Annotated in this window: 44 protein-coding genes (2 of these 44 cut by a window edge); 23 read left to right on the forward strand and 21 right to left on the reverse strand. The window is 56.3% G+C overall.

The genetic code is table 11. From position 1 onward, the window contains the following. The 4 genes from SD425_RS06620 to SD425_RS06635 all read left to right on the forward strand — a co-directional run. Positions 1-286 carry the 3' portion of a hypothetical protein gene (locus SD425_RS06620; RefSeq protein WP_324676689.1) on the forward strand. 26 nt of this gene lie to the left of the window's left edge, so only the last 286 of its 312 coding nucleotides appear in the window; its start codon lies off the left edge, out of view; it ends in the stop codon at positions 284-286. 71 nt (positions 287-357) lie between these two features. Continuing rightward, complete coding sequence (locus tag SD425_RS06625) at positions 358-624, forward strand: hypothetical protein (protein WP_324676691.1); 267 nt, start codon at positions 358-360, stop codon at positions 622-624. 114 nt (positions 625-738) lie between these two features. After that, positions 739-2,055 carry a serine hydrolase gene (locus tag SD425_RS06630; protein WP_324676693.1) on the forward strand — a complete coding sequence of 439 codons (1,317 nt, stop codon included), beginning with the start codon at positions 739-741 and terminating at the stop codon, positions 2,053-2,055. Between the two features lie 181 nt (positions 2,056-2,236). Further along, entirely contained in the window at positions 2,237-4,006 is a 1,770-nt protein-coding gene (locus SD425_RS06635; RefSeq protein ID WP_324676695.1) for a glycoside hydrolase family 10 protein, read from the forward strand. Between the two features lie 236 nt (positions 4,007-4,242). Here SD425_RS06635 and SD425_RS06640 read toward each other — a convergent pair whose 3' ends face one another. The 3 genes from SD425_RS06640 to SD425_RS06650 form a co-directional block, all read right to left on the reverse strand. Continuing rightward, the gene (locus SD425_RS06640; RefSeq protein WP_324676697.1) at positions 4,243-5,523 is read right to left on the reverse strand and encodes a hypothetical protein; all 1,281 of its coding nucleotides are present in this window, start codon (positions 5,521-5,523) and stop codon (positions 4,243-4,245) included. 35 nt (positions 5,524-5,558) lie between these two features. Beyond that, positions 5,559-7,109 (reverse strand): SusD/RagB family nutrient-binding outer membrane lipoprotein, encoded by a 1,551-nt coding sequence (locus SD425_RS06645; RefSeq protein WP_324676699.1) that lies wholly within the window; start codon positions 7,107-7,109, stop codon positions 5,559-5,561. A gap of 75 nt (positions 7,110-7,184) precedes the next feature. Further along, on the reverse strand, positions 7,185-10,328 hold the full coding sequence (locus SD425_RS06650; protein WP_324676700.1) for a SusC/RagA family TonB-linked outer membrane protein: 3,144 nt from the start codon (positions 10,326-10,328) through the stop codon (positions 7,185-7,187). 462 nt (positions 10,329-10,790) lie between these two features. Between SD425_RS06650 and SD425_RS06655 the strand changes: the two genes are divergently transcribed. Both SD425_RS06655 and SD425_RS06660 read left to right on the forward strand, forming a co-directional pair. Further along, on the forward strand, positions 10,791-11,969 hold the full coding sequence (locus SD425_RS06655; protein WP_324676701.1) for an acyltransferase family protein: 1,179 nt from the start codon (positions 10,791-10,793) through the stop codon (positions 11,967-11,969). Between the two features lie 166 nt (positions 11,970-12,135). Then, entirely contained in the window at positions 12,136-13,320 is a 1,185-nt protein-coding gene (locus tag SD425_RS06660; RefSeq protein WP_324676702.1) for an acyltransferase family protein, read from the forward strand. Between the two features lie 170 nt (positions 13,321-13,490). Here the strand turns inward: SD425_RS06660 and SD425_RS06665 are convergent, their stop codons facing one another. Further along, complete coding sequence (locus SD425_RS06665) at positions 13,491-15,122, reverse strand: 3-(methylthio)propionyl-CoA ligase (protein WP_324676704.1); 1,632 nt, start codon at positions 15,120-15,122, stop codon at positions 13,491-13,493. A gap of 329 nt (positions 15,123-15,451) precedes the next feature. Here SD425_RS06665 and SD425_RS06670 point away from each other — a divergent pair, with 329 nt between their 5' ends. Then, positions 15,452-15,883, forward strand: a complete 432-nt coding sequence (locus SD425_RS06670) for an OsmC family peroxiredoxin (RefSeq protein ID WP_416381025.1) — start codon at positions 15,452-15,454, stop codon at positions 15,881-15,883. A gap of 77 nt (positions 15,884-15,960) precedes the next feature. Here SD425_RS06670 and SD425_RS06675 read toward each other — a convergent pair whose 3' ends face one another. The 4 genes from SD425_RS06675 to SD425_RS06690 all read right to left on the reverse strand — a co-directional run bounded on the left by SD425_RS06675 (position 15,961) and on the right by SD425_RS06690 (position 22,666). Further along, positions 15,961-19,110 (reverse strand): glycoside hydrolase family 3 N-terminal domain-containing protein, encoded by a 3,150-nt coding sequence (locus SD425_RS06675; protein ID WP_324676708.1) that lies wholly within the window; start codon positions 19,108-19,110, stop codon positions 15,961-15,963. A gap of 226 nt (positions 19,111-19,336) precedes the next feature. Beyond that, positions 19,337-20,083 carry an SDR family oxidoreductase gene (locus tag SD425_RS06680; protein WP_324676710.1) on the reverse strand — a complete coding sequence of 249 codons (747 nt, stop codon included), beginning with the start codon at positions 20,081-20,083 and terminating at the stop codon, positions 19,337-19,339. Between the two features lie 128 nt (positions 20,084-20,211). After that, positions 20,212-21,033, reverse strand: a complete 822-nt coding sequence (locus SD425_RS06685; RefSeq protein WP_324676712.1) for a metallophosphoesterase — start codon at positions 21,031-21,033, stop codon at positions 20,212-20,214. Between the two features lie 19 nt (positions 21,034-21,052). Then, on the reverse strand, positions 21,053-22,666 hold the full coding sequence (locus tag SD425_RS06690; protein ID WP_324676714.1) for a Na+/H+ antiporter: 1,614 nt from the start codon (positions 22,664-22,666) through the stop codon (positions 21,053-21,055). 349 nt (positions 22,667-23,015) lie between these two features. On the opposite strand from SD425_RS06690, the gene SD425_RS06695 reads away from it, so the two are divergent. Together SD425_RS06695 and SD425_RS06700 are read left to right on the forward strand one after the other, a co-directional pair. Continuing rightward, positions 23,016-24,278 carry a carboxypeptidase-like regulatory domain-containing protein gene (locus SD425_RS06695; protein WP_324676716.1) on the forward strand — a complete coding sequence of 421 codons (1,263 nt, stop codon included), beginning with the start codon at positions 23,016-23,018 and terminating at the stop codon, positions 24,276-24,278. A gap of 189 nt (positions 24,279-24,467) precedes the next feature. Then, positions 24,468-25,508: a hypothetical protein gene (locus SD425_RS06700; protein ID WP_324676718.1), complete on the forward strand. Its 1,041-nt coding sequence runs from the start codon at positions 24,468-24,470 to the stop codon at positions 25,506-25,508. A gap of 83 nt (positions 25,509-25,591) precedes the next feature. Here the strand turns inward: SD425_RS06700 and SD425_RS06705 are convergent, their stop codons facing one another. Next, entirely contained in the window at positions 25,592-26,308 is a 717-nt protein-coding gene (locus tag SD425_RS06705) for a 3-ketoacyl-ACP reductase (RefSeq protein ID WP_324676720.1), read from the reverse strand. A 117-nt stretch (positions 26,309-26,425) separates the two neighbouring features. After that, complete coding sequence (locus tag SD425_RS06710; RefSeq protein ID WP_324676722.1) at positions 26,426-28,195, reverse strand: thiamine pyrophosphate-requiring protein; 1,770 nt, start codon at positions 28,193-28,195, stop codon at positions 26,426-26,428. Positions 28,196-28,426: 231 nt separating this feature from the next. On the opposite strand from SD425_RS06710, the gene SD425_RS06715 reads away from it, so the two are divergent. Both SD425_RS06715 and SD425_RS06720 read left to right on the forward strand, forming a co-directional pair. After that, positions 28,427-29,113 carry an HAD family hydrolase gene (locus SD425_RS06715; RefSeq protein ID WP_324676725.1) on the forward strand — a complete coding sequence of 229 codons (687 nt, stop codon included), beginning with the start codon at positions 28,427-28,429 and terminating at the stop codon, positions 29,111-29,113. A gap of 9 nt (positions 29,114-29,122) precedes the next feature. After that, positions 29,123-30,001 carry an urease accessory protein UreD gene (locus SD425_RS06720; RefSeq protein ID WP_324676727.1) on the forward strand — a complete coding sequence of 293 codons (879 nt, stop codon included), beginning with the start codon at positions 29,123-29,125 and terminating at the stop codon, positions 29,999-30,001. Between the two features lie 30 nt (positions 30,002-30,031). Here the strand turns inward: SD425_RS06720 and SD425_RS06725 are convergent, their stop codons facing one another. From SD425_RS06725 to SD425_RS06760, 8 genes are all read right to left on the reverse strand, one after another. Then, a complete protein-coding gene (locus tag SD425_RS06725) occupies positions 30,032-30,784 on the reverse strand; it encodes a GAF domain-containing protein (protein WP_324676729.1) in 753 nt (250 codons plus the stop codon). Positions 30,785-31,022: 238 nt separating this feature from the next. Beyond that, positions 31,023-31,775 (reverse strand): urease accessory protein UreG, encoded by a 753-nt coding sequence (gene ureG, locus SD425_RS06730; RefSeq protein ID WP_324676731.1) that lies wholly within the window; start codon positions 31,773-31,775, stop codon positions 31,023-31,025. A 91-nt stretch (positions 31,776-31,866) separates the two neighbouring features. Beyond that, positions 31,867-32,547, reverse strand: coding sequence for an urease accessory protein UreF (locus tag SD425_RS06735; protein ID WP_324676732.1), 681 nt, complete (start codon positions 32,545-32,547; stop codon positions 31,867-31,869). 208 nt (positions 32,548-32,755) lie between these two features. After that, the gene (ureC, locus tag SD425_RS06740; protein ID WP_324676733.1) at positions 32,756-34,471 is read right to left on the reverse strand and encodes an urease subunit alpha; all 1,716 of its coding nucleotides are present in this window, start codon (positions 34,469-34,471) and stop codon (positions 32,756-32,758) included. A gap of 47 nt (positions 34,472-34,518) precedes the next feature. Beyond that, entirely contained in the window at positions 34,519-35,034 is a 516-nt protein-coding gene (locus SD425_RS06745) for a hypothetical protein (protein ID WP_324676735.1), read from the reverse strand. A gap of 72 nt (positions 35,035-35,106) precedes the next feature. Further along, a complete protein-coding gene (locus SD425_RS06750; protein WP_324676737.1) occupies positions 35,107-35,613 on the reverse strand; it encodes a hypothetical protein in 507 nt (168 codons plus the stop codon). After that, positions 35,610-36,356, reverse strand: a complete 747-nt coding sequence (locus tag SD425_RS06755; protein ID WP_324676739.1) for an urease subunit beta — start codon at positions 36,354-36,356, stop codon at positions 35,610-35,612. Before SD425_RS06755 ends, SD425_RS06750 begins: the two co-directional genes overlap by 4 nt. A gap of 120 nt (positions 36,357-36,476) precedes the next feature. Further along, positions 36,477-37,082: an urease accessory protein gene (locus SD425_RS06760; protein ID WP_324676741.1), complete on the reverse strand. Its 606-nt coding sequence runs from the start codon at positions 37,080-37,082 to the stop codon at positions 36,477-36,479. A gap of 867 nt (positions 37,083-37,949) precedes the next feature. Between SD425_RS06760 and ilvD the strand changes: the two genes are divergently transcribed. The 12 genes from ilvD (at position 37,950) to SD425_RS06820 (ending at position 55,366) form a co-directional block, all read left to right on the forward strand. Beyond that, positions 37,950-39,671 carry a dihydroxy-acid dehydratase gene (ilvD, locus tag SD425_RS06765; protein ID WP_324676743.1) on the forward strand — a complete coding sequence of 574 codons (1,722 nt, stop codon included), beginning with the start codon at positions 37,950-37,952 and terminating at the stop codon, positions 39,669-39,671. Continuing rightward, positions 39,634-41,370 (forward strand): biosynthetic-type acetolactate synthase large subunit, encoded by a 1,737-nt coding sequence (gene ilvB / locus SD425_RS06770; protein ID WP_416381026.1) that lies wholly within the window; start codon positions 39,634-39,636, stop codon positions 41,368-41,370. Before ilvD ends, ilvB begins: the two co-directional genes overlap by 38 nt. A 140-nt stretch (positions 41,371-41,510) precedes the next feature. Further along, the gene (ilvN, locus tag SD425_RS06775) at positions 41,511-42,116 is read left to right on the forward strand and encodes an acetolactate synthase small subunit (protein ID WP_324676747.1); all 606 of its coding nucleotides are present in this window, start codon (positions 41,511-41,513) and stop codon (positions 42,114-42,116) included. 144 nt (positions 42,117-42,260) lie between these two features. Beyond that, positions 42,261-43,319, forward strand: coding sequence for a ketol-acid reductoisomerase (gene ilvC / locus SD425_RS06780; RefSeq protein WP_324676749.1), 1,059 nt, complete (start codon positions 42,261-42,263; stop codon positions 43,317-43,319). Positions 43,320-43,508: 189 nt separating this feature from the next. Continuing rightward, the gene (gene ilvA, locus SD425_RS06785) at positions 43,509-44,780 is read left to right on the forward strand and encodes a threonine ammonia-lyase IlvA (protein ID WP_324676751.1); all 1,272 of its coding nucleotides are present in this window, start codon (positions 43,509-43,511) and stop codon (positions 44,778-44,780) included. 269 nt (positions 44,781-45,049) lie between these two features. Next, positions 45,050-46,891, forward strand: a complete 1,842-nt coding sequence (locus tag SD425_RS06790) for a DUF885 domain-containing protein (protein WP_324676753.1) — start codon at positions 45,050-45,052, stop codon at positions 46,889-46,891. A gap of 148 nt (positions 46,892-47,039) precedes the next feature. After that, on the forward strand, positions 47,040-48,851 hold the full coding sequence (locus SD425_RS06795) for a DUF885 domain-containing protein (protein WP_324679499.1): 1,812 nt from the start codon (positions 47,040-47,042) through the stop codon (positions 48,849-48,851). 129 nt (positions 48,852-48,980) lie between these two features. Continuing rightward, the gene (locus tag SD425_RS06800; protein WP_324676755.1) at positions 48,981-50,813 is read left to right on the forward strand and encodes a DUF885 domain-containing protein; all 1,833 of its coding nucleotides are present in this window, start codon (positions 48,981-48,983) and stop codon (positions 50,811-50,813) included. 101 nt (positions 50,814-50,914) lie between these two features. Next, positions 50,915-52,501 carry a serine hydrolase gene (locus SD425_RS06805; protein WP_324676757.1) on the forward strand — a complete coding sequence of 529 codons (1,587 nt, stop codon included), beginning with the start codon at positions 50,915-50,917 and terminating at the stop codon, positions 52,499-52,501. Between the two features lie 178 nt (positions 52,502-52,679). Continuing rightward, complete coding sequence (locus SD425_RS06810; protein WP_324676759.1) at positions 52,680-54,197, forward strand: serine hydrolase; 1,518 nt, start codon at positions 52,680-52,682, stop codon at positions 54,195-54,197. 181 nt (positions 54,198-54,378) lie between these two features. Continuing rightward, positions 54,379-54,933: a DUF4126 family protein gene (locus SD425_RS06815; protein ID WP_324676761.1), complete on the forward strand. Its 555-nt coding sequence runs from the start codon at positions 54,379-54,381 to the stop codon at positions 54,931-54,933. A gap of 28 nt (positions 54,934-54,961) precedes the next feature. Then, a complete protein-coding gene (locus SD425_RS06820; RefSeq protein ID WP_324676763.1) occupies positions 54,962-55,366 on the forward strand; it encodes a DoxX family membrane protein in 405 nt (134 codons plus the stop codon). 83 nt (positions 55,367-55,449) lie between these two features. Here the strand turns inward: SD425_RS06820 and SD425_RS06825 are convergent, their stop codons facing one another. The 3 genes from SD425_RS06825 to SD425_RS06835 all read right to left on the reverse strand — a co-directional run. Beyond that, positions 55,450-55,839: a hypothetical protein gene (locus tag SD425_RS06825; protein ID WP_324676765.1), complete on the reverse strand. Its 390-nt coding sequence runs from the start codon at positions 55,837-55,839 to the stop codon at positions 55,450-55,452. 275 nt (positions 55,840-56,114) lie between these two features. Further along, a complete protein-coding gene (locus tag SD425_RS06830) occupies positions 56,115-56,957 on the reverse strand; it encodes a phosphatase PAP2 family protein (RefSeq protein ID WP_324676767.1) in 843 nt (280 codons plus the stop codon). A 73-nt stretch (positions 56,958-57,030) separates the two neighbouring features. Next, positions 57,031-57,671 carry the 3' portion of a HAMP domain-containing sensor histidine kinase gene (locus SD425_RS06835; RefSeq protein WP_324676769.1) on the reverse strand. Its footprint extends 616 nt past the window's final position, so 641 of the gene's 1,257 nt are visible here — the last part of the coding sequence; its start codon lies beyond the right edge, outside the window; its stop codon occupies positions 57,031-57,033.

Genomic DNA, 57,671 nt, shown 5'->3' on the forward strand with positions numbered 1-57,671 from the left:
CGATGCTCAAGCTATTGAGCAAGAGGGGACAGCACAGCCCGATCAGCGGCAGCCGGAAGGACGCCAGTTCCCCGACAACCACTCCGACGCGCTCCGAGGCCTCAACGCCGACGACAGCTCCGGCAGCGGTGGCACCGAAGGCGGGCATGAAATCAAAGGGAAAAATGTAAGCACCAGCACCCACTACGATAAGCCCGGCAATGCCGACGAAGGTGACGTAGGCGGGAGCACTGCCTCCAGCGGAACGGGAGTTTCGGGAGGCGAAACCGGCAAAGTGTCGTTGTAAGTAGTACCTTTCTGCCGCCGGCAGCAACGTGCGGCGGTTTCTTTCTTATCCACTTTTCTTCTGTTTCACTTATGGCTATTAAAACCCTGAACAGCCCAGCAAGCGGTAGCCAAACGGCTTTCGCGGACGACGATGTTTACACCCTAACGGCTCGCGCTGCCCAAGGCGGTCCAGATGACGACGATGACCTCGACGATGACGAGGACTTCGACGACGATGACGATCTGGATGTTGACGACGACCTAGAGGATGACGATCTGGACGCCGACGACGACCTCGATGATGATTTCGATGATGATCTGGAGGAGGACGACGACGATGACGACGACCTAGCCTAGGCTATACACTAAGTCAGCATGTTGCATTTGGCGACCTAAAAGGACCGCCACCACCCGTTGAAAAACGGTAGTGCTGTAGCTCAGAAGTTTGGGATAGACTATCTTCCCAGCCCTATGAATACTTCGCTTTCCGGATACCGCTGGTGGTGGCGGTCTTTTTTTGTTGCGGCGTACCTGCTTAGCAGCCAGCTAGGTATGGCGCAGCTTGGCAACCCGCTCCGCCGCGTGCTGCGCGCCGATACGGCTACGTTTGGACGCATCTTGCGCCAGCCCGACCGCTATCGGGTACAGATTCTCTACACCCGTATCAACCGCGACGGGCAGAATCGGCCGCACTTTCGTACTTATGGCTACCGCGTGCGGCCGCATGAGTATTTCTATCCGGCCAGCACGGTGAAGTTGCCTGCGGCGGTACTGGCGCTTCAGAAACTGCATCGGCTGCAAGCTCAGGTGCCTGGGCTCACGCCCGAGTCGCCGGTGCGGATCGATTCGTCCTTTGCGGGACAAACCATGGTGCGGCGCGACACTAGCGCAGCTGATGGACGACCTAGCCTGGCACAGTACATTCGCAAGGTGCTGCTCGTGAGTGACAACGATGCCTTTAATCGGCTGTACGAGTTTCTAGGGCAAGGTCCGCTGAATGAGGAACTGCACCGCAGGGGCTACGAGTCGGCGCGCATCATTCACCGGCTCTCCGTGGGCGACCAGGAGCCCGGCTCCCGCCACACCAACCCCATGACGTTTTACGCCGATACGGCTTTGCAGCGTCCTTTGTACCTGCAACCCGCGGCATTCAACGAGCAGCCTTTCCCAGCCGTGCGGCGCGACAACTTGCTTGTTGGAAAAGCCTACATGCAGGGTGACAAGCGTGTGGATGGTTCTGAGAATACCGTCCAGGTGAACAAACCGATGGACTTTACCACAAAGAATTTTATTTCCTTAGCCGACCTGCAAGGTGTCCTGCGCGCCGTGCTCTTTCCCGAAGCAGTACCAGTAAAGCAGCGCTTTGAGTTGGCCGAGGAAGATTATGCTTTTTTGCGTCGCTACCTGAGCATGCTGCCCCGCGAAAGTGCGCACCCACGCTACAACACGAAAGAATTTCCCGACAACTACGTGAAGTTTTTGCTGGCAGGTGGTGCGGCGGGTCCGCTGCCGGCGGGAGTGCGCATTTTTAATAAGATCGGGCAGGCCTACGGCTTTCTGATCGACAACGCCTACATCGTGGATCTAGACCGCAACGTGGAGTTCATGCTCTCCGCGGTGATTTATGCTAACTCCGACGAGGTGCTGAACGACGACCACTACGATTATGACACGGTCGCTTTTCCTTTCCTGCGCGACCTAGGTAAGGCCGTGTACCAGTATGAGCTACAACGGCCCCGCCGCCACAAGCCTGACCTTAGCCGGTTTCGGCTGCGCTATGCAGAGTAAGGTGCCGAGTGGCGGTACTTGAACCACTACTGTCTGGTGGAGTGCGATTCGCTGGACCTAGCGATTGAGCAGTTGAACGAGGAGGCATCTTTGCCGGTACAAACGGGATTTGCCGGCAAACTTTTGCTCCGCAAGCGAGGCGCTTGTGCGTAATTTGCATCACGTTTCTCTTTACGCGCTGATGCTCCGATCTTTTCCCGCCGTTTGCTCTGCTTTATTTTGTGTTGCTTTTAGCCTGTTGCTAGGGCTACCATTTTCTATAAAGGCCCAGCAGGTGCCGCCCAAGCGCGAACTACGCGGCGTTTGGATTGCAACGGTTGAAAATATTGATTGGCCGAGCGCCCGCGGATTACCAGCCGAGCAGCAGCGCCGCGAGTACCGCCGCCTGCTCGACGCCCAGCAGCACAATGGCATCAACGCGGTGTTTGTGCAGGTCCGTCCGTCGTCGGACGCATTTTACCAAAGCGAACTGGAGCCGTGGAGCAAGTGGCTGACGGGCCAGCAGGGCAAGGCACCTAGCCCATACTACGATCCACTGCTCTTTCTAATCGAAGAAGCGCACCTCCGCGGCATGGAGTTTCATGCCTGGTTCAATCCGTACCGAGCTTCTACCGATACGGCTACGCGCAAGCTAGCCCCCAACCATCCGTTTCGGAAGCACCCCGAGTGGTTTTTGCGCTACTCGGGCAAGCTGCTCTACAACCCTGGCTTGCCCGCGGTGCGTGAGTACATCACCCAGGTAATTCTGGACGTGGTGCGGCGCTATGACATCGACGGGGTGCACTTCGACGACTACTTCTATCCCTATCCGGAAGCCGGCCAAGTGATTCACGACGAGCTAGCTTTTGCAGAGTACAACCCTGATGGACTGAAGCTGTCCGACTGGCGACGCCAAAACGTGAATATCCTCGTCCGGGACCTGCACGCGGCCATTCAGCAGAACAAGCGCTGGGTGAAGTTTGGTATCTCACCGTTTGGCGTGTGGATGAACCAGAACGAGCACCCCGAAGGCTCCGCGACCAAGGCCTTTCAGGGCTACACGGGCCTGTACGCCGACGCCCGCGAGTGGATGCGCCAAGGCTGGGTCGATTACATTCTGCCCCAGCTATACTGGAGTACCAACTTCCGGGCGGCCGCTTACCCCGTGCTGGTCGACTGGTGGGCGCGCAACCACTTTGGGCGGCACCTCTACATCGGGCACGGGGCTTACCGCATGCAGGAGAGCACGAGGTCGGATACGACGTGGCGCAACCCGCGCGAGCTACCTAGGCAGGTGCGCCTAAACCGAAAGTATCCGGAAGATGTGAACGGAAGCGTGTTTTTCAGTGCCCGCTCGCTTATGGCGAATGCCAAGAGCACCACCGACTCCTTGCGCTGGCATGAATTCCGTTACCCGGCCCTTGTGCCCACGATGCCGTGGCTGGATGCCGTGCCACCGCGCCCAGCGCAGAACTTGGTGCTTACGCGCACCGGCCCCACAGCCATGCTCACGTGGCAGCCGGGACCTGCTGCGTCCGATGGTGATATCGCCCGGTATTATGTGGTGTACCGTTTTGCTCAAGGGGAAACTGCAACACCGGACGATCCGCGCTATATCATCGGCCTGGTGCCGCAGCTGCCAACCCACGCGCCGGTGCTAGTCGATACCTCGGCGCGGGCAAATACTGCGTACGCGTACTACGTGACGGCCGTCGATCGGCTGCACAACGAAAGCGCCCCAGTACGCGTGCTAACGACGGGTCGTTCGGCCGAAATTATTGTAGCTCAAGCTCCTAGTGCTGGTGCAGCACCTGCATCAGAAGTACCAGCTCCCGTGACGCGCCAAACACCTACACCGCGTGCTGGTACGTTGGTGCGCCCATCCACGACACCTAGTACCATCAAGACCAAAGTCAAAACGAAGCACCGCAAGCGAGGCAACTTCTTCCAACGTCTGTTTGGAGGTCGTTAGAACAGTAAGTTTATTCCCCAATTAGCCATCGTTTAAAAGAACGTCATGCTGAGCTTGTCGAAGCATCTCTACCGCCAAAGTAACTCTGATTACCATTGCAATAGAGATGCTTCGACAAGCTCAGCATGACAGCCGAATTTTAAAGTAAGAACATAGCTAGTAGCCTAGCTATCATGCATAAAAAAGCCCCTGGTTGAATAACCAGGGGCTTTTTTACTTAATGGAGTAGCCTGTCGCTACAACGAGCGATACTCAAACTTCACGCGTGCAATCGAGCTATTCGTACCCAGCCGGACGCCCGTAATGCGGAGCAGCATCACTTCAGCCGTACCCCGCACCTTCACGGCGTACACGTTGCCAACCACGGCGCTACCTAGGTCCGCCACGAGCGTGTTCTGAAACACAAAGTTGCCGACCGTATTAGCCGATGACTGCGCGTAGTAAGTAGCCGGTACCAGTGAAGCGGGGACTTGGAAAACCCGCGTAGTGTTGCCGGCCGCCAGGGTAACGCTGGTAGCCGTGGAGCCGGTCGCTATCAGGTCTTTGGCTGTGGCCGCATTGGCGGCAGCCTCGTTCTGACCTAGCTTTAGGTTGAAGGCTAGCGAATCGGGGGAGGAGCCGGGGCCGAAGCTAACGGACCCGCGCCGCACGGTAGGCAAAGGCGTCTGTGCAGCCACGGTGATGGCCGGCGTTACTACGCTGGCCGCGTAGGGCTGGGAGCTAGGGGCTGGCTTCGAGTAAGTGACGAACACAAACTGAACAGACTGACCCGTAGTAGCCGCCGCCGGAACGCGCAGGTCGATGGTGCGGGTATTGGCGGCGCCCGTTGTAGGGTTACGTACTGAGCCGATGCGCACCGGCGTCTGCGTCCCGATCTGGTAGAAGTACGATAAGCTATCCACGGCCTTAAACAGCGTCGACGTGCTAGGCGTGGTCGGGACGGTGGCAATACCGCCCTCGTTAATCACCAGCGAATACCCGATCAGGTCGTTGGCGCTTTGGGCAGTGGCGGCCAGACCGTTGCGGTACGTGACCGGCGCCGTGGCTGCTAGCTTAAGAGTGGGGGCAGCAGCCACGTTATAAGTGAAGCGCCGCATCCGCGAACCGCCGTTGGTGAAGTTCGTCGTTACGTCGACCCGCACGGCGGTTTTGTTCGCTAGGTTCGCCGGCACCACGTACTCTATTGGCTGTATTAGCAACTTGGAGGTGGGATCTACAAACGGATTATTCACCGGATACGTGCCTACCACCATCGAATCTTGGTTGGCCACCACCTGGAAGATGGTGAAGTCGCGCACCTGGTCGGTTTGGTTGTAGCCCATAAAAATCGTGATGGTTTCGCTCGGCGCGTATTTGGTGATGGTCGTCACGTTGGCGCCGAGCAAAGCTAGGCCCGGCTCCGATTGCAGCTGGTAGTAGGTATCGACGGGCTCTTTTTCGCAGCTAGCTAGCCCGCAGGCGACGAGGCCAAGCAGCACGAATGAGCGCAGGGTCGTGAAAAGTTGAGAGTATGTCATGGAGGTAAAGCAGAGAAGCGTCAGCGAAAGGACAGTTATGGCTGGTCGAACCACATAGGCCGCGTAATGTAGTCGGGGTCGTTGCCGCCGATGCGCGCAATCTCGTTGGGGTTATACAGCACCTCGGTTGCGCCCGGCAACAAGCGCCGTGGGAAACGGTCCTTGTAATCTGGCTTGCTCGCCAAGGTGGAGTTCACATTGAGCGTAGGGTACACGAAGTTCACGTAGATCGTCGGGTCGAAATCCAAGCGGCGCAGATCCGACCACGAATCGGGGTTCAGAAACATGGCAATGTACTTCTGCTCCATAATGCGGCGTAGCGTCAGGTCGGCTTCCGTTTGGGCTACGGCAGCGCTAGCCAGGTAAGCCGTAATCTGGGCTTCGCTGATGGTGGGGAACGTAACAGCCGGCGCCGAGAACGTGCCGCCGACACCGATTTTGCGCATGTGCGTCTGAATGCCAGCGCGGTATGCTGCTAATGCCCGCGTCTTATTACCAGCCCGAAAAGCAGCTTCGGCCTCGATAAACTTCAGCTCGTGGTAGGTGATGACTTCGAAGTAACCTAGGTCACGGGCGTACCAGCTAGCGTAGAAGTCGGTGATGGTAGAGCCCGGCGTCAGGTTCGTTGTGGTGCCGGCGCCGGGGTCGGCGCCGGTGCTGGTAGTGGGCGCCATAATGCCAAACCGCGGGTCGATGACGCCAGGGTACGTGGTGCCGTTCAGGTATTTGATGATGTTCGTGGAAAACGTCGCCGTACCGAAGTTCGCCCGCGTCGTGCCGAAGATATTGGTGGTGTTGGTCAGCGGCGAAACAGCTGTTTGATACTGAATCTGCGCGTCGTCGGCTGTGGAGGTAAAGGCTTTGTCGCACAGCGCGAGTACCGCGTTTGGATTATAAGCACCGCTGGCAGCCTTCTTCGTTAAGTGCTGAAGCTGGCGGGCCTTCAAGGCGTAGCAAAGCTTCACCCATTTCGCCGGGTCACCCTTATACAGAATGTCGCCGCTCTCGCTAGGTGTGGTGCTATACAGCGCTCGGAAGTTTTCGGACGACGGCCGGCTCATCTCCACAATGCCCTCGTCGAGCAGCTGGTTGATGTTGCCGTAAATCTGCTCTTGCGGATCGTACTTGGGCGTGTAGTTGGCGCCGCCCTGGTAGGCTTCGCTGTAGGGCACGTCGCCGAGCATATCCGTTACGTGGGCCAAAATCACGGCCTGCATGATCTTGCCGGCTCCCACGTAGTACGGCGAGCCTTCTTCCTGCGCCGCCTTTATCATGGGCGGAATATTACCCCCTGACTGGAAGTAGGAGTAGTTGAAGGTGTTGGTGCTGTTTGCGTTCGTGAGGTAGTACTGGTCGTTGCCGCCGCTGTTGCGGGTGCGGCTCACAAGGTACTGCGTGATGTAAGGCGTACGCAAGGCCGAGAACATCTGCGTCTGGATGCCATTGCTGATGATGCCCGGCAACAGGAAGTTCGGGGTCGAGGAGATGGGGTTATTGGGATTGTCGTTGACGTCGAGATACTTCTCGCACGACGTGAGCGTGCCGCCCCCCAGCAGCAGCCCCAGAAATAGAAGATATTTTTGCATGTTATTGAGTGGTAAATGCTTGTGCTTAAATGGTTGAAATAAGCCATTCAGCCTTTCGCCATTTACCTGTATGGTTTAGAAATTGACCCGCAGGCCCATGTCCACCCCGCGGGTAGCGGGGATGTTGCCGTAGTCGAGGCCACCCGAGCCACCGCCACGCACACCAGCGCCAGCCGTGGCCGTTTCGGGGTCGGTGCCAGTGTATTTGGTCAGCAGCACGAGGTTACGACCCGTTACGCTCAGCTCTACTCCTTTAATAAAGGTGCGATTAGCTAGTAGAGAAGCGGGCAGCGCGTAGCTCAGCGTCACGTAGCGCAGGCGAGCCCACGAGCCGTCTTCGATGAAGGCGGTACCAACCCGACCTAGGGTCGAGACGAAATAAGACTGAGTCAACTCTACAGGCCGTGTGTTTTGCACGTAGCTGGTAGTGCCGTCAGCATTCTTCTGCGCCACTACTCCGTCGAACACGGTTTGCTTGTAGCGGTCTAATGTCCGCTTAGACGTACCCGTGGTCGTCTGGTACAAGTCGTTGCCGTTCACCACTACACCACCTTTGCGGAAGTCCATGAGCGACGTCAGCGACAAACCTTTATAGGTGAAGGTGTTGGTGAGCTGTAATGTATACTTCGGCGCCCGATTGCCGGCGTATATGAAGTTGGTATTCACCGATGGATAGCCGCTGGCACCAATCAGGATTTTACCAAACTCAGGGCTGCTCGTATCCGTCACGCGCACAAAATCGGTAGCGGCAATACCCGAAATAGAGCGACCGGGGAAGGCACCCCCTTCGTGCACGTCCGTAACGAACGCATCCGACTGGTACACTACCGTCAAGGGGAAAGGCAGCGACTCAACTCGGTTAGTGTTATGATAGAAGTTGGCCAGCACGTCCCAGGTGAAGCCGCTGTGCGTCTTCATGGGCGTACCCGATAGCGCAATTTCCTGACCTTCGTTCGTTACGACACCTCCGTTGATGTACTGCAAGATGAAGCCGGTGGCCTGGCTCACGCGCGGCGCAATTAGCTGGTCGCGGGTGCGGGTGTAGTAGTAGTTGAAGTCGAGACTGAGGCGGTTTTTGAAGAACTGTAAGTTCACGCCACCCTCGTAAGAGCGGGTGCGCTCCGGCTTGAGAATGGGGTTAGAGCCGAAAAAGTCGTTGCGGAAGCCACCGCCGATGTACGTGTTCGTGGTGAGCGGCGACTGCACGCGGTACGGGCCCGTATCGCGGCCCACTTCAGCTACCGACGCCCGGATTTTGCCGTAGTTCAGATACTGGTTTTGCTCCAGGCCTAGGATCTTGGTGAACTCATACCCGAGGCCCACCGAGCCATAGGCGAAGCCCTTGCCGAAGATCTTGCCTTCGTTGGGGCGCGGCAGGGTGGAGGATTTGTCGTAGCGAATCTGCGCTTCCAGCAGCAGCTGATCGAATACGGCCATGTTCAGGCGCGCAAAGGAGCCAATCAGCCGGCGGATAGAATTGCGCTCCAGCGCCCCGCGGTTAACGGTATTGTTGATGCCGATAAAGTTGGGGTTCTGAAAAATCAGACCTAGGTAGTCCACGGCGTCCACGCGGTTCTGCTCGATGGTGTTGCCGAGCAGCAACGTGCCCCGCAGGTTTTGGCTGAACTGGTGGTTGAAATTCGCGAGGGTGGTGGCCGTCAGCTGGCGGGTCTGGTCAACCGTTTGGGCGATGCCGCCGTTCTGGTTGCCCACCTGCGAGGTGCCCACAGCCCGTACCGACTGTGTGCGTGCTGTGTAAAAGTCAGTGCCAATGTTGTGGCTTAGCGTTACCCATTTGAAAGGCGTGAAGCTCAGCTGGGCATTGCCGATAAAGCGGTTGGTGCGGTCGGTTTGCGGGTTTTTCTGCACCGACCAGTAGGGGTTGTCTGCGTCGTTGTCGGTGCCGTTGCCGAGCGCCAGCAGGCGGCGACGCGAGCCATCGGGGTTTAGGTAGTTGCGGGCGTCATCGTTGCGGGGCCAGTTGAGCAAGCTCAGCAGAAAGCCACCCGACGAGCCAAATAGGCCGGGGCCTTGCAGCGGCCGCTCAGCGCCCGAATTGAGGTATTGCGCGGAGCCCGTTACGCTGAACTTAGGCGAAATCTGGGCCGTGCCCGATACCCGCACGGTGGTCTTGTCATACTTGCTCTGCGGCGTTACGCCGGTTTGCTTCAGGTTGGAAGCCGACAGCGCGAACGTGGCCTTCTCCGAGCCGCCCGACATGTTCAGGAAATTCTGGTACGAGTAGCCTTTCTGAAAAAAGTCCTCTAGGTTGTTGTACACGGTTTGGCCGGGTGCAAAGCGCGGACCCCACGAATTGCGCGTGGTGCCGTCGAAAACGCCTCCGGAGCCCTGCTGATACTGATCCTGCAACTTGGGAAACCGGTTTACTTCATCCACCGAAAACTGCGTACGGTAGTTTAGGGTAGTCGTGCCCGCCTTGCCTTTCTTAGTGGTAATCACCACGGCGCCGTTGGCGGCATTCAGGCCGTAAATAGCCGCAGCAGCGGGGCCTTTCAATACTGTGATGCTGGCAATGTCTTCGGGGTTTATATCACCGGCGCGGTTGGCCGAGCCCACCGACCGGCCTAGGAGGCCATTGAAGGCCGAGCCGCCGCCGGGCGCGGTGCTTTCCTGAAACGAGGAGTTGTCCATGATCATCCCGTCAATCACGAACAGCGGCTGGTTGTTGCCGTCGAGCGAAGTGCCGCCCCGGATAACGATAGAGGCTCCTTCGCCGGCGCCACCGCCTGAGCTAGTGATGTTTACGCCTGCCACTTTGCCCTGGAGCGCGTTCACCACGTTGGGCTGCCGCGAGTCAATGATGTCCTTGGATTGCACGGTCTGGACGCTTGACACTAGGTCTCGTTTGTCCTGGGCCACGCCATAACCGGTTACCACTACCTCGTCCAGGCTCTTGGTGTCGGTGTTCAGGCTCACGTCGATGGTGTTGCTATCAGCCTTACGCTCTACAGCCGTGTACCCGATGAAGCTGATAACCAGAGTGCTGCCGGCCGGAACATTGGGAAGGGTGTAGCGTCCTTCGCCGTTGGTCTGGGTGCCGTTGGTGGTGCCTTTTACCACCACGTTCACGCCCGGAAGTAGCGTGCGGTCGGTAGCGCCAGTGACCACACCTGTAATGGTGCGCGTGGTCTGAGCAAAACTGTGGTTGGACCACAGTAACACGCTCAGCGCCATGAAAAACCATAAAAGTTTTTTCATTGGAAATTGGTAAGAATGAAGGAAAAGAATTGAAAAGAAACGGCCGGAATCACGATATAGATCGAAGAATTCCGGCCGAAAACGGTGCTGCTATTGATAGAAAAATGAACAACGGCAGCGAGTAGACATAGAGCGCAGTGAGACAGAGAAGCTGAACAAGGCTGTTTTGAGCCTCAAAGTCAACAGTTAAAGACCCAATCTAAAAAGCTGCCCTAGGTTAGTCAACTATATAAGCGATTCGCTATGATACTTTTGCTGCTTACCATCCTTGGGATAATCGCAAGCGAACGTAAATTTTATCATAATAAATTGATAATGTGTACTAAGCATAGTTGGGGTTTGGCCGAGTACATTTTTGCTGCAAGTAGCATTTTTTGCTGAACGGCTTCCGCGCTAAAAAGCTAGCTTAGCGAAGTGGTGGCTAAGGGTGGCCGCCAAGGCAGACTTTTCTTCGCGCTCCTTATGCAAGCTACTACTCAAGCCGCCGTGCAGACTACCGCTAGCGTACCCCTGGTGGAGGCCTCGCAGCCCGGCCGTCTCGTGTCGCTCGACGTGTTTCGCGGCATCACCGTGATGGCCATGATCCTGGTGAATAACCCCGGCGACTGGGGCCACATCTATGCGCCGCTGGAGCACGCCAAGTGGAACGGCTGCACGCCTACCGACCTTATCTTTCCTTTCTTTTTGTTCATCGTGGGGGTGTCGTTGGTGTACGCGCTCAGCTCGGCCAAGCAGGCCGCGCAGGGGCAAAGCCAAGTGGTGATGCGCATCGTGCGGCGGGCAGCGGTGCTCTACGGGCTAGGGTTGTTCGGGGCGCTGTTCCCCAGCTTCGACTTCAGCACTGTGCGCCTGCCTGGCGTGCTAGCGCGCATTGCCGTTGTGTTTTTGATCTGCGGCATTCTCTTCCTGAAAACGAACTGGCGCACACAGGCGTGGCTGCTGCTCAGCATTCTCGTTGTTTATAACGTGCTGATGCAGCTCGTGCCAGTACCGGGCTTTGGACCCGCTAACCTCAATCCGGAAACAAACCTAGGTGCCTGGTTCGACCGCCTCATCTTGGGCGAGGCGCACCTCTGGAAAAGCAGCCGCACCTGGGACCCAGAAGGTTTGCTAAGTACATTACCTGCTGTGGGTACCGGCCTGGCCGGTATGCTCACGGCCCAGTGGCTACGTCGCTCCGACCTCGATGCGGCTACCCGAGTGGCGTGGCTGTGCGTGGTAGGTGGCGGCGCGGTCGTGCTCGGTATGATCTGGAATGGCTGGTTTCCTGTTAACAAAGCACTGTGGACTAGCTCTTTCGTGCTCTACACGGGTGGGTTAGCTGCCGCGGCACTGGCCATCCTCTACTGGCTCTGCGACGTGCAAGGCTTCCGGGGTTGGATCAAGCCGTTCTTGGTGTTCGGAGTGAACGCCATTACCGTGTTCTTCCTATCGGGTTTGGTGCCGCGGCTGCTCAACATGATCAAGGTGCCGGGCGCAGATGGTGCACCAACGGGGCTACGCACCTGGCTCTACGACACGCTTTTTGTCCCGTACTTCAGCCCGATCAATGCCTCGCTCGCCGGCGCTATTGTGTGCGTCTTAGTTTGGCTTGGCATCTTGTGGGTGATGTATCAGAAGCGCATCATTATCAAGGTTTGACGAAGTAACGCCTAGCGGGAAAGGGATTTCTGCGCTACACAGGGTTTATGGCCCAAGGTTTTCGCGCACAATAGGAAGAGCTCTTATCAATAGCTAGGTTCTAGCAAGCAGCGGCGAGGCGGGTACTGTCTTGCCGCTCGCTCGATTTATACTATCACACGTATCTATGCCTACTACTACCCAAGCTGCCCAAGCAACTACGGGCGCCACACCGCTCGCCGAAGCTTCGGGGCCCGCGCGGCTGCTATCCTTGGATGTATTTCGAGGACTGACCGTGGTACTGATGCTGCTCGTCAACTTCCCCGGCGACTGGCACTATTACTACGAGCCGATCACGCACGCCCCCTGGAACGGCTGCCGGCCCAGCGACTTGGTGTTTCCGGGCTTTCTGTTTATAGTAGGAGTATCGCTGGTGTACGCGCTGGCCTCTACCCGGCCGGACCCAGCCCGACACGGACGGGCGCTAGGGCGAGTCGCCCGGCGGGCAGCTATTTTGCTGGTGCTGGGCATGCTTATCGCCCTGTTGCCGCACTTCTACTTCACCAGCTTCCGGATTCCGGGCGTGTTGCAGCGCATTGCACTGGTCTTTTTGGTGTGCAGTATCCTATTTCTGAAAACAAACTGGCGCACGCAATTCTGGACACTAGTGGGGCTGCTGATTGGCTACAACCTACTGATGCAACTCGTGCCGGTGCCGGGCATCGGGCCAGCTAACCTCGACCCCGAAACAAACCTAGGTGCCTGGCTCGACCGGTTGGTATTTCGGCGGGCCCACCTCATGCTCGATCAGCAGGGCTGGGATGCGGAAGGCCTGCTGAGCACCTTGCCCGCTATTGGAACGGGGCTGCTCGGGGTACTAGCCGGTCAATGGCTGCGCCGACCTGGCGTGAGCCCGACCAACAAAGTCGTGTGGCTGTTCGTGGCGGGTAGCTTGGCTATCGTGCTAGGGTTGATCTGGAATGGGTGGTTTCCCATCAATAAAAACCTGTGGACTAGCTCTTACGTGCTTTACTCGGGCGGTATTCTTACGCTGGTGCTAGCTATACTCTATTGGCTCTGCGACGTGCAAGGCTTTCGCGGCGCTTGGACCACCTTCTTCCTGATCTACGGCGTCAATGCCTTTGCCGTATTCTTTCTCTCCGAAGCCGTCGACCGGGTGATTTCGCGCCTCAAGATGCACGATGCTTCCGGGGAGAAAGTGTACTTCCGCGACTGGTTGTACAACCACTACGTTGTGTCGCACTTCACTGATTTACGCCTTGCATCGCTAGCCTGGGACCTAGCCTACCTATTGCTCTGGACCGTGCTGCTGGCGTGGCTCTACCGCCGGCGAATTATTATAAAGGTGTGAATTTAGACGAGCTAGAAGTTAGAGCTAGGAAGCTCCCCTCCTTTTCTAAGGAAGGGATTGGGGGTGGTTAAGAGCATTGAACGATACTAGTTCTAGTTTTCTAATTCTAGTTGGACCACCCCCAACCCCCTCCTTAAAAAAGGAGGGGAGCTTAGACCTAGCCCTAACTTCTACCTAGCTCCTTCAAACGCATACCCCGCAAAATCCTGTCGGAGCTTGGTTTTGAGGAGCTTGCCGGTGGCGGTGTGGGGTAGTTGATCCACAAATGCTACGGCGTCGGGTTTCCACCAGTGCGCTACTTTGCCTTCGAAGAAGTGCAGCAGCTCTTCCTGGCTTATGTCGGCGCCGGGTTTGCGCACTACGATGAGCAAGGGCCGCTCGCTCCACTTGGGGTGGGGTACCCCGATAACTGCTGCTTCCGCTACGGCGGGGTGCGCTACGGCTAGGTTCTCCAGGTCGATGGAGCTGATCCACTCGCCGCCCGATTTGATGACGTCCTTCGAGCGGTCGGTGATTTGCATGAAGCCGTCGGGGTCGATGGTGGCTACGTCGCCGGTGCGGAACCAGCCGGTCTTTGTTAGCTCGCCGGGGTGCGCCGTGCCGAAGTAGTCGCCCACGATAAAAGGGCCACGCACGAGCAGGTCACCGAACGCCACACCGTCGTGCGGCAGTTCTTGGCCTTCGTCGTCCACAATCTTCATATCGACGCCGAAGATCAAGCGGCCCTGTTTGGTCTTGAGAGCGAACTGTTCGTCTTCGGAGAGTTGTAGGTTCTTGGACTTCAAGGTGCTTACGGTGCCGAGTGGGCTTGTTTCGGTCATGCCCCAGGCGTGGCGAATTTCGATACCTAGCTCTTGGTCGAAAGCCTTTAGCAAGGCGGGCGGGCACGAGGCGCCACCCACAATCATGCGCTTCAGGGTAGTAAACTGGAGCTTTTTCTCCCGCATGAAGGTGAGCAACCCAAACCAGATGGTAGGCACACCGGCCGTGAACGTGACGCCTTCTTGCTCAAATAATTCATACAAGCTAGCGGCATCGAGCCCCGGCCCGGGCATGATAAGTTTGCAGCCGTTGAGCGGCGTCATGTACGGAATGCCCCAGGCATTGACGTGGAACATGGGCACCACAGGCAGCACCACATCGCGCGACGAGCAGTTGAAGCAGTCGGGCAGGGAGGCGGCGTAGCTGTGCAGCAGCGTGGAGCGGTGGGAGTAGAGCACGCCTTTGGGCTCGTCGGTGGTGCCCGACGTGTAGCAGAGCGAAGAAGCGGTGTTTTCGTCGAACACCGGCCACTCAAATTCTGTGCTTTGTACCGCCAGGAGTTCCTCGTAGCAGCGCAGATCAACTGCTGACCCAGCGGGCATGTGGGCGCGGTCGGTTAGCAGAACCCAGCCTTCCACGGCGGGGCATAAGGGCGCCAGGCGCTCTACCAGCGGCAGAAACGTCAGATCGAAGAAGATGAACCGGTCGGCGGCGTGGTTGATGATGTACACCAACTGCTCCGGAAACAGGCGCGGGTTAATGGTATGACACACAGCCCCGATGCCCGACACGCCATAGTAGAGCTCAAAGTGGCGGTGGGTATTCCAGGCCAGCGTCCCGACCCGGTCGCCTGGGGTAACACCTAGGGCCAGCAAGGCGTTGGCGAGCTGTTTGGCCCTTTGGTGAGCGGCGTGGTACGTGTAGCGGTGAATGTACCCTTCGGGCAGGCGGGAGACTATTTCGGTGTCGGCGTGCCACTTCGCTGCGTGCTCCAGGAGCCCGGCAATGCGCAGCGGCTGATTCATCATCAGACCTAGCATGGTGAGGAAGGGGTGGGGTGGGACAGATCAGGCTTAAAATAAAGATTTTCCCTGAACAACCCCTCTCTGTGCCATAGACCTAGCACGAAAACCGGTTGCTCGGGAACAAGCTAGGTGGTCAACGCCAGCAGAAACACGTTGGTATAAAACCATTGAACGTTCTGGCAGTTGAGCTTGTAGGCTGCGCAAAAAGTGATATTTTTCATAACCAGAATAAGTTACAGGGCAGAGCCGCGGAAGTCATCCGCTCTGTGCTTGTGCTTCAGCAAGCCAAGCGTTGCCTAGCTACTTTATAGAAGTACGTATAACATTGATTGCATCAGATGAGTATGAAGCGTTCCGCTACGGCGCACTGGATTGGGTCTGGTACAGCCGGCACAGGCCAACTAAATACCCCGAGTAAGGTGTTGAGGCAGGCGCAGTATTCCTACTTAACACGCTTCGCCGACGGCATCGGAACCAACCCCGAGGAGCTGGTAGCGGCCGCACACGCCGGGTGCTTTTCCATGAAGCTAGCGTTCAATATGCAAGCCATTGGGCTGGTACCTAGGTCCATCGACACGCGGTGCGAGGTAGTGCTCGAAAACGGCACCATTGTGAGCTCGCACCTGCAAGTAGAAGCCGTCGTTCCTAATCTGACGCCGGAACAGTTCGAAGAGCTCGTAGCCGATGCCCGGCAGAACTGCCCGGTCTCGAAGCTACTTACCATCGCTACTACTTCCGAGGCCCTCCTCAAGCAAACGGCTAGTTCGGCCAACTAACATCATCCTAAGCTAAGAAGCCCGAACAACTGCCGCTGACGCAGTCGTTCGGGCTTCTTAGTTGTCTAAACCTATGCTTACTGCCTCTTCGGGGCAGTCGATTCGCTTTGCGCTTTGCCGGGGCTTTGCGCCGCTTCGATGGCTACTTGCAGGATGTTGGTCCGCACGTTCAGCTGCGAGATTTTATTGTTGCGGCGCGTCGGATTCACGCGGTTGGAGAGGAACACAACCACCAAGTCTTCCTGGGGCTCCACCCACCAATAGGTGCCCGTGTAGCCCGTATGACCAAAGCCACTCTGCGAGGCGTTCTTCGACGCATTGACTGTTGGGTTGGCTGCAGGCCGGTCGAAGCCGAGGGCGCGGCGGTTGTCAGGGCAGAACTGGCACCGCTCGTACTCAGCCAGCGTTTCGGCTTTGATGAGCTGCTGCCCGCCGTAACGGCCATTCCAGGCGTACATCTGCACGAGCTTCGCTAGGTCGTTGGCGTTGGCAAAAAGCCCCGCGTGACCCGACAAGCCGCCGAGCAGTGCCGCGCCTTCGTCGTGCACGGTGCCGTAGAGCTGCTGACGCCGGAACAGCGAGTCGTACTCCGTCGGCACGATGCGGGCCAGCGGGAAGCGGCGCGTGGGCGTGTAGCCAATGGTTGTGGCCCCGAGTGGCTTGTAAAAGTTCTCGTACGCAAACTGGTCAAGCGGCTTGCCCGAGGCCGCTTGCACGAACACAGGGTACATGATAAAGGAGAGGTCGGAATACACGTAGCCCGGCTTCTCGTTTAGCGGCGACTCGCCAATGGCCTTGTGGATGCGCTTTGGGAAATCTTTGCGGGCCCAGAGCTGGCGCGTAGCCGGCAGCGGGAACCGACCTGACGAATCGGTGCGGAAGAAGCGCCGACGCAGGGTGCCGTCCTTCTTCGTGTAGTCTTTCCAGAACGGAATCCAGGCTTTCAAGCGCGCCTGGTGGGTCAGCACGTCGCGTAGCTTGATGGGGTTCTTATTTGTGTCCTTAAACTCCGGGAAGATCTGGCCCATCGTCATATCGGGGTTGAACTTGCCCTCGTCTTGCAGCTTCATCAGCGAAGGCAGCGCCGCCGATACTTTCGTGAGGGAAGCTAGGTCGTAGATGTCGGTATTGCGCACCGGGCGGCTGGGCTTACCAGCTTGGAAGGGTGCGTCGGCAAAGCTGTGGGTGCCGTAGCTTTTGCGCAGCACCACGGTGCCTTTGCGGGCAATGACCACCTCGGCACCGGGCAGCGCTTTGGCTGCAATAGCGCCATTTACAATGGAATCGATGCGCGCTTCCAGGTTGTTATTCATGTTCGCGGCCTCGGGGTAGCTGTAAGCGAGGCGCATGCCGCCCTGCGTCGTCAGGCCCGACCCAATGGAGAAGCGGTTGCTAACGGTTACCGGCAGCTTGCCGGTGGCACCTAGGCCCCCGAAGATGATTTCGGCGGTTACTTCCTGCGCGTTCTGGCTTTCCTGGTAGGCGAGCAGCACAGCATCGGCGCGGTCTAGGTCGCGGAGGCGGGCCAGCGAGTAAGCGTTGCCAAACACGCTCACAATCACCTTTTGCTTCTGCCCAACCAACTCGTGCAGCAGCACGTTGGCTTCCGGCGTCACGCCGAAGTTCGTGGCGGGCAGACTACCTAGGTTGTTTACGCCAATAAGCACCGTGTTATACGGCTTCAGGGTTTCGCGCATGGCAGTCAGCTCGTTGAGCGAAGCCGTAGCGGAGAGCCAAAAGTGCTGCACGGGCGCGTAGTCGGCTGCCATGCGCTGGAAAAACGTGGTGTCTTTAGTACCAATAGTAAGCGTGGCGAGGCGTAATGTATCGAGGCGCTGCAACGGCAACAGGTTCTGCTGGTTGCGCAGTAGCGTCACGCTCAGCTCCGAGAGGCGCCGCGTGAGGTAGTTCGCATGCGGCGTGTTCAGGTCCTGGTAAAGGTTCCGTAGGTCGATGGGCTTATAGTGGTCGAGTCCCGACCACTGTTTGAGCGCCAATACCTTGCGGCAGCGGGCATCGATTTCCTCTTGGCTGATCTGGCCTTGGTTAATGGCCTCCCGCACCATGCGCAGTGCCAGCGGAATGTTACGCGAAAACTCCAGAATATCGTTGCCAGCCAGGATGGCGAGCAAGTCAGCATCGCCAGGCGGGTACTTGCTAATGACGCCCTTCATGTTCATGGCGTCGGTAAAAATCATGCCCTGAAAACCTAGCTTTTGCTTCAGCAAATCCGTCACAATCGGTTTGGAAAGCGTCGACGGCATACCGGTGCTGTCGAGCGCCGGAATGTTGAGGTGGGCAATCATGACCCCACCTAGGCCACGGCGCATTAAGCTACGGAACGGAAATAGCTCCAGCGTATCGATGCGGCGCTGATCGACACGAATGAGGGGCAGAGCTAGGTGCGAATCGGTGTCGGTGTCGCCGTGGCCGGGGAAGTGCTTGGCTACGGCCAGCACGCCCGCGTCCTGCATGCCCTTCATGTATTGGTAGCTTTTCTCGTTCACGTTCTCGCGGTTTTCACCCCACGAGCGGAAGCCGATAACGGGGTTGCTGGCGTTGTTGTTCACATCGACCACCGGCGCAAAATTGACGTGCATGCCGAGGCGCTTGAACTGCCGCGCAATCTCCTGGCCCATGGTATACAGCAGCTTATTATCACGGATGCCGCCCATGCTCATCTGATAGGGAAAGCGCGTGGTGCTATCCAGGCGCATCCCCACGCCCCATTCGCCATCCATAGCTACTAGCAGCGGCACCTTGGCTTGGCTCTGGTAGCGGTTTACCAGCTTGCTCTGCCGCACGGGTCCACCTTGAAAGAAAATCAGGCCGCCCACGCCGTACTGCTGCACCAGCGTCGACACCGAGTCTTCGTCGATGCGCTTGCGGTTTGAGTAGGCCGCCACCATAAACAGCTGGGCTACCCGCTGATCCGGAGTGAGCGTCTGCATCACCGAATCGACCCAACGGGAGCGGGCGAGCTGCGAGGCAAAGGGCACAGGCGCGTTGCGCGCCTGTGCCGCGGCCAAGGCTTTCTGCGCGGCCGCCGCTTTGGCACGAGCCGCTTTGCTTAACGGCGCTGCTCGGCTCGTGCGCCCTTGTTGGGCCACGGTGCGCTTCGTTTGCTTGGTTGACGTTTGTTTTCTGGGCTGTTGAGCGAGACTAATCTCGGCGCTCAGCAAAGCGAGCAACAGCAGCAGAGAGGAGAGGGAGCGAGATAAAGACAAGGCAGTTCGCAAGGTTCAGGTAGTGTGAATTGCGAAAATAGCCTAATTGCTGGGAAAGGTTAGAAAAAACAAAGGTGTTATACCTTATAATAGAACGTCATGCTGAGCCCCGCGAAGCATCTCGTCTGCAAGAGCAACTCCACTTATCAGGATATTACCATTGCACGTAAGATGCTTCGCGGGGCTTAGCATGACGGGCTCTATATTTTTGAAGTCTTGGCGAAAGCTATGACGGTCGATTCATTTGGTTGAAAAATGCATCTAACTCCGCGCGCGAGGCGTTGCGTCTGGTTTCCGACGTGCCGTAGCCAATCTCCAGTTCACCATCTGCTACGCGCTGCATCACGGAATCAGTGAACTCGTTGAGCGGCACCCCCCACGTGTGCAGGCCCGCGCCACCTAGGTCGGTATTCACGGCCGGTGGCACAATCTCGATAACCTGAATGCCCGTTGGGGCCAGTTGATGTCGCAACGACAGCGTGAAGGAGTGCAGGGCCGCCTTCGTGGCGCTATACACGGGGGCAAAAGCGGCCGGTGCGAAAGCTAGCCCCGACGACACGTTAATAATGGCAGGGTTGGATTGCTGCCGCAGCAGCGGAATAAAGAGCGTCGTTAGGTGGATGGGCGCGTCGAAGTTCGTGGCAATTTCTTGACGGTGGCCGCTCCAGTCCTGGGCGTGTTCGTCGTCGGCGAGGTGCAGGCGGCGTTGAATGCCAGCGTTGTTGACAAGCACATTCAGCTGTGGCACTTCACGCTTCACCCATTCAAACAAGGCGACTCGGTCGGCTTCGTCGGCTAGGTCGCAGGCGTGGGTGCGCAAGTGCGAGTGTTGCTGCTGGGCTTCTTGCAGCTTTTCAACGCGCCGCCCGCAGATGACAACCTCACTGCCGGCTTGCAAAAAGCGTTCGGCCATGGCCCAGCCGATGCCGGAGCCGCCACCGGTGATCAGAACGGTATTTCCTGCTAAGTTCATAAGGTACTATTCAGTGTGATGGAGGGGAAAACTTGTCGTACGGCCACAACCCGTAAAGTGGGGCGCCGGTTGGTGAGAAGAGCCTTTTTGAGATATAGCAAGGCTAGGAGTGAAAGCTTACTGAGGCATCATACGTCTACTGTAAACAGGGCCACCTCAGCACGCGGCCCAAACCGGACAGGCAAGGTGCTGTTGCCAACACCCCGCGACACGTAGAGCGGGGGCTGGTGGTCGGTGTACCAGCCGTCGATGTAGCGGCCGGTGCCAAGCGGAAGTAGCGGCGCAAATCCGAAGATCGTGATTTGTCCTCCGTGGGTGTGTCCCGCCAGCACCAGATCAATGGGCGGCGTACCCGTGTACTTGGTCCGGATGACGTCGTAGTACTGCGGACAGTGGGTGAGCAGCAGGTGGTAGTCGGCGGGCCGGTAATCGGCGAGCGTCTTGGTATAATTAGCAGTGCCCCGCATGAGGTCGTCGGTGCCAGACACGGCCATGCGCTTGTTCTGCAAGACGAACGAAGTAGATTGATTGATCAGGAGCTGGCAGTTGTGCCGCGCGTAAATGCTCCGCAGCTGATCTACGTCCACGTGCCGCTTGTATTCCCAGTTGCCCATGATGGCGACTTTGGGCACGGCCGCATCGAGCAGACCTAGCAACTCATCTAGGCGGTTGAGCTTGGTTGGGTTGTCGAGCGAATCGCCCGTGAACACGAGCAAATCGGGTTGCAATTGGTTGAGCTGCTGACACAAGCGACGTAAACCGATGTGCACCGACTGTAAATGCAAGTCGGAGAGTTGCACAATTTTCAGCGTTGCGGTCGGCTGCGGGTTTTTGCGGAGGCGGAACGTGTTGACCTTAATGAAAAAGTGGTCGAAGAGAACGGTGCCCACGACGCTTAGCGCGGCTACTGGAGCTAGCGTCCGAAGTAAGAAGCGGCGATTAAAAAACATGACTACTCTACGGGGCTGGCTAAGTAGTGTTAAGTTGAGCTTGCAGGCTGATGTCGAGGGCGTCTAGCTCTGCTTCCATCTTACGAATGGTGGTTTCGTTGTATTTACCCTCCTTATGGAGTTGCACAAGTAAGGCGCGCTGGTGCTCTACCACTTCGATGCGTTTGTGCAAGAATTGCTGAAATAAGGCTTGGTCGCTGGTGTCATCCTCCTCTTCGTTGTCACTGGCGAGCACGCCATTCAGGCGGTTAACTTGGCGTTGAAACCTAGCTTTGAGCTCTTCCAACGCACCTTCATTTTCGCCGCGAGCAAGCTCTTCTTCGAGGAAGCCCAGGGAGCTTTCCGCCATTTGGAGCCTTACTTTCTGTTCTTCCGTGACGGCTTTTTCCTCGGGCTCCTGCACGTCGAGGCGGCGAATCAGCCACGGCAACGTGAGACTTTGCAGTACCAGCGTTATCAGGATAACGATGAAGGTAATCATCAGAATCTCGTTGCGGTGCGGAAACGGATGGCCGTTACGCAAGGAAAAAGGCAGCGCCAGGGCCGTGGCCAGCGACACCACTCCGCGCATACCTGCCCACGAGGTGATAAACAGCGACTTAAGATCGAGTGTCGCTTTTTTCTTCTTCCGACCTAGCAGCTTGTTGAACAGCAGCAGCAAGTAGGAAGTAGGAAACACCCACACGATGCGAATGACAATGGCGACGAAGCTGATGAGCAAGCCGTAGCCAATAACCACGGGTAAAGTCAGTTCATTGAACCCTTTGATGATAAAAGGCAGCTGCAAGCCAATCAGGATAAACACGAAGCCGTTCAGCAGAAAGCTGAGCACGTCCCAGAAGCTGTTCTTCTGCACGCGCGTGTTGGTGTCGTAGATTTCGTAGGACCGCCACGATACCACGAGGCCCGTAAACACCACTGCCAGCACCCCCGACGTCTCCACGTGCTCGGCCACGGAATATGACACGAAGGGCACCAGCAGCGTGATAGTGGTAGAAATAGTCGGGTCGGAAATACGCTCCTGCAAGCGCGAAACGGCATACCCGAGGAGCAATCCGACGCCGATGCCACCGCCCGCAACTAGCAAGAAGTGCCACCCCGCATCCCACATCGAAAAGGTGCCGCTCACGACTGCGGCCACCGCGTAGCGGTACGCAATTAGGGCTGAGGCGTCATTTACTAGGCTTTCGCCCTCCAAGATGGAGGTGATTTTCGTGGGCAGGTTCAACCCCCGCGTCACGCTGGTAGCCGCCACCGCATCGGGTGGCGACACGATGGCGCCGAGCACAAAAGCTAGCGGCCAACTGAAGCCCGGAATAAAGTAGTGCGCCAGACAAGCGACGGCCATGGTAGTGAAAAACACCAGCCCAATAGCCAGCATCGAAATCTCCTGGCGGTACGCTTTGAAGTCGTGCCACGACATGTTGAAGCTCGCTTCGTAGAGTAGCGGCGGCAAGAACACGAAGAACACAATGTCGGGGTTGAGCGAAATATTGGGTAGGGTCGGGGTGATGCCTATGAGCAACCCCGCAAACACCAATAGCACTGGGTACGGCAACTTAAAACGTTGCGCCACTGCCGATAGGCCGGCTAGCACCGCCATCAGCATAACAACGATTTCAAGGTTCCTCATGCGGGGGATACGCAAGGAAGACCGGTTCTAGCTGTATCAGACACCAACAATCTACTGCGAGTAGGTCGTGTTGGTGAAGCGATGAGGCTAGCTCGCTGCGCAAAGCATCGGCTGAAGCAGCGCACTCGGCAGGCCTCCCTAGCGTATGGATTTGGCATTGTTCTAGTGCGCCAAGCGCGTTGGCTGGTCGCGTGGCCATCGGTTTTGTGCCACCCTCCCGCGTCCGAATACCTAGGCAAGGGCTACTTTTACGCCCATTATATATGCTCGCAGCCGCAATACGCGTTAGGAAAGCACCCGATTACTTCTCATCCAAAATCTTTTAGCCTTGCATATCTCACTCGTTCGAATGGAAACCGTGCCGTTCTCTCTCTTTGGCAAGCGGTTCGTCGCTAGCTTTTTTACCTTGCTGCTGCTGATGGGCCTAGGGCACGCGGCGCAAGCGCAGTATCAAGTGCGCGGGGTGACGCTGGACAAAGACACCAAGCAGCCGCTGCCGTTCGTCAGCATTGCCGTGAAAGGCACCACCCTAGGTACTGCCAGCAATGAAAACGGCGAATTCAGCCTGAACCTGCCTTCCTTGCCGCGCACGCTGATCGTGTCGGAAATCTCGCACGTGCGGGACACGGTGCGCGTGACGAGCGGCGATAAGCCGCTGCAAATCGCGCTGGCTTCGGCTTCCATCACGCTGCCAGAGGTGAAAGTAGGCAGCTACGCCTTTCAGCTTGCCGACCGTGCCTATGAGGCGATGCGCAACAGCTACAAACAGGCGTTCTACGGCAAAGCCTTCTACCGCCAAGTAACGCGTATTGACAACGAGCCCACCGAAATCCAAGAAATGGTGTGGAATGTGAAGTCGAACAATGCCCGCATCCAAGGCACTACCATCGCGCAAGGGCGCTACGCGGCGAAGCAGGCGCTCATGAGCTTCAAGGATTTCTCTTTCTACACCAAAGCCTATGGCCTCTACGACCCCAACGCGGACAGCACCACGTCGCTGTCGTTGCTAGGTCCGAACACGGTGAAAAACTACTACTTAGAAATATCCGGCATTTTGGAAAAAGGGGAGGGCGGCATCGCCGAAATTACCTTCGAAACGCGGCCCGAGGTGAAGAACTACTATGCCAAAGGCACTATTTGGATCGACGTGGATACCTACAAAGTAGAGCGCTTCCGTATCACTACCCCAAACTACTCGGGGAAATCTAACAACCCTGCCTTCAAGTTCAAGGACAAGCAGCTGGAGATTGATATGTCCTTCCAGAGCACGACCGACGCTGCTTCGCCCCTGGACCATATCAAGACAACCCTGAACTTCGTCATTGAGCGCCCCGGCAAAGTTCGCACGAAGATGAACGTATCGGCCTTTACCTTCTTCTACGACACCAACCAAACGCCCACCAACATCGAGTACCAGCGTGCCTCGCTCGACACTAAGGACCTCGACGAAATCCGGAGCGTGAAATACGACCCCGAGTTCTGGGCCAACAATGCCGTGGTAAAGCGCACGCCGGTAGAGGATGAGGTAATTAAGTCGTTTGAGCAAAAAGGTGCGTTTGGCACAATGCTCCCACCCAAGCCCACGAAGGCGCCGACCAGAAAGCTTCAGTAAAACGTATAATAAATAGCGCGAAGCTCCGGCTTCGCGCGTCGTTGAACGATAATCGTTGCTGATGGTAGCAGACACGAGTCGTTCAATAGCGCGCGAAGCCGGAGCTTCGCGCTACTTGCGTATAGCGTAAGCTACTTTTGGAGGGTAACCGCCGTAGCATACGATAGCGAACCTCTATAACTTGCAGGCATGAAATTCACCCTAGCCTATCTGCTACTCCTTTTATTCTCGTTGAGTACGTTAGCCCAGACAAAAACCAACCAAAAGAAGCCAACCGGCAAGCTAGCTCCCAAGCCTCTCTACCAAGATCCTATTTATGACGGCGCCGCCGATCCGGTTATTATCTGGAATAAAAAGGCGAAAAAGTGGTTCATGCTTTACACCAATCGCCGGGCCACTGATAGTACCGCCAAAGGCGTGACGTGGGTGCACGGCACGCGCATCGGTATTGCAACCTCGCGCGACGGCGCCCACTGGACGTACCGCGACACGGCCAACATCGACTACCGCCCCAAAGCCGGCTACACCCACTGGGCCCCCGATGTGATAGAGGACAAAGGCGTGTACCACATGTACCTGACCTACGTGCCCGGCGTGTTCACCGACTGGAACCACCCACGGCAAATTCTGCACCTCACCAGCAAAGACCTGCGCAACTGGCACTACGAATCGACCCTGCCGCTGGCGAATGACAAGGTCATTGACGCTAGCGTTTACCATATGATCGATGGCATGTGGCGGATGTGGTACAACAACGAGAAGGATGGCAAGTCCATTTACTACGCCGACAGCCACGACCTCTACCATTGGCAAGACAAAGGCCTAGCCCTCAAGGAGCGTGGCGAAGGCCCCAAAGTATTCTGGTGGAAAGCCCAATACTGGATGATTATCGACAAGTGGAAGGGCTTGGCAGTATACAGCTCCACCGACCTCAAAACGTGGCAGCCCCAAACCGAACGACTGCTGGAAAACCCCGGCACCGGCCGCGACGACCAAGCCATCGGCGGTCACTGCGATGTGGTCGTGAGCGGCGACCGAGCCTACTTGTACTACTTCACGCACCCCGGTCGCGCCAAAGCCAATCCCGCGCCGGAAAATAGCACGGCCGCCAAACGAAGTGTGATTCAGGTGGTGGAGCTACGCTACCAACGCGGCAAAATCTACTGCGACCGAAACGCACCTACCCACGTGAAGCTGAAGCGTCCAACAACGCAGGTAAGCAACTACTAAGGATAAGAAACTAAAAAAGCTAGGTCCGTTTCCCATGGGAAACGGACCTAGCTTTTTTACTGGGTTTGAGAAGAAGTCCGGCACTACGGGTTTGTCGACCACATACCGGCTTCCTTGATAAAGATGCGGCGGTTAAGCTTGAGCTGCGCGATGATGAACTCGGCTAGGTCTTCCGGCTGCATCACCTTTTCGGGGTTGCCGTCGGTGAGCTTGTTGCTGATGGCTAGCTCCGTTGCTACCGTGCTCGGGGTGAGGGCGCTTACACGGATGTTGTGCTTGCGTACCTCCTGCATCAGCGACTCCGTTAGGCCCATCACGGCAAACTTCGAGGCGCTGTAGGCACTCGTAACAGCCGCGCCGCGCTGGCCGGCGGTAGAAGAGATGTTGATGATGTCGCCGGTTTGACGCTCAATCATCTCCGGCAATACGGCGCGCGTGGTGTAGTAAACGCCCATTAAATTCACCTGAATGATCTTCTCCCATTCGGCTGGTTCCATTTCCAGGAACTTGCCAAAAGTGCCGATACCCGCATTGTTGATCAGAATGTCAATGGGACCTAGCTCTTGCTTTACTTGCTCCACGGCTTGGTTCACAGCTGTCATGTCAGCGACATCGACCGTGGTGGTAGCGGCTTTCACACCGAGCTTGCGCACTTCGTCGGCTACTTCAGTTAGTTGGCTTTCGGTACGTGCCAGCAGACCAACGTTGACACCTTCTGCTGCCAGAGCCAGCGCTACGGCCCGGCCAATGCCTTTACCAGCGCCAGTTACCAAGGCAGTTTTGCCTTTCAGAGATTCCATATACTTGGTTTAAATAAATCGGGAGATAGGCTCTAGAACCTAGTCAGCCTAGTAAGGTTTTGTTAAACGACCAGCAAGTGTAAGTCGTTCAACGATGCGCGAAGCGGGAGCTTCGCGCTACAGCCCTACAGCGGCGCGCAACGTGTCGCCTAGGTGCTCGGCCGCGCCGGTATCGCCGTGCATGATGGCGGAGGCTAGCTTCGGCGCATACTTCATGGCTACTTTGGCGTTGAACACCAGCACTTCGGGGTCGGTAATGGCCTCTATTACCACCGGTCGTTTGGCTTCCAATGCCTTTTTCCAGGCGTCTTCCACCTGATCGGGGCTGTCGATGGTGATACCGATCAGGCCCAAGGACTCGGCGTACTCGGCATATTTGAAGTCGGGTAGATCTTGCGAATCGTGAAACTTAGGTTCGCCTTGCATCAGGCGCTGTTCCCAGCTCACAAAATTTAGATCCTTGTTGTTGAGCACCAACACGATTAGGCGCGGGTCGGCCCACGTGCGCCAGTAGCGCTGAATCGTGATTAGCTCCTCGTTGCCGTTCATCTGCATAGCGCCATCGCCTGCGAAGGCAATAGCTAACTTATCTGGATGCGCAAATTTGGCAGCAATGGCATATGGCACCGCGCAACCCATCGTAGCTAGCGTGCCCGACACCGAAAACCGCATGCCCTCCCGGATGCGAATGTGTTGGGCCATCCAGCTGGAGCTAGACCCCGAGTCAGCCGCCATAATAACATCGTCAGGCAGTAGAGGCGAGAGTTTCTCAAACACCAACCTAGGGTTAAGCGGGTCCGCCTCTTCGTGGGCCGCTTCCCCCACGTACTGCCACCAGTCTTTTACATTTTCCTCAATCTTTTCGCGCCACGAGCGGTCTTCCTTACGCTGAAGCAGTGGGAGCAGGGCCCGGAGCGTTTCGGCGCTGTCGCCGGTGAGCGGCACCTCCATGGGGTAGCGAATGCTCAGCATGCGGCCGTCGAGGTCAATCTGCACGCCTCGGGCCTGGCCTTCTTTTGGCAGGAACTCGGCATACGGGAAGCCCGAGCCAATCATGAGCAGTGTGTCGCAGTTCTGCATCATCTCGTGCGACGCATTGGTGCCAAACAAGCCAATAGCGCCCGTCACGAAGGGCAGTTCATCAGCTAGCACAGCTTTACCTAAGTAAGCCTTTGCCACACCAGCGCCGAGCACGTCGGCTACCTGTATTACCTCTGGTACAGCGTTTTTTGCGCCCGCTCCAATGAGAATAGCCACTTTCTTACCCGCATTCAGCACTTCGGCGGCGCGCTGCAAATCAGTGTCCTGGGGTAGCACGCGGGGCGTGAGGTAGCCGATGCCCGAGTGAATGGTTTGGTGCTCGTGTTTAGGCTCCTGGTAGTCAACCTCCTGCAAATCATTGGGCACGATAACGCACGTAACGGTGCGCTCGGCCTGGGCAATGCGCACGGCCCGATCGACGAGGTGACGCACCTGGCTCGGTTCGGTAGCCATTTGGATGTACTCGCTGGCCACGTCTTTGAACAGCGACATCAGATCTACCTCCTGCTGATCATTACCGCCAAGCGACGTGCGTGCTTTCTGGCCCACAATGGCCACTACGGGTTGGTGGTCAAGCTTGGCGTCGTAGAGACCATTGAGCAGGTGAATGGCGCCAGGACCAGACGTGGCCATGCACACGCCCACTTCACCCGTAAACTTAGAATGAGCGCAAGCCATGAGCGAAGCCATTTCCTCGTGTCGCACCTGGATGAACTCGACCTTGTCCTTGGCCTTGCGCAAGGCTCCCATCAGGCCATTGATTCCGTCGCCAGGATAGCCAAAGATTCGTTTTATACCCCAATCTGACAACCGCTGGATTAGGAACTCGCTTACCGTTTGTGGCATGAGGAAGGTTTCTTAAAAAGTTAATCTTGGCTGGAAGCTAGCCTGCATTATTACCCGTGCTTACCGGGGCAAGCTGCTGCCGGGAAGTCGTACGCACTTGGCCGTCAAGGGTTAGCTCAGAAATCTTCTTCGCCCGAAAGTCCCTGCCCGAAAAGCTAGCTAGCGTGTAGCGCTCCTGCGGAGAAAGCCAACAAGCCGCGGCAGATTACCACCGCTGCCTTACCTTCGCTTATGGCTTATTCTCTTTTGCTGTTTGATTACGATGGTACGCTGTGCGATTCGCGCCAAGCCATTCGCTATAGTTTGCAACAATTCTTTCTGGCTTACAACCTGCCAGCGCCGCCCGAAGCCGACGTGCAACGCACCATTGAGCTAGGGTTATCGGCGCCCGTAACGCTGCAAGTGCTCCAGCCAACGGCCACCCTCGAACAGATAACGGAGTGGGTGCCCCTTTACCGCGGCATCTACGCCGAACAGGGCGAGCCCTTGGTGGCGCCCTTCCCCGGCGCGCATGAAGTAGTAGCGCAAGCTGCCGCGCAAGGCCTGAGGCCGGTGGTGCTCAGCAATAAAGGAAGCCGCGTGCTGGAAGCTTCGCTGGAGCGGTTTGGGCTGCTGTCCTATTTCTCCCTACTCATTGGCGACGGGAGCTTTCCCGACAAAAAGCTAGAGCTGAAACCTAGCCCCATGATCTTTCAGCAAATCATTCAGCCGCACTTCCCCGAGGTGCCGCTCGAAGAAATTCTAATGATTGGCGACACGCAGGCCGATTTGCTATTTGCTCGCAACTGCGGCATCGATGCATGCTGGGCCAGCTACGGCATGGGCGACCCCGCCGCCTGTCGGGCACTCGATCCAAACTACGAAATCGGAGCATTAGCCGAGCTAGCCGATGTGCTGCAAAGCAAGGCAGTGGTTTAAAGCACGCGAATGACTAACCAAAGGCCCGCTACGAAGGCCGCGCCGGAGTGGAGTGAAATAGAAGTTGCCAACGTCCGCGAAAAGTCGGCGCTGATTACCTGCAAGAATATTCAGCCGCTGAAGCTGCTGAACCCTGGCTCGCCGGCCGTGGGTTGCCATGTGGTGCTTTCGAGTTATGGCGGCGGCATGGTAGCTGGTGACCAGATCTGGCTGCGGGTGCACTGCCACGCGGATACCAGGCTCCTGCTGAGTACGCAGGCCAATACCAAGATCTTCCGGTCGGTAGATGGCGCTGTGGCCGAGCAAATCATAGAAGGGGAGTTGGCCGAAAATGGCTTAGCGGTCGTGTTTCCCGACCCCGTCGTGCTCCAGGAGAAGAGCCGCTATCGGCAAGTGCAACACTGGAACCTAGCTCCCGGCGCGTTGCTACTCGTGGCCGATTGGCTCCACTCAGGGCGTATGGATAGCGGGGAGAAGTTCGCGTTTAACTCGTTTTACTCAGAGTTGAAAGTAAGCCGAGCAGGGCGCCTCGTCGTGCTCGACCGGTTTGTGTTCAACCCGGATGAACACATTGCCACGTCGCCGGCTAACTTTGAGCAGTATCAAACAGTACTATCGATGTACCTAGTAGGCGACCCGACGGACCCGCGGTTTGGCATACTGAGCCAGGCACTCATGGCGCTCAAAATGCCTGAAAGCATCGAGCTGCATTTTCAAATGACTGCCAAAGACTATCTAGTCTCCGTGTCGAAAGTAAAGGAAGGCGTGTACCTAGCTCGGGCCTTGGCAAAAAGCCGGCTGGAGCTCCAGCCGCTCATCGAGCAGGTGATGCAAGCGCTGGCTGCCCCTGATTTGTTTGGCTATAACCCGCTGAAAAGAAAATATTAATATGCTGGCAGGCCCAACTGTAGGGCACTTCTAGGCTAGGCCTTTTCGAGTGTTGCCGTTGCCCAGGTGAGCAAAAGCAATGCTTATTTCTCGGTCGATGTCTTGGGTGATGAGCAGGCGCTCCTCGTGCATAGAAGTGCGGTAAGAGCGAGCAGCTGGCGTATCCGATGACGTTTCCCACTGCGACAGCGCCGTTAGCGTGCCAATGCGCTGGATAGAAAGAGCAATTCGATGGTTGATTGCCTTCCAGACGGCGGGTCCTTGCTTTGGCTCGTGTTGCAAAGCCAGTTGTAAGTCAAGAATTCGCATCGCCACCGCCGCAATACGCTGAAGCTCTAGCTGGTCTTCTGGCGAAAAGGTCCGAGGAGTTTGGTCGATGAGGCACAACATGCCAATGGGCTGGCCTGCCACCGTTTTGAGTGGGTAACCGGCATACGCTCTGACCCCCCGCTCGGCCAATAACTCGGTCTTCACCCAATTGCAGGGGAAAAGTTGCAGATCAGGAAAAACGGAGATGCCAGGCTGATACACTGCCGTGGCGCAGATGCACTCTGCGCGGGGGAGTGACGCCGCTAGGTTTGGTAAGCCAACAGCGCCCGCATGAATTACATCATTCGCCTCTACCAGCGAGAGAAGCACGATTGGCGTCAAAAAGATCTTGGCGGTAAGGTGTGCAATTTCTTGGTACACCTGCTGGCCGCTTTGAATCATAGCTTGATATGGGTGCAACGCACTCAGGCGTTGCTTCTCAGCGTGGGGCGACAAAATCCCTTTTACTGGCATAAACAGGATAGAAGGTAATTTTCTTGTAGAATATAAAACCTTTAAAAACGTAGGCTCGTATAAATCGCTCGCGTTTTCAATTTGTAGCCCCGCAAACTTCGGGCCCGCTATCCTGATACTTAGTAGGTAAGTGCCTAATATAGTGCTAGGTATGTATTTATAAAACGAAAAAAACTCCGTAGGAACGACCTACGGAGCTTCTTAGATGGCTCTTTTTGGGACAGCTAAGTTGGGGTAATTAGCGTCTGTCTTCGCGTACTGACTGCAATGCTCGCTCTCTGGCTACCTTAATGTGGTCCATAATCACGTCTAGATTGAAGCCGTGCAAGGCGCGGGCGAATACAAAAGGCCCTTCGCCCCGCATCTTTTTCGAGTCGCGCTCCATCACACCTAGGTCTGCGTTGACCATCTCGGCCAAGTCTATCTTGTTGATAACGAGTAAATCAGCTTGGGTAATGCCGGGGCCACCCTTGCGCGGTATCTTATCACCGCCCGACACGTCGATGACGTAGATGGAGTAGTCGACCAACTCGCGGCTGAAGTGGGCCGCTAGGTTGTCGCCCCCACTTTCCACAAATAGGAAGTCGAGTCTATAATTGAACCGCTGCATGAGGCCCTCCAACGCGTCCATATTCAGCGAAATATCTTCGCGAATTGCCGCGTGTGGGCAGCCTCCCGTCTCTACCCCCACGATGCGGTCCTCACTTAGGGCGCTGTTGCGGATCAGAAATTCGGCGTCTTCGCGGGTGAAAATGTCGTTGGTCACAACACCTAGCTCGTAGTCGTTGCGCATCCGCTCGCACAAGGCTTTGAGCAACGCCGTTTTGCCCGTGCCTACTGGGCCACCAATGCCGATGGTAAAGGCGCGCTTACGGAAATTGCGATAGGTAGGGAGGCGGCGTGTTTCCCGCTCGTTGTAGTCGCCGGGCGAGTCTAGCACCTCGTGAGAGTGGCCGTGCAGGAGTAAAGCTAGCTTGTCGACAAAAGCCATCTATTTGAAATTTTGAGTGTTGAGTTTTAGATGTTGAATTTGAGCTAGATAGGACATTGCAGCTTCTGCGAGAACCTCGTCAACTAGTCTGCTAATTCTGGAATAACTTGGAGTAAATGTCTTCGTGCAGAATCTGCGCGGCATCCAGCAAAAAAGCTGAGCGGCATGCCTCGTGGTGCTCTTTGTGCGCGTGGTTAGTTAATAGCTCCTCGAAAATGGTGTAGAAGTCGTGCTGCAATTGGTGGCCCGCCATCGGCCCTACGAAGCCTAAGCGGATGGCCGCGCTGAGCTGGTCGCGTAAGGCCATGTGCAGATACATCGTTTGCAGATCGGCGACAGCAAAGCCAGCGCGGGTTAGCGCCAGCGCAAACACCAAGGTAAAATGCAGCGGTAGTTCTTGAGCCGCAAACCAAGCACCTAGGTCTTGCAGTTGGGCAGCTGGGTAAAACGATTCGAGCAGCTTCAGCCAGTTTTTGCCCTGTACAAGGCTAGCCCGGTGCAAGGTCGGCACGAGCATCATGGCATCATACGCTTCCACAACGTCACGCAGTTCGGAGCCTAAGTTAGCTGGCGCTAACTGGCCGCACGAATTGATAAACGGCAACTCCATGCTCGCTACCTGCTGAAGGTAAGAGTACAGGTAGTTGCGCAACCCAAAAGGCGTCTTGAGCAAGCCAAACGTGATGCTGCTCTCCAGCCCGTACGAATACGCAAACGAGCCCGTCGGAATGGCCGAGTCAACAAGGTGGAGCAAGCGAGCGAATTGGGTCATGAAGGCTAATAAAGCTTAACGTTGAAGTGAAAAGCTATAAGTACGGCTACGTTCTTCCCATCTGTCATCCTGAGCTTGCGAAGGACCTTCTCACGTTTGCAGATGTTAGCTATTCTGGCGTGAAAAGGTCCTTCGTAAGCTCAGGATGACAACGGTTAGAGTGGTATAGCTTGGTTCTCTGGTTTCAATTCCACCGCTAAACGCAGGACTAAAACAAGTTATACAACTGCCCTAGCGGCAGCTTCGTGGCGGGCTCGCAGGTCAGATGTACACCATCAACGGTTACTTTGTAGGTCTCGGGGTCAACCTGGATGTTAGGCAGGTAGTCGTTCAAGGCCATATCCTTTTTCGACACGCTGCGGCAGTTTTTTACGGCTACCACTTGCTTCTGTAAGCCGTAGTACTGCTGCACGTGCGCCACCGAAGCCTGCGATACGAAGATCATCGAGGTCTTGCCAACGGCTGGACCGAACGAGCCGAACATGGGCCGCGAGAAGTACGGCTGCGGCGTGGGGATGGAGGCGTTAGCATCGCCCATCTGCGCCTGCACAATGATGCCGCCTTTGATAATCATCTCCGGGCGCGAACCGAAAAAATGTGGTTTCCAGAGCACCAGGTCGGCGAGCTTACCTAGCTCCACGGAGCCGATTTCGTCGGCGAAACCGTGGGCGCGGGCCGGGTTGATGGTGTACTTTGCCACGTAACGCTTCACCCGGAAGTTGTCGGCCTGGCCGTGAGCATCTTCGGGGAGAAGGCCGCGCTGCTGACGCATTTTGTGGGCCGTCTGCCAGGTGCGCGTTAGCACTTCGCCCACGCGGCCCATGGCTTGGGAGTCGGAGGAAATGATGGATAAGGCACCTAGGTCGTGCAGGATATCCTCGGCGGCAATCGTTTCGCCGCGAATCCGGCTTTCGGCAAAGGCTACGTCTTCGGGGATATTGTTGTCGAGGTGGTGGCACACCATAAGCATGTCGAGGTGCTCGTCGATGGTGTTCACCGTGAAGGGCCGCGTGGGGTTCGTGGACGACGGAATAACGTTCGGCTCCCCGCAAATTTTGATGATGTCGGGGGCGTGGCCGCCGCCGGCGCCTTCGGTGTGGTAGGCGTGAATCGTGCGGCCCTTGAACGCGGCAGTAGACGTTTCCACGAAGCCGCTTTCGTTCAGTGTATCGGTGTGGATGCACACCTGCACGTCGTACTGGTCGGCGATGGTGAGGCACTGGTCGATGGCCGCGGGCGTGGTGCCCCAGTCTTCGTGCAGCTTGAAGCCTAGGGCGCCGGCTTCGACCTGCTCAATCAGGCCTTCGGGCTTGGAGGAATTGCCTTTGCCCAGGAAACCGAAGTTCAGCGGGTAGGCTTCCGTCGCTTTCAGCATCATCTCGATGTAGAACGCGCCCGGCGTGCAGGTGGTGGCGGTGGTGCCCGCCGCCGGCCCAGTACCGCCGCCCACCATCGTCGTGACGCCGGAAGCTAGGGCCTCGTTGATCTGCTGGGGACTGATGAAGTGAATGTGGCAGTCGATGCCGCCGGCCGTCAGGATCTGGCCTTCACCGGCTACCACTTCCGTCGTCACGCCCACCACCATGCCGGGCGTCACGCCGGGCATAATGTGGGGGTTACCGCCCTTGCCAATCCCACTGATGCGGCCGTTCTTGATACCAATGTCGGCCTTGTAGATGCCGGTGTAGTCAATCACTAAGGCATTGGTGATGAGCATGTCCAGCGCATCGGCCTGCGCCACGCCCGCCGCTTGGCCCATGCCGTCGCGCAGGGTTTTGCCGCCCCCAAACTTGCACTCCTCCCCATAGATGCAGTAGTCTTTTTCAACTTCCACGATCAGGTCGGTGTCGCCGAGGCGTACTTTGTCGCCCACTGTGGGGCCGTACATATCGGCGTAAGCGCGCCGGTCGAGGGGGAGAGACATAGGCTAATTTGGTTGTAGCGGAAGCTAGGTTTGTGCGCGTTGAAAGATTAAAATCCTTCGACTTGAATTAGTGGTTTGTTAATAAAGTCAACAATAATTATTGCTATTTTAATATCTGCGTCTTCTTTCAAACACGATTCTATGGTGAAGTCCTTGCCTTTTGCTTTTAATTTAATTTCATGACCTGAGTATGTATTATCTCCATCATAATATGGGCCTACTAACACGCTACTTATGTCATTAAATGAGTATAATGAATCTTTATTGATATAAACTTCTTCTGATGTTTTGTTAAATGTTGTTGTGTGCCCTTCTTTAAATTGCTTCTTAAGCTTTGTTATTTGCCAAAGTATTGGTGTGCAGAATATAAGTGAAAATAAAATTATTGATGCTGTGAAGGTGTGTGCTGCATCTTTGGAGATAATTAACATTGCAATAAAAAAGAGTAGTATAATTAATAGGCTTGATTTATATGATCTATAATCCTTGATTACTGAAGAAGGTGTTTTAGTGATGGATAATGTTGATTCAGACTTTTCGGTTATCATGATTCTTCTTTCCATGACTTAAGTAAAACATACTTGCTAGTAAATATATATCAGCGTAATCATAAAATCGATATGAAGGAATAATCATTAGTTTGAAGAAGGAGAATTAGAAATAAAAAATGAATCAATGTGAGCCAGAAGAGGCTCTACTTGCTTTTTGCCAATCATGGTGCTGTAAAATTGATTATTCACGGAATAATTTAGCACCTGCTCATCCTCGATCTTTAGTAGATAAGGGAATCCCTTTCTTTCCTGTATACTATATAGCATCCTAGAAATGAATTTGCTATCAGATCTGTTTTTAACCTCTCGGCCTTCAACAAAAATAACTTCGATAGCCGGGTTTAGCTTTGGCACTATCACATCACGTGCAAATGCAACGCTACTTTTGCGGTTGTTGTAACAAAAAAAGCATGTGCCATTCATTCGTTGTAAGTAATGCCTGTAGTCCTTATCAAACTGCTTATCGCTGACATAAGCATAGATCAAGATTAATGGAATAAATGGTATAGCTAGGATGATAATTGCAACACAGGCCACTAACCATAAAGATATAACTGCCTTATCTGTTATTCTTTGCTTTAAGTCCTTCAAGATGTAGAAGTAGTGGTTTTTTCTAGAGCGGTAGTGCGTACTGAATTATCATCCAACTTCCCATCAATCAACCCATTCCCGCCATACACAATCCTTTCCCCAGCTAGCGCCACCAGTGTCACGCGCTTTCGCTCGCCGGGCTCAAAGCGCACGGCCGTACCCGCCGGGATATTGAGCCGGAAGCCATATGCCTTTTCGCGGTCGAATTGCAGGGCTAGGTTCGTCTCGAAGAAGGGATAGTGCGAGCCAACCTGCACCGGCCGGTCGCCCATGTTGACCACTTCCAGCTCCACGGTGGCGCGGCCTTCGTTCAGGATGAGGTCGTCGGCGGCGAGCAGGTATTCGCCCGGCGCGGCGTTGATGAGGTTGTCGGGGGAATGCGTCTGCGGCTTTTTGGTGAGGCCGGAGCCGTAGAGGGCTAGCTCGGACGAGCCTTCTTCGCGGCATATCGGGTGGTGCACGGTCACGAGCTTGGTGCCGTCGGGGAAGGTACCTTCCACCTGCACTTCCACCAGCATGTCGGCCACGCCCTCCAGCACATCCTGCCGACCTAGGATCTTCTTGCCTTTGTCCATGAGCACGGCCACTCGCTCCCCGTCGCGGATAAACTCCAGCAGCTGGGTCGCGAGCAGGGCTACGGCTTCGGGGTAGTTGAGCCGCAGGCCACGGGCGTAGCGCTTCTGGGCCACGAAGCCAGCCTGGTGCAGCACGAGTTTGTCGAGGTCTTTGGGCGAGAGGTGCATAAGGGAGTGCCTTGATTAGTGGAGAACGTCATGCTGAGCTTGCCGAAGCATCTCTACGGCCAAAGTAATCATTTACCAGTGCGGGAGAGATGCTTCGGCAAGCTCAGCATGACACATAATTTAGAACTTAACATTCGCATAGACCATCCAACTGCCGTAGCCGATGCTCAGCAGGGAGGAAATGACGATGACGGTGCTAGTGAGCACCCGACTGATGCGCATGCGGGGCGTGAAGGGAATATTCATGAGGGCCGCCGCGCCAAACATACCCACAATCGAACCTAGGCCAAACACCAAGATATAAGCTAGGCTTTGCAGCGGGTCGCGCAACTCACTCATTACTAGGAGTACCAAAGCGCCGCTACCAGCTAGGCCGTGCAGTAACCCAATAGCATAGGCGAAGCTGTGTTGGTACTTCACGTTCTGGCCTAGGTTGAAATTGGCCTTGTTCGTCAGGCGCCCAACGCCCATCGTAATCAGCACTAGGCCTACAGCCGCTTCAAAATAGCCACTTTGTAGAAAGGTAATTTTGCCAAGCATGATAATGCCTCCAAAAATCACCAGCGTGGTGGTGTGACCTAGGCCCCAGTATAGACCGTCTTTCACTGCCAGCAGCATGTTGTCGCGCTTGGCGACAAGTTGGCTCACGGCCAGCAAATGATCGGGCTCAAAGGCGTGCCCCATGCCGACTACGAATGCAAATAAAATGGGTAATAAAGCCTGCATGCAGCGGAAAAAGCGAAAGTCAGTGCGGCTAAATATAGGAGATGTTCGGGCAGGATAGAGGTGTAGAGACACATACTTGTGTCTTGTCGTTGCTAGTGTTGCTGACCTAGGTTGTTCTATGCTGGGTCGTTCTGACCTAAGTCGTTCAACGACGAGACACAAGTATGTGTCTCTACACCTCGTTGCAGATCGTTCATAATGAGAGGATAAGCTCCGGTGATTTTTCTGAAAATTTCTTGCGCTTTCAAAAAAGTTAGTATGTTTGCCAGCACAGTATGAAAAAGCAAACCGTCATCGTCGCAATTATTATTACCAACCTGGTGGTGATTCCACTGGGCCTGGAGATGGTTTGCTGACCGGTGTACGTACCCCCAAGTAGCTAGCAGCCATCTCCGCCCGAGGTGGCTTTTTTGTTGTCCAAACATTTCCATTCAGCTTCTCGCTCATCATGTTTCAGCAGTTCATTCCAGTCGTAGTCATTCGAATTCCTCTGCCGACGGGTTGAAAGGACTAGCTGCTTATTTACCAATAAAAAGCCCTTCTCAGCCCGCCGCTCAGAAGGGCTTTTTTGTTGAAATCAGCTTGCTGAAAACAATAAAATAACCTTCAAAAACACGTTAGACACTGTAGTTGTGTTTCTGATATGTGATTGACAAACAGCAGTTTGCTTGTATAAGGATTCTCTTTTGAAATAGTAGCAATAAACAGAAATGATTTTCGACTCCAACTCAAACGTGGGTAGTTGCAGCATGAAATTCTGCCTCATGTGTGCTGAGGCGCCCCAGAATTCAAACGAAAACTACTGCTCTAACACAACCGCCCCGACGCTAAGCACCGCCGCCGCTTCGGACCACAGTAACAACCCTCATGATCCTAAATAAATACAGTCGCATCTACACGCAGGACGACAGCCTGCCGGCTTCACAGGCCATGCTCATCGGCTCGGGCCTGTCGGATGAAGATTTGCGCAAGCCATTCGTGGGCATCTGCTCCACGGGCTTCGAGGGCAACACCTGCAACATGCACCTCAACGGCTTGGCCGACGACGTGAAGCTAGGAGTAGCCGCGCAAGGCCTGGTCGGGTTGCGGTTTAATACAATCGGCGTGAGCGACGGCATTACGAACGGTAATGCGGGCATGCGCTTCTCGCTGGTTTCGAGAGAAATCATTGCAGATTCGATTGAGGCTATGGCCGGCGCGCACTACTACGACGCGCTGGCTTGCGTGGTAGGTTGCGACAAGAACATGCCTGGTGCCCTCATCGCCATGGCGCGCCTCAACCGGCCGGCGCTGATGGTATATGGTGGCTCTATCCGCGGCGGCGAGTTCAAAGGGCAGAAACTCAATATTGTATCGTGCTTCGAGGCCTACGGAAAGAAGGTAAACGGCCAGATTTCGGACGAAGATTATAAAGGCATCATCCACAACGCCTGCCCCGGTCCGGGGGCGTGCGGGGGCATGTACACGGCTAACACCATGGCCGCTGCCATCGAGACCCTAGGTCTGAGTGTGCCGGCTTCGTCGTCGTTGCCCGCCGATAGCCCGGCCAAAGTGCAGGAGTGCCTTGATGCCGGCGTGTATTTGCGCCGTTTGCTGGAGCTAGACCTGAAGCCCCGCGACATTCTGACGCGCGAAGCTTTTGAGAATGCCATGGTGATTATCACCGTACTCGGCGGCTCGACCAATGCCGTGCTGCACCTTATCGCTATTGCCCACGCGGCCGGCGTGAAGTTGACCATGGAAGACTTCCAAGCCGTGAGCAACCGTGTGCCGGTGCTGGCTGACTTGAAACCTAGCGGCAAGTATCTGATGGAGGATCTGTCGAAAATAGGGGGTGTTCCAGCCGTGCAGCGCACGCTGCTCGACTACGGGCTGCTCAACGGCGACTTGATGACCGTAACGGGTCGCACGCTCGCCGAGAACCTAGCCGACGTGAAGCCACTCGGTGCTGAGCAAGACCTGTTACGTCCGCTGGATAACCCGATCAAAGCAGATGGCCACATTCAGATGCTGTATGGCAACCTGGCTACTAAAGGCGGTGTGGCAAAAATCACGGGCAAAGAAGGTCTGCGGTTTGAAGGCCCTGCTATTGTGTTCAACTCGGAAGAAGAACTGAACCAAGGCATTACCGATCATAAGATTCAGCCCGGTCAGGTGGTTGTGATTCGCTATGTGGGTCCGAAAGCGGGTCCGGGCATGCCGGAAATGCTCAAGCCAACCTCGGCCATCATGGGTGCTGGCCTCGGCGACAAAGTAGCGCTGATTACCGATGGTCGCTTCTCGGGTGGCACGCACGGCTTCGTGATTGGTCACGTTTGCCCCGAAGCTTACGACGGCGGCGGCCTAGCCTTGGTGCAGGACGGCGACTGGATTATTCTCGATGCTACCGAGAACACCATCAATGTGCAACTCTCCGAAGATGAGCTAGCTGAGCGCCGCGCCGCTTGGCAGCGTCCGCCGCTGCCGGTGCGTCAGGGCGTGCTGCTCAAGTACATCCGCACCGTGAGCGACGCCAGTCACGGCTGCATTACCGATTTACTCGAAGAAGACTATGTTAACGAAAGAGCAACCATCCCCAATCTTGCTTGAGCAAGCCCCCAAGACGATTTCCGGCGCCGAAGCAACCTTGCTCGCGCTGCTGGAAGAAGGGGTGGACACGATCTTTGGGTATCCGGGTGGGGCCATCATCCCCATCTACGATGCGCTATACGACTTCAAAGAGCAGCTAAACCACGTGCTGGTGCGGCACGAGCAGGGCGGCATTCACGCGGCCCAGGGCTACGCGCGTTCGTCGGGTCGGGTAGGAGTAGTATTTGCTACCAGCGGCCCCGGTGCTACGAACTTGGTTACGGGCCTAGCTGATGCTCAGATTGATAGCACGCCGCTGGTGTGCATCACGGGGCAGGTGTTTGCGCACTTGCTCGGTACCGATGCGTTCCAGGAAACCGACATCATCAATATCACGACGCCCGTTACGAAGTGGAACTACCAAGTGACGGATGCGAGCGAAATTCCCGAGGCGCTGGCCAAGGCGTTCTACATCGCCCGCAGCGGCCGCCCCGGTCCGGTGCTCATTGACATTACCAAGAACGCGCAGCAGCAGAAGTTTGAGTTTCCGGGCTACACGCCTTGCTCGCACATCCGCAGCTACCGGCCCAAGCCAATCGTGCGGCCCGAGTACATCACGCAGGCGGCGGCGCTCATCAACCAAGCTCAGCGGCCGTTCGTGCTGTGGGGGCAGGGCGTGATCCTAGGTGCCGCGGAGAAGGAGTTTCAGGCGTTTATTGAAAAGAGCGGCATTCCGTCGGCCTGGACCATCTTAGGTGACAGCGCCATTCCGAACGACCACCCGCTGAACGTGGGCATGCTCGGCATGCATGGCAACTACGGCCCCAACGTGCTGACCAACGAATGCGACGTGCTGATTGCCATCGGTATGCGCTTCGATGACCGCGTAACCGGTCGCCTCGACAAATACGCCAAACAAGCCCAAATCATCCACCTCGACATCGACCCGACTGAAATCGGTAAGAACGTGGCGGTGACGGTGCCGGTGTGGGGCAACTGCAAAGAAACGCTGCCGCTGCTCACTGAATTGGTTGAAGCCAAGACGCACGACGAATGGCTGGGTCGCTTCCGCGACTACCTGGCCCAGGAAGTGGAAGCCGTCATCCAAGAAGAGCTTTTCCCTACCTCGGAAGAACTGACGATGGGTGAAATCGTGCAGCAACTCAATGAACTGACGGGCGGCGAAGCCATCATCGTGACCGACGTGGGCCAGCACCAGATGGTGGCTTGCCGCTACGCCAACTTCAAGAAGACGCGCAGCAACATCACGAGCGGCGGCCTAGGTACCATGGGCTTTGCCCTGCCTGCCGCCATCGGCGCCAAGTTTGGTGCACCCGAGCGCCCGGTGGTGGCCATCATTGGCGACGGTGGTTTCCAGATGACGATTCAGGAGCTAGGTACCATCATGCAAACGGGCGTTGATGTCAAGATCATGATTTTCAACAACCAGTTCCTCGGCATGGTCCGCCAGTGGCAGGAGCTGTTCAACGACCGGCGCTACTCCTTCGTGAACATCGCCAGCCCCGACTACGTGACCGTTGCCAGCGGCTACGGCATCGCCGGCCAGCGCGTGTCGGAGCGCGCCGATTTGCGCCCCGCCATCCAGCGCATGCTCGAACACCCCGGCTCCTTCCTGCTGGAAGTGATGGTAACCAAGGAGAACAATATCTTCCCGATGGTGCCGCAAGGATGCAGCGTAGCGGAAATCAGACTGCGGTAGATCTGGTGAAAACAATAAGAACGTCATGCTGAGCTTGCCGAAGCATCGCGCGTGCAATAGTAATCTCAATTGATCAACGACGCGAGCGAGATGCTTCGGCAAGCTCAGCATGACGTTCAAAATTACAGTAAACAGAAGTCATGAGTCACCAACCCATTGACCGGCAAGAATATAACATCATAGCCTACACGGAAAACCAGGTAGGTCTGCTGAACCGCATTGCCATCATTTTCTCCCGCCGCAAGATCAATATTGAAAGCTTGAACGTCTCGCCTTCCGAAATCGAAGGTATTCACCGGTTCAATATTGTGATTCACGAGACAGAGGAGGTCGTCGCGAAGCTAGCTGGGCAGATCGAGAAGCAGGTGGAAGTGCTGAAGGTGTACTACAACACCAACGACGATGTGATTTGGCAGGAAATGGCGCTTTACAAAGTGCCTACTGATATCATCGCCGAAAAGGCGTTGGTAGAGCGCCTGCTGCGCGAAAATGGAGCGAGGGCGGTAGTGATTCGCAAGGACTACACGGTGTTTGAAACCACTGGCCACCGCGAGGAAACCGACAACTTAATCAAAGTGCTCCAGCCTTTCGGACTGATTGAGTTTGTGCGCTCGGCCCGCATTGCCATCATCAAAGGCAGTGAAGGTTTCAACCGCAAGCTGCGCGAATTTGAACGGACGGAACCTAGCCCGGAAGTGGCTGAGAACGAGTACCTCAACAGCCGCGACAAAGTATTCACGATGTAGCGCGAAGCGAGAGCTTCGCGCCTCGTTGAACGACCTAGGTTATGGTTGTTGCAACGACATCGTTCAACGATGCGCGAAGCAGGAGCTTCGCGCTACACCCAACACAGAAATCAACATTCAACCTTTACCTTTTAACCTTTCCCAATGGCAACCATCAATTTTGGCGGCGTAGAAGAAAACGTAGTTACCCGCGACGAGTTCCCCCTAGCAAAAGCGCATGAAGTTCTGAAAGACGACACGATTGCTGTCATCGGGTACGGTGTACAAGGCCCCGGCCAGGCCCTGAACATGCGCGACAATGGGTTCAACGTGATTGTAGGTCAGCGCAAAGACTCGGCTTCTTGGGAGAAAGCCGTGAGCGACGGCTGGGTGGAAGGCGAAACGCTGTTCTCAATCGAGGAAGCGGCTGACCGCGGCACCATCATCTGCAACCTGCTGTCGGATGCCGGCCAAATTGCCCTGTGGCCTACGCTGAAAGAGCGCCTGACTGCTGGCAAAACGCTGTACTTCTCGCACGGTTTCGGCATCACCTTCAACGACCAAACCAACATCATCCCTCCAGCTGATGTAGACGTGATTCTGGTAGCTCCCAAAGGTAGCGGCACCAGCCTGCGTCGCCTGTTCCTGGCCGGTGGTGGTCTGAACTCGTCGTTCGCCGTGTTCCAGGACGCTACGGGCAAAGCGTATGAAAAAGCTGTAGCCATGGGCATCGGTGTTGGTTCGGGTTACCTGTTCCAAACCGACTTCAAGAAAGAAGTTTACTCTGACCTCACCGGCGAGCGTGGCGTGCTGATGGGCGCCCTAGCCGGCATCATCGAGGCCCAATACCAAGTGCTGCGTCAGCGCGGCCACTCGCCTTCGGAAGCGTTCAACGAAACTGTAGAAGAGCTGACCCAGAGCCTCGTGCCGCTGGTTGGTGAAAACGGCATGGACTGGATGTTCAGCAACTGCTCGGTAACGGCCCAGCGCGGCGCCCTCGACTGGAAAGGTCGTTTCCGCGACGCTACCCTGCCCGTGCTGAACGAGCTGTACGACAGCGTAGCCTCCGGCGAAGAAGCCCGCCGCACCATCGAGCGTGGCTCGACCCCCGGCTACCGCAAGGAGCTGGAAGCTGAACTGAAAGAAGTACGCGACTCGGAGTTGTGGCAGACTGGCGCTACGGTGCGCCAACTGCGCTCGAAAACAGAAAACGTAGAAGCGTAAGTACAGGGGGAGCTAGCACTAGAAAGCTAGCTCCCCTCCTTTTTTAAGGAGGGGTTGGGGGGGGTCCGGCTAGAGCTAGAAAATTAGACCTAGTCTGTCGTTCAACGACAAGGAACCACCCCCAACCCCTCCTTGAAAAAAGGAGGGGAGCTTCTCGTTCTGACCTAGCTCCTTCAAAATAGTAACCCCATGGAAAATGAAGTAGCCCCGGTAACGGCAGCCGTTAGTTTGGAGCAAGTAGAAAAGGCGGCACGGCTGCTGAAAGGCGTCATTTACAAGACGCCTTTGCTGCAAAACCTAGGTTTGTCGCGCACCTACGAGGCCAATGTGTACCTGAAGCGGGAAGACCTGCAAGTCGTGCGTTCCTACAAGATTCGAGGTGCCTACAACAAGATGGCGACGTTGCCGCCGATTGATGGCGCCCGCGAAATTGTATGTGCCAGCGCCGGTAATCACGCCCAAGGTGTCGCCTACGCCTGCCACTCGCTCCAGCTGCCGGGGTATATTTTCATGCCGGCCAACACACCGGCGCAAAAGGTTGACAAAGTTCGCCTGTTCGGCAAAGACCAAGTTGAAGTGGTGCTCACCGGCAACACGTTCGACGAAGCTTTTCAAGCAGCCAAGAAGTTCTGCGACAGCCGCGGCAGCACGTTCATCCATCCCTTCGACGATCCGGCCGTGGTGGCCGGGCAGGCTACGGTGGGACTGGAAATTCTGAAAATCGCTACCGCGCCCATTGACTATTGCTTTATGCCCATCGGGGGCGGCGGCCTAGCTTCGGGCGTGGCGAGCGTGTTCAAGCAGATGAGCCCACACACCAAGCTCATCGGGGTGCAGCCAGAAGGCGCGCCTTCCATGCACAAGGCCTATTACGACCGTCAGCACGGCGCCCTTACCCAAATCGACAGCTTCGTGGACGGCGCGGCTGTGAAGTGCCCCGGCCTGCTGACCTACGAAATCTGCCGCGAGCTGCTCGACGAAATCGTGCTGGTGCCGGAAGGCCTTGTTTGCCAAGACTTGCTTAAACTCTACAACGAGGAAGGCATCGTGGTGGAGCCGGCAGGCGTGCTCAGCATTTCGGCGCTAAGCCAGTACAAAGACGAAATCAAGGGCAAGAACGTGGTGTGCGTGGTTAGTGGCTCCAATAACGATATCACCCGCATGGAGGATATCAAGGAGCGCGCCATGAAGTATCAGGGCTTGAAGCACTATTTCATGGTGACCTTCAACCAACAGCCCGGCGCCCTGCGCAGCTTCGTGAACAACGTGCTGCTGCCCGAAGATGACATCATCCACTTTCAGTATATCAAGAAGAATAACAAGGAGAAAGGCCCTGTGTTCGTCGGTATTGAGGTGAAGCATTCCGGCGACGAAGAAGGCATCAAGGCCCGCATGCTGGAGGAAGGCTTCTCGTTTGAATACCTGAACGGCAAGCCTGATTTCCTGGCGCTGCTGGTGTAGTTAGGTACCCGTTTTAGAATTGCCACAAAGCCCACCGCGGAGCAGTACCTAGGTATTGCTCCGCGGTGGGCTTTATCGTTTTGGTAGTTGTGTGTCGGCGGGTGTAGAGACACATACTTGTGTCTCGTCGTTGAACGACTTGCGGTGAAACGATTCAGATCAAACAACATCAGCAACGAAGAGACACAAGTATGTGTCTCTACACTGTTCTGAAAAAGCTAGGTCAAACTGCTTAGCTTTAACGCTCCACAACCTACTCCCTCGATTACATGAAAAGACTGGTCCTCATCGGGGCACTTGCCAGTTCCTTGCTGGCCGCTTGCAATCAGCAGAAGCAAGGAGAAAACGGCGCTGACGGCGACGCAAAGGCCCAAGACCTAGGTAAGCTGTTCGACGCTTACTGGGAAAAGCACAACAAGCTATTCCCGCTCGACGCCACGGCGCAGGGCGACAACCGCTACAACAACCTGCTCCCTAACGACCAGACGCACGCCTTCCGCGATACGCTGCGGGCCTATTACCAAAGCTACCTGGACAAGCTGAACGCCTTCGACCGCAACACCCTATCGGAAAACGACAAGACCAGCTACGACATCTTTCAGTATGAGATGCAAAGCCAAATTGCTGGCTTGAAGCTGAACACCTGGATGATGCCGTTTCAGCAGTTCTGGGGCTTGCCGATTAGCATGGGGCAATACGGCTCAGGCGCAAGCATCCAGCCGTTCAAAACCACCAAAGATTACGAAGATTGGCTAGGTCGGGTGAAAGGATTCCCGGTATGGGCCGACTCCGCCATAGCGAACTTCCGCAAGGGCATGGCCACGGGCGTGGTGCTGCCGAAGGCGCTAGTCGTGAAGATGATTCCGCAGATGCAGGCGTTGGTTGTGACGGACCCGACCAAGAGCCTGTTTTACGACCCGGTGAGGAATTTCCCCAAGGACATTTCGGCCGACGACCAGAAGCGCCTGACGGATGCCTACAATCAGGCCATTATGGCGAACGTGGTGCCGACGTACCAAAAGCTAGGTGCCTTCCTGAAGAACGAATACTTGCCGAAAAGCCGCACCAGCACCGGTATTGCGGCCATTCCAGGCGGTAAGGAAGACTACACGTACTACGTGAAGTACTGGACCACCACCGACAAGACGCCGGAGGAAATCTACGCGACCGGCCAGAAGGAAGTGACGCGCATTCGGGGAGAGATGGAGCGCGTGAAGGAGCAGGTCGGCTTCAAAGGTGATCTAAAAGCGTTCTTCGAGTTCATGAAGAACGATAAGCGCTTCATGCCCTACAAAACGCCGCAGGACGTGCTCAACGCCTTCGAGGACATCCATAAGCGTATGGAGCCGAACTTGAAAAAGATGTTCGGGCGCGTGCCGAAAACGCCGTTTGAGATTCGCCAGACGGAAGCGTTCCGTGCGGCGTCGGCGTCGGCAGAGTACAACCAAGGCGCGCCGGATGGCTCGCGGCCCGGCGTTTTCTACGTACCGATCTTGGATGCCAAGACGTTTAATACCACCTCGGGCATGGAATCGCTGTTCTTGCACGAAGCCATTCCGGGCCACCACTACCAGATTTCGCTGCAACAGGAAAGCACCGATTTGCCCAAGTTCCGCCGCTTTGCCAATTACGGCGCTATGGTGGAAGGCTGGGCTTTGTACTGCGAATCGTTGGGCAAGGAGCTAGGTCTGTACACCGACCCCTATCAGTACATGGGGGCGCTGGGCGACGAAATGCACCGCGCTATTCGCTTGGTAGTCGACGTAGGCATGCACACCAAAGGCATGACGCGCGAGCAAGCCATCAAGTACATGATGGACAACGAAGCCATCAGCGAGCAGGGTGCCACGGCCGAAATCGAGCGCTACATGGCCATTCCAGGGCAGGCGCTTTCCTACAAAGTGGGCGCCCTGAAGATTCGCGAATTGCGCAACAAGTACGAGAAGCAGCTAGGTGCTACCGACCGGGTGAAGTTGCGCGAAAAGTACAGCCATCAGCTGAATAGCCACTTCAAAATCAGTTCTTTCCATGATGAGCTGCTGAAAGATGGCGCCATGCCGCTTTCAGTGCTGGAGCGCAAGATGGACGCCTGGGCGGCAGGGGAGAAGTAGCCCTAGCTTTTGATATCGAACGGAGCAGCGGATCATCGATTCGCTGCTCCGTTACTTTAAAGCGCCTTTGCGAATTCACTTCTACTTTGCGTCTAACTGCCTTTGTGCCATGCGCATACAGGCTGCCAATCACCTATTCACTTTCTTGATGAAGCAACTATACTTCTCAGCCCTGGTAGCCGCTGCGTTAGCTAGCCCTGTTGCGGCGCAGCAAACCAAGCCGGCTGCTTCTAGAGCCGCCGGGTTCCAGTCTGTCGCGACGGCCTCGGGGCCGATGGCGACGCTATTTGATAGCTATTCGGAAGAGCGCGGCAAGCTATTTCCCCTGAACGCCACTAGTCAGGGCGACAACCGCTACAATGATCAGCTGCCCAATGATCAAACGCGCGCGTTCCGGCAACAGCAGCAACGCTTTTACCAGCAGTATCTTACTTCCTTGCAGAAGTTCGACCGGGCCAAGCTGTCGGCCGACGATCAGGTGAGCTACGACATCTTTCAGTACGAGATGCAGAACCGGCTCGAAGGTCTCAAGCTGAATACTTGGATGATGCCCTTTGCCCAGTTTTATAGCTTGCCCAACACGCTTGGGCAGCTAGGGTCCGGCACGGGGGCGCAGCCGTTCAAAACGGTGAAAGACTATGAGGACTGGCTGAGCCGGGTGAGCAAGTTTCCGGTTTGGGCTGATTCGGCCATCAGCAACTTCCGGCAGGGGATAAAGACCGGCGTGGTGCTGCCACGGGCGCTGGTGCTGAAGATGGTGCCGCAATTGCAAGCCCAAGTTACTGCCGACGCTACCAAAAGCTTGTTTTACGGGCCTATTACGCGCATGCCCGCTAGCTTCTCGGAAGCGGACAAAACGCGCCTGACGGCCGCTTACCAGCAGTCCATTCTTACCCAGCTGGTGCCGACTTACCGCAAGCTAGCCGACTTTCTGCAAACCGAATACTTGCCGAAAGCGCGCACCACGACGGGCCTAGCTGCCGTGCCCAGCGGTGCGGAAATGTACCGCTACCATGTGCGCCAGATGACCACCACCGACCGCACGCCGGATGCCATTTACCAAACCGGCCTGAGCGAAGTGAAGCGCATCCGCGCCGAGATGGAAGCCATCAAAAACCAAGTGAGTTTTAAGGGCGACTTGCCGGCTTTTTTTGCCTACCTGAACTCGGAACCAAAGTTTACGCCCTACAAAACGCCGGAAGAAGTGCTGAATGCGTTTCGCGCTATTCAGGCGAAGATTACGCCCAACTTGCCCAAGCTATTTGGCCGCACGCCCAAGTCGCCCTTCGAGATTCGGCAGACCGAAGCCTTCCGGGCCGCCACGGCTTCGGCCGAGTACAACCGCGGCACGCCAGACGGCTCGCGACCAGGCATTTTTTACGTGCCGATTCTGGATGCCACGAAGTTTAACACCACCTCGGGCATGGAATCGTTGTTTGCCCACGAGGCCATTCCGGGGCACCATTACCAGCTGTCGTTGCAACAAGAAAACACTGGCTTGCCGAAGTTCCGGCGCTTTGCTTCTTACCCGGCCTTTAGTGAAGGCTGGGCGCTGTATTGCGAAAGCCTAGGTCCAGAGCTAGGTCTCTACAAGGATCCGTACCAGAAAATTGGGGCGCTGGGCGACGAAATGCACCGTGCTATCCGGCTCGTGGTCGATGTGGGCATGCACGCCAAAAACATGACCCGCGAGGAAGCCATCAAGTACATGATGGACAACGAGCCAATTAGCGAACAAGGCGCTACGGCCGAAATTGAGCGTTATATGGCGCTGCCCGGTCAAGCGTTGGCCTATAAAACGGGCGCTTTGAAACTACGTGAGTTGCGGGCGCGCTACGAAAAGCAGCTAGGTACTAAGTTTAGCTTGCAGGCTTTCCACGACGAAATACTAGCGGGTGGCAGCATGCCGCTGGCGGTACTGGAGAAGCGCATGGACGCCTGGGCCGCCCGGCAGCGGTAGCTGCGCGCCAGCGTACCGAATAACCCGCGCCGTGAAATCACAGCGCGGGTTTTCCTTTTTCAATGCCTTGAAGCGTTGGGGTTTGTCCATTGCAGGTGGTAGTTTGCTTGCTGAAATAGAATTTATTCCATGAAAAACACTGCTACCCTCCTTCTTGCGGTAATGCTGTTGCCCGGCAGCATGGCCGTGGCGCAGACTCGAGCAGCCAAAAAAACAACTGCGGCGCCTAAGGCTATGGCATCAGCTGCTTCGCCGGTGGCATCGACCCCGCTGGCGTCCTTGTTTGAGTCTTACTGGGAAGAACAGGCCAAGCTGTTTCCCCTCGCGGCCACGGCCGAGGGCGACAACCGCTACAACGACCAACTGCCCAACACGCAAACCCGCACCTTTCGCCAGCAGGCGCAGCAGTTCTACCAGCGCTACCTCACGGATCTGAAGAAAGTTGACCGCGCCAAGCTCCCGGCTGAAGACCAAGTGAGCTACGACATTTTTCGCTACCAGCTAGAAATGGATCTTGCGGGCCAGAAGCAAATCGGCTGGATGATGCCCTTCGGTCAAACCGGCGGCCTGCCGCAAACTATGGCTCAGTACGGCTCCGGCAACGGCGCGCAGCCTTTCAAAACAGTGAGGGACTACGACAACTGGCTTAACCGCGTGCACGGCTTCACGGCATGGGCCGATTCGGCCATGGGCAACTTCCGCAAGGGCATGGCCCAAGGCGTAGTGCTGCCGAAAGCGCTTGTCGTGAAGATGATACCGCAGCTAGACGCCCTAGCTGCGGCCGACCCCACTAAAAGCGTATTCTACGGCCCTATCACCAAGCTGCCTGCTAGCTTACCGGCTGCCGACAAGGAGCGCCTAACCGCAGCCTACCAACGCGCCATCAGCACCGAACTGGTGCCAACTTACCAAAAGCTCAGCGCCTTTCTGAAAAACGAATACTTGCCGAAAGCCCGTGTTACCTCGGGCTTCGGCGACCTGCCCGGCGGGCCGGAAGCGTATCGCTATGCCGTGAAGTCCAGCACCACGACCGACAAAACGCCGGAAGAAATTTATCAGACTGGTTTGAGCGAAGTGAAGCGCCTGCGCACGGAAATGGAGCGGGTGAAGCAGGAAGTGGGTTTTCAGGGCGACCTGCCGGCCTTTTTCGCTTACATGAAAAACGACCCGAAGTTTCGGCCCTACAAAACGCCGCAGGAAGTGCTCGATGGCTTCGAGGCCATTCATCAGCGCATGGCGCCCAACCTCAAGAAGATGTTCGGCCATGTGCCCAAAACCCCGTTTGAAGTGCGCCAGACCGAAGCCTACCGCGCAGCTTCAGCTAGTGCTCAGTACAACCGCGGCTCGGCGGATGGCTCGCGGCCGGGCATTTTCTACGTGCCCATTCTGGATGCTACGCAGTACAACGTGACGTCTTTGCCGCCCATGGAGGACGTATTTTTGCACGAGGCCATTCCTGGGCACCACTACCAGATTGCGTTGCAGCAGGAAAACACCAGCTTGCCCAAATTCCGGCGCTTTGGCGGCTACAGCGCTTTTAGCGAAGGCTGGGCTTTGTATTGCGAGAGCCTAGGGAAGGAGCTAGGTCTGTACACCGACCCTTACCAATACGTGGGCTCGCTGGGCGGCGAAATGCACCGCGCCATCCGCCTGGTGGTAGACGTAGGCCTGCACGCTCGCGGCATGACGCGCGAGCAGGCCATTCAGTACATGTTAGACAACGAGGTTATCAGCGAACAATTGGCCACGGCTGAAATAGAACGCTACATGGTTTCGCCGGGTCAGGCCCTGAGCTACAAAACAGGCCAGCTCAAAATCAGGGAGATGCGCGCCCGCTACGAAAAGCAGTTGGGTGCCAAGTTCAGCCTAAAAGATTTCCACGATGAGTTGCTAGCCGGCGGCTCGATGCCCCTCGCTGTGCTGGAACGCAAGATGGACGCTTGGGCGGCTAAGCAGAAATAACAGCATCGCAAGCAACGCGCAGTAGTCCACCTTTTAGCCCAACGCAGGCCTGAAGCTAGCTAGTGAGAAGCCCAGGATTATAATCTTATACAACGCTTTCTATGTTCCGAACCTACTTACTGAACCTAGGTCTGGCTTTACTGACCGCGCTGCCCGTCGCTGCGCAAATGGCTTCGCCAGCTACAACGCCCCTCGACGTAGCCGGCGTCGATGCGGTCGTGGCGCGCACGCTCAAAGAGTTTGACGTACCAGGTATTGCCGTGGCGGTCGTGAAAGACGGGCAGGTAGTAATGGCGAAGGGCTACGGCGTGCGCTCCTTGAACACGAAGGTGCCGGTAGATGCCAACACGCTTTTTGGGGTGGCTTCCAATACCAAAGCCTTTACGGCCGCAGCCCTAGGTCTGCTGGTGGAAGCGGGCAAACTGCGCTGGGACGATAAGGTGACCGACTACATTCCGGAATTTCGCTTGTACGACCCCTATGTGACGGCCGAGTTCACTATCCGTGATCTGCTTACCCACCGTAGCGGCCTAGGCCTAGGTGTTGGGGACTTGATGTTCTTTCCCGACTCGACCGATTTTACCATTAAAGACGTCATTCATAACCTACGCTACTTCAGGCCGGTGTCGTCGTTTCGCAGCAAATACGACTACGACAACAACCTCTACCTAGTCGCTGGGGAGATAGTCGCGCGCGTATCGGGGCAGCCGTGGGGCGATTTTGTGGAAGCACGCCTACTAAAGCCCTTGGGAATGACGCACAGCGCTCCCAACTATGGTCGCTTATCTGACCTAAGCAATGTGATTGATGGTCACGCTTCCTTCGACGGCAAAGTACACGTGGTGCGCCGCGACTTAGGTACGGTGGGTGCGGCCGCCGGCGGCCTCTACACGAGCGTAAACGAGCTAAGCCTGTGGGTACGGATGCTGCTCGGCGGCCCCGGCGCGCCGGCCCCACTGCTGAGCCCGGCCGTGCAACGGGAGATGTGGACCCCGCAAACCATCTTACCCGTGAGCCCGGCACCTTCGCCTTACAACACGCACTTTGCCGCCTATGGCCTAGGTTTTTTCCTGCGCGACGTACGCGGTTATAAGGAGGTGTGGCACACGGGCGGCGAAGTCGGGATGGTGACCAAAGTGACCATGTTGCCCGAACTGCACCTCGGCATCATCGTGCTGACCAACCAGGAAGTAGGCGCGGCTTTCACCGCCGTTACCAACCACATTGAGGATCATTACCTAGGGCTGACAGGACTGGATCGGGTGCAGGAAATGGTGGACCTCACCAAAGCTCGTCGCGCCGGCGCCGACCAAACCATGGATGCCGTGTTGAAGCAAGTGGCCGTGGCGCAAAAAGCCTCGAAGAAACCCGACTACTCGCCGTATGTTGGCAGCTACCGCGACCCGTGGCTGGGCGAAGTGACGGTGTATACACAAGGCAAAGACTTGTGGCTGAAAGCGAAACGTTCGCCGCGCCTGAGGGGCCAGCTCTTGCCCTACCGCGGTAGTACCTACGTCGTGCGCTGGCGCGACCGAAGCTTCAACGCCGACTCGTACGCCGCCTTCATGCTGGACGAACAAGGCAATGCGGCAAGTATCAAAATGAAGCCGATTTCGCCGCTCACCGATTTCAGCTACGATTTTCAAGACCTAGACTTGCAGCGAGTGGCAGCCAATTTGGCGCACTAGTGTCGCTGCTATCGGCTTACCAAAGCTCCTACTAACCTAGGTTTAAAACGTAGGCTATGGAGCGCCTCAACAGATTGTTTACCTGCATTGCCCATTCTTTCCTATTTGCTATATGTGCCGAGTTTGTGTAATTGCCTGGGTTTTAACAACAATTATGGCGTTGCCGGCCTTTGCCCAAATGGCAACCCCGCCCACCACGCCCCTCGACGTAGCCGCCGTGGATGCCGTAGTAACGCGCACCCTAAAGGCATTCGATGTGCCGGGTATCGCAGTGGGCGTAGTGAAGGACGGACAGGTAGTAATGGCCAAAGGCTACGGCGTGCGCTCTTTGAATACGAAGGTGCCGGTAGACGCTAACACCTTGTTCGGCATTGCTTCTAATACCAAGGCCTTCACCACGGCGGCCCTTGGCTTGCTGGTCGATGAGGGTAAGCTGCGTTGGGACGATAAGGTGACGGATTATATTCCTGAGTTTCGCCTGTATGATCCGTACGTGACGGCCGAGTTCACTATCCGTGACCTGCTCACCCACCGCAGCGGCCTCGGCCTAGGGGTCGGTGACTTGATGTTCTTTCCCGACTCGACTGACTTCACCACCAAAGACGTTATTCACAATCTGCGCTACTTCCGGCCCGTATCGTCGTTTCGGAGCCAGTATGCTTACGACAACAACCTTTACATCGTAGCGGGCGATATTGTGACGCGGGTGGCCGGGCAGCCCTGGGCAGAGTTTGTGGAAGCACGCTTGCTGAAGCCACTTGGTATGACGCACAGCGCTACCAGCTTTTCGCGCCTGCCCGATGCCAGTAACGTCATTGATGCTCACGCAGTAGTTGATGGCAAAGCGCAGGTAGTGCGCCGCGACCTAGGTACGCTGTGGGCACCGGCGGCTTGCATGTATTCCAGCGTGACGGATTTGAGTTTGTGGGCCAAAATGTTGCTTGGTGGACCAGGTGCGCCTCCTTCCTTGCTCAGCGCCAACGTGCAGCGCGAAATGTGGACGCCGCAAACCATTCTACCCCTGAGCCCGGCGCCGACGCCCTACAACACGCACTTCTCCGCCTATGGCCTAGGTTTCTTCCTGCGCGATGTGCGGGGCTACAAAGAGGTGTCGCACACGGGCGGCGAAATTGGGATGGTAACGAAGATGACGCTGTTGCCGGAATTGCACCTGGGCATTATCGTGCTGACCAACCAGGAAAACGGCGCGGCTTTTACGGCCGTGACTAATGCCATTGAGGACCACTACCTAGGGCTAACCGGCCTCGATAGAGTGCAGGAAATGGTAGACCGCCGCAAGAGTAGCGAATCGGATGCGGATAAAGTGCTGGCAGCCGTATGGAAACAAGTGGCCGTGGCCCAGAAAGCTACTCCGAAACGCCCCGACTACTCTGCCTACGTGGGGCGCTACCACGATGCGTGGTTTGGGGATGTTATCATCGTGCAACAGGGCAAAGACTTGTGGCTGAAGTCGCAACGGGCGCACCGCTTGGTGGGGCAACTGTTGCCGTACCGCGGCAGCACCTACGTAGTGCGCTGGCGCGAACGGAGCTTCAATGCCGACGCGTATGCTGCCTTCACGCTAGATGAGCAAGGCCGCGCCGCTGGCCTGAAGATGAAGCCTATTTCGCCCCTCACCGACTTTAGCTTCGACTTTCAAGATCTAGACTTGCAGCGTGTGGCGCTAAAAGACTAAGTACAGATGCGCTAATGCAAAACGTACACGTCAGACAAAGGCTGCTCGCAAGGGCAGCCTTTGTTGTTGGAAAAGCCTGAGCAGGCGATAAAGAAGCATAAGCCAAAATCTTGCTTGTGGCCATCGGTCGAGTTTATGCGTTAAGAGCTTACTCCTTTTACATGAACTAAACGTTACTTATATGGCAACCAAATTCTGGCAGGCAATAGGCCTAGGTGTGCTGGCCGGCATGCGCAGCATGACGGCTCCGGCCCTACTCAGCCACTCTCTCTCGAACAATCCCACAAAGAAGCTAGGCAAGTCGCGCCTGCGCTTCATGCAGTCGCCCACCACCGCCAAGGTGCTAACGGTAATGGCCGGGGGCGAAATAGTGGGCGACAAGCTACCGAACGCTCCTGATCGAACGGCACCACCCGTATTAGGGGGGCGCATTGTGTCGGGGGCCTTGGTAGGTGCCGCTACCTACAAAGCCTCGGGCGGCAAACCGCTGAAAGGAGCCTTGCTCGGCAGTGCTGCTGCCATTGCCTCTACCTACGGCATGTTGGCGCTCCGCAAATACCTAGGCAAAGCTACTGGCTTACCCGACACGGTGTGGGGCATCACGGAAGATGCAACAACCATTACAAGCGGTTTAGCACTCTTGAAGGACCCCGCCTACGCAAAGAACAAGGCCCGCGAAGCAAAGCGCAAAGACGTGAAAAAAGCCAAACGCCCACGCCTTGCCAAGACTAGCTAAGTAGCTCGTTGCGCTGGCCTGATTCGCTATGAAACTAACCAATTCTGAGCTTGCCTTCGTACTAGGGCGGCTCTTGCTCGGCATCAACTTTCTTGGGCACGGCTTGGTGCGCATTCCAAAGCTAGGCGCGTTTCGTGCCGGGCTGGTAAAGCAATTTGCCGCTACCTGGCTGCCTTCGGTGTTGGTGGAGTTGTTTGCTACGGTGCTGCCGTTTGTGGAATTTGGTATTGGGTTGCTGCTCCTGCTAGGGTTGTTTACGCGGCCAGTGCTGGCGCTCGGCATGTTTGTGCTGATGGCGCTGGTGTTTGGCAGCAGCCAGCAGGAAAACTGGGATGCGGTAGGAACGCAGATGATCTACGGCATCTTCTTCCTCTTGCTGCTGCGTCATGCGGAGCACAACCGCTACTGCCTAGATGCGCGACCTAGTAGCTAGCTTGTCTGCTTAATCAGCTAAACGAAAGGCCTGCGAAACGCTAAGTTTCGCAGGCCTTTCGTTTAGCTGATTAAGCAAGCCCTTTATTTCTGAGTAGGTTGTTGCGAAGCGGGCGTCGATTCGTTAGAGTTGGTGCCGTTGCCGTTAGTCGACTTTTGGGGCGGCGAGTTGAGCACGCCGCTAGGTGCTTGGGGCGAAGTGGCGCTGTTGCCACTAGGTGCTGATTCGAGCTGGGCGTCAACGGAGGTACCTATGTCGGCGGCCGAGCCTTTGCCGGCTGGCGGCTGCACGTTCTGGCGGTAGTTGATGCTGTCGGCGTAGATTTCCATTTTGCGGGCCGGTGGCGCGCTGCTAATGTTAAAATCATTCACGCGTTGGGGGTCGACGCCGGGGGTGTAGCGCGAGTCACAAGCCGAAAGCGTAGCCGTGGTGCCAAGGAATAAGGCCAATAGTAAGTGCGATGGCTGTTTCATTGAAGAAAGCATAGTTGATGAAGGAGAGAGAGCACAAAGCGGTTGTACGGGAAACTGGGCAAAAAGAGGCACTGATGTGAATTTTTCGCTCACGTGTGCTGCCTTGGCTTCCTTTGAGGAGATAATTGCCTTCGGTAAACCTAGCTCCACTGTGCCCTCATAACGCGAATGACAGCGGCATTCCATAGCAGTTTCATCTATGATTCAAGTCTTTTACGGAGCTTGCTAGGGTTCTTCTGGGTGTTAGCCAGTTTCGCAGGGCAAGGAAGAACCTACTAACGCAACGTTAGGGCAAAGCTGGCGCCAACGGCTCCATTCACATACAGTGGCATTACTAGTACCCGGCTACCTAGGTCAGGGCGCTTGATAATTTTGAAAGCCGTGCGCCGCAGCAACGGATAAACCCAAAAAGCGGCTTCCGTAGAGAGAATGCCCACGCCTGCCCCGGCTACTACATCGGAAAGCCAGTGCCGCTCTTTCAAGATGCGTAAAGCGCCGGTAGCCGTGGCCACCGAGTAGCCACCGATGCTGTACCAGATACTGTGGGCGCCGTACTCTTTGTGCAGGAAGGTGGCTGAGGCAAACGCCGCACTAGTGTGCTGGCTCGGAAACGAATCGAAGGTGCTGCCGTCGGGACGGCGCACGTGGGTGAGGCGCTTGAGGTTGCTGGTCAGGCCATCATTAATGGTTTTGGCCATAAAAAAGATGATCCCTTGCTCCAGGGTATTATGCTGGCCATGAACCCCAACGATGCTTAAACCTAGGCTCGTGTAGGCCGGAACGTAGCGCAGCTGGTCTTCAATATTGGTGTGCACCTGCGGCATATGCTCCCGCACTTCGTCGTGCACGGCTTCATCGGTTTCTAGCATGTCGACCCGCTCCGTGGTGAGGGCGCCCGCCCCGATAAGCAGGCTAGGCACTAACAAAGCGCGCACAACCGGCTTTTGGCGCCACGTATTGAGTCGTTGGCTGAAGCGAGTAGTAGCTACTGGTGCGCTGCCAAGGCTGTCGGCAAGTTCCGGCACTTGGGCCGCTGCTCTAATGCTAAGCAGCAGCAAGACGAGTAAACTGAAAAGCCGGGTAGGCGCGTACGCCTTCCGTAAAAGTTGCACTTGCACTGTTCTCCTCCAGAGGTTATTGGCTTGTCTGGCAGTTTACTAGTCGATTCTGGAGAAAATCTGGACAAGCTGCTCAGAAACGCACGCGTAATAGGTGACGTACTGGCGCGGGCGTAACGCGGTAGGAAAGGGCAAAGCCGTAGTACTGGCAAACCTGCTGCACGATGGACAGACCTAGGCCCGGCGAATCGGAGGTGGTGCGCAGCTTTCGAAACCGCTCGAAGAACTGCTCCGGGTTGTCCGTGGGTAGCGCCGGGCCACAGTTTTCTACTTCCAACGCTTCTGCTGTGAGGGTCACGCGCAACTCGCCGCCTCGGAGGTTATGCTTCACGGCATTTTGCAGCAAGTTGCCAACCAACGAGTCGGCCAGGGCAGGGTGAAGGTGCAGGGTCGGTATGCTCGGCATCATTACCGTCACCTGCAGCTCCTTGGCCTCGATGAAGTCGCGCAGGTGGTGGAGCTTCTCGGTGAGCAGCTGGTCGAGGCGGACGGGTAGGGCGCCGGGAAATTGTCGGTTCTCGATTTTACTTAGCAGCGTAAGGCCTTGGTGTAAGCGCGAAAGGCGAAGCGTGGCGCCGTAAAGGTCGCCTAGCAGGGGCGCAGCCGCGGGGTCGGCTAGGGCCGGCAGCTGCATCAGTTGCTCAAGTTTAGCCTGCATGATGGCCAGCGGCGTTTGGGTTTCGTGTGCCGCATTCTCAGTGAATTCCTTCAGTG

Origin of the sequence: Hymenobacter sp. GOD-10R (genome assembly GCF_035609205.1) — a bacterium.
Classification (GTDB): domain Bacteria; phylum Bacteroidota; class Bacteroidia; order Cytophagales; family Hymenobacteraceae; genus Hymenobacter.

Bases quoted from the DNA above. Each gene is read 5' to 3' on its own strand.
- SD425_RS06635 (WP_324676695.1), top strand. From the start codon at position 2,237: ATGCTCCGATCTTTTCCCGCCGTTTGCTCTGCTTTATTTTGTGTTGCT.
- SD425_RS06660 (WP_324676702.1), top strand. From the start codon at position 12,136: ATGCCTACTACTACCCAAGCTGCCCAAGCAACTACGGGCGCCACACCG.
- SD425_RS06690 (WP_324676714.1), bottom strand. From the start codon at position 22,666: ATGAGGAACCTTGAAATCGTTGTTATGCTGATGGCGGTGCTAGCCGGC.
- SD425_RS06665 (WP_324676704.1), bottom strand. From the start codon at position 15,122: ATGCTAGGTCTGATGATGAATCAGCCGCTGCGCATTGCCGGGCTCCTG.
- ilvB (WP_416381026.1), top strand. From the start codon at position 39,634: ATGTTAACGAAAGAGCAACCATCCCCAATCTTGCTTGAGCAAGCCCCC.
- ilvA (WP_324676751.1), top strand. From the start codon at position 43,509: ATGGAAAATGAAGTAGCCCCGGTAACGGCAGCCGTTAGTTTGGAGCAA.
- SD425_RS06800 (WP_324676755.1), top strand. From the start codon at position 48,981: ATGAAAAACACTGCTACCCTCCTTCTTGCGGTAATGCTGTTGCCCGGC.
- ilvN (WP_324676747.1), top strand. From the start codon at position 41,511: ATGAGTCACCAACCCATTGACCGGCAAGAATATAACATCATAGCCTAC.
- SD425_RS06625 (WP_324676691.1), top strand. From the start codon at position 358: ATGGCTATTAAAACCCTGAACAGCCCAGCAAGCGGTAGCCAAACGGCT.
- SD425_RS06710 (WP_324676722.1), bottom strand. From the start codon at position 28,195: ATGCCACAAACGGTAAGCGAGTTCCTAATCCAGCGGTTGTCAGATTGG.
- SD425_RS06725 (WP_324676729.1), bottom strand. From the start codon at position 30,784: ATGCCAGTAAAAGGGATTTTGTCGCCCCACGCTGAGAAGCAACGCCTG.
- SD425_RS06700 (WP_324676718.1), top strand. From the start codon at position 24,468: ATGAAATTCACCCTAGCCTATCTGCTACTCCTTTTATTCTCGTTGAGT.
- SD425_RS06760 (WP_324676741.1), bottom strand. From the start codon at position 37,082: ATGCAGGCTTTATTACCCATTTTATTTGCATTCGTAGTCGGCATGGGG.
- SD425_RS06650 (WP_324676700.1), bottom strand. From the start codon at position 10,328: ATGAAAAAACTTTTATGGTTTTTCATGGCGCTGAGCGTGTTACTGTGG.
- SD425_RS06705 (WP_324676720.1), bottom strand. From the start codon at position 26,308: ATGGAATCTCTGAAAGGCAAAACTGCCTTGGTAACTGGCGCTGGTAAA.
- SD425_RS06745 (WP_324676735.1), bottom strand. From the start codon at position 35,034: ATGGAAAGAAGAATCATGATAACCGAAAAGTCTGAATCAACATTATCC.
- SD425_RS06655 (WP_324676701.1), top strand. From the start codon at position 10,791: ATGCAAGCTACTACTCAAGCCGCCGTGCAGACTACCGCTAGCGTACCC.
- SD425_RS06810 (WP_324676759.1), top strand. From the start codon at position 52,680: ATGGCAACCCCGCCCACCACGCCCCTCGACGTAGCCGCCGTGGATGCC.
- SD425_RS06735 (WP_324676732.1), bottom strand. From the start codon at position 32,547: ATGACCCAATTCGCTCGCTTGCTCCACCTTGTTGACTCGGCCATTCCG.
- ureG (WP_324676731.1), bottom strand. From the start codon at position 31,775: ATGGCTTTTGTCGACAAGCTAGCTTTACTCCTGCACGGCCACTCTCAC.
- SD425_RS06820 (WP_324676763.1), top strand. From the start codon at position 54,962: ATGAAACTAACCAATTCTGAGCTTGCCTTCGTACTAGGGCGGCTCTTG.
- SD425_RS06685 (WP_324676712.1), bottom strand. From the start codon at position 21,033: ATGTTTTTTAATCGCCGCTTCTTACTTCGGACGCTAGCTCCAGTAGCC.
- SD425_RS06825 (WP_324676765.1), bottom strand. From the start codon at position 55,839: ATGAAACAGCCATCGCACTTACTATTGGCCTTATTCCTTGGCACCACG.
- SD425_RS06815 (WP_324676761.1), top strand. From the start codon at position 54,379: ATGGCAACCAAATTCTGGCAGGCAATAGGCCTAGGTGTGCTGGCCGGC.
- ilvC (WP_324676749.1), top strand. From the start codon at position 42,261: ATGGCAACCATCAATTTTGGCGGCGTAGAAGAAAACGTAGTTACCCGC.
- ureC (WP_324676733.1), bottom strand. From the start codon at position 34,471: ATGTCTCTCCCCCTCGACCGGCGCGCTTACGCCGATATGTACGGCCCC.
- SD425_RS06720 (WP_324676727.1), top strand. From the start codon at position 29,123: ATGACTAACCAAAGGCCCGCTACGAAGGCCGCGCCGGAGTGGAGTGAA.
- SD425_RS06755 (WP_324676739.1), bottom strand. From the start codon at position 36,356: ATGCACCTCTCGCCCAAAGACCTCGACAAACTCGTGCTGCACCAGGCT.
- SD425_RS06695 (WP_324676716.1), top strand. From the start codon at position 23,016: ATGGAAACCGTGCCGTTCTCTCTCTTTGGCAAGCGGTTCGTCGCTAGC.
- ilvD (WP_324676743.1), top strand. From the start codon at position 37,950: ATGATCCTAAATAAATACAGTCGCATCTACACGCAGGACGACAGCCTG.
- SD425_RS06680 (WP_324676710.1), bottom strand. From the start codon at position 20,083: ATGAACTTAGCAGGAAATACCGTTCTGATCACCGGTGGCGGCTCCGGC.
- SD425_RS06670 (WP_416381025.1), top strand. From the start codon at position 15,452: ATGAAGCGTTCCGCTACGGCGCACTGGATTGGGTCTGGTACAGCCGGC.
- SD425_RS06790 (WP_324676753.1), top strand. From the start codon at position 45,050: ATGAAAAGACTGGTCCTCATCGGGGCACTTGCCAGTTCCTTGCTGGCC.
- SD425_RS06805 (WP_324676757.1), top strand. From the start codon at position 50,915: ATGTTCCGAACCTACTTACTGAACCTAGGTCTGGCTTTACTGACCGCG.
- SD425_RS06645 (WP_324676699.1), bottom strand. From the start codon at position 7,109: ATGCAAAAATATCTTCTATTTCTGGGGCTGCTGCTGGGGGGCGGCACG.
- SD425_RS06630 (WP_324676693.1), top strand. From the start codon at position 739: ATGAATACTTCGCTTTCCGGATACCGCTGGTGGTGGCGGTCTTTTTTT.
- SD425_RS06640 (WP_324676697.1), bottom strand. From the start codon at position 5,523: ATGACATACTCTCAACTTTTCACGACCCTGCGCTCATTCGTGCTGCTT.
- SD425_RS06795 (WP_324679499.1), top strand. From the start codon at position 47,040: ATGAAGCAACTATACTTCTCAGCCCTGGTAGCCGCTGCGTTAGCTAGC.
- SD425_RS06715 (WP_324676725.1), top strand. From the start codon at position 28,427: ATGGCTTATTCTCTTTTGCTGTTTGATTACGATGGTACGCTGTGCGAT.